This window comes from Microbulbifer mixtoriginis (SeqCode), from assembly GCF_052467235.1.
In genome coordinates this window covers 939,844-997,514 of the sequence record NZ_CP174305.1, presented here as the reverse complement: position 1 = coordinate 997,514, position 57,671 = coordinate 939,844, and the positions used below count along the sequence as shown (strand labels likewise).

52 protein-coding genes (1 of these 52 running past the window's edge) are annotated in these 57,671 nt (G+C 50.2%); 31 read left to right on the top strand and 21 right to left on the bottom strand.

Annotation, left to right across the window (positions count from 1 at the left end):
- From secA to mutT, 3 genes are all read left to right on the top strand, one after another.
- Positions 1-519, top strand: partial view of a preprotein translocase subunit SecA gene (gene secA / locus ACJJIO_RS04450; RefSeq protein ID WP_444910267.1) — the 3' end only. Its footprint begins 2,223 nt before the window's first position; 519 of the gene's 2,742 nt are visible here — the last part of the coding sequence; its start codon lies off the left edge, out of view; its stop codon occupies positions 517-519.
- A 217-nt stretch (positions 520-736) separates the two neighbouring features.
- Positions 737-1,939 carry a bifunctional glutamate N-acetyltransferase/amino-acid acetyltransferase ArgJ gene (gene argJ, locus ACJJIO_RS04445; protein ID WP_444910266.1) on the top strand — a complete coding sequence of 401 codons (1,203 nt, stop codon included), beginning with the start codon at positions 737-739 and terminating at the stop codon, positions 1,937-1,939.
- 9 nt (positions 1,940-1,948) lie between these two features.
- Positions 1,949-2,347: an 8-oxo-dGTP diphosphatase MutT gene (gene mutT / locus ACJJIO_RS04440; RefSeq protein WP_444884060.1), complete on the top strand. Its 399-nt coding sequence runs from the start codon at positions 1,949-1,951 to the stop codon at positions 2,345-2,347.
- 65 nt (positions 2,348-2,412) lie between these two features.
- On the opposite strand, the gene yacG is transcribed toward mutT, so the two are convergent.
- From yacG to pilB, 5 genes are all read right to left on the bottom strand, one after another.
- Positions 2,413-2,628 carry a DNA gyrase inhibitor YacG gene (yacG, locus tag ACJJIO_RS04435; RefSeq protein ID WP_444884061.1) on the bottom strand — a complete coding sequence of 72 codons (216 nt, stop codon included), beginning with the start codon at positions 2,626-2,628 and terminating at the stop codon, positions 2,413-2,415.
- A 73-nt stretch (positions 2,629-2,701) separates the two neighbouring features.
- Positions 2,702-3,298, bottom strand: coding sequence for a dephospho-CoA kinase (gene coaE / locus ACJJIO_RS04430; protein WP_444910265.1), 597 nt, complete (start codon positions 3,296-3,298; stop codon positions 2,702-2,704).
- 134 nt (positions 3,299-3,432) lie between these two features.
- Positions 3,433-4,311, bottom strand: a complete 879-nt coding sequence (locus tag ACJJIO_RS04425) for a prepilin peptidase (RefSeq protein WP_444910264.1) — start codon at positions 4,309-4,311, stop codon at positions 3,433-3,435.
- A 5-nt stretch (positions 4,312-4,316) separates the two neighbouring features.
- The gene (locus ACJJIO_RS04420) at positions 4,317-5,531 is read right to left on the bottom strand and encodes a type II secretion system F family protein (protein ID WP_444910263.1); all 1,215 of its coding nucleotides are present in this window, start codon (positions 5,529-5,531) and stop codon (positions 4,317-4,319) included.
- Between the two features lie 124 nt (positions 5,532-5,655).
- A complete protein-coding gene (gene pilB, locus ACJJIO_RS04415; protein WP_444910262.1) occupies positions 5,656-7,371 on the bottom strand; it encodes a type IV-A pilus assembly ATPase PilB in 1,716 nt (571 codons plus the stop codon).
- Positions 7,372-7,755: 384 nt separating this feature from the next.
- Here pilB and ACJJIO_RS04410 point away from each other — a divergent pair, with 384 nt between their 5' ends.
- Positions 7,756-8,259, top strand: a complete 504-nt coding sequence (locus ACJJIO_RS04410; protein ID WP_444910261.1) for a pilin — start codon at positions 7,756-7,758, stop codon at positions 8,257-8,259.
- 201 nt (positions 8,260-8,460) lie between these two features.
- Here ACJJIO_RS04410 and ACJJIO_RS04405 read toward each other — a convergent pair whose 3' ends face one another.
- Positions 8,461-9,576, bottom strand: coding sequence for a Y-family DNA polymerase (locus tag ACJJIO_RS04405; protein WP_444910260.1), 1,116 nt, complete (start codon positions 9,574-9,576; stop codon positions 8,461-8,463).
- Positions 9,577-9,597: 21 nt separating this feature from the next.
- Positions 9,598-10,305, bottom strand: a complete 708-nt coding sequence (imuA, locus tag ACJJIO_RS04400) for a translesion DNA synthesis-associated protein ImuA (RefSeq protein ID WP_444910259.1) — start codon at positions 10,303-10,305, stop codon at positions 9,598-9,600.
- A gap of 205 nt (positions 10,306-10,510) precedes the next feature.
- Between imuA and dcd the strand changes: the two genes are divergently transcribed.
- Genes dcd through ACJJIO_RS04385 form a run of 3 tightly spaced genes read left to right on the top strand, consistent with a single transcriptional unit; the run spans position 10,511 to position 12,504 of the window.
- Complete coding sequence (dcd, locus tag ACJJIO_RS04395) at positions 10,511-11,080, top strand: dCTP deaminase (RefSeq protein ID WP_152454498.1); 570 nt, start codon at positions 10,511-10,513, stop codon at positions 11,078-11,080.
- Positions 11,081-11,108: 28 nt separating this feature from the next.
- On the top strand, positions 11,109-12,317 hold the full coding sequence (locus ACJJIO_RS04390) for a BaiN/RdsA family NAD(P)/FAD-dependent oxidoreductase (protein WP_444910258.1): 1,209 nt from the start codon (positions 11,109-11,111) through the stop codon (positions 12,315-12,317).
- Position 12,318: 1 nt separating this feature from the next.
- Complete coding sequence (locus ACJJIO_RS04385) at positions 12,319-12,504, top strand: hypothetical protein (RefSeq protein ID WP_252082943.1); 186 nt, start codon at positions 12,319-12,321, stop codon at positions 12,502-12,504.
- A gap of 142 nt (positions 12,505-12,646) precedes the next feature.
- Here the strand turns inward: ACJJIO_RS04385 and ACJJIO_RS04380 are convergent, their stop codons facing one another.
- Positions 12,647-12,916 carry a YMGG-like glycine zipper-containing protein gene (locus ACJJIO_RS04380; protein ID WP_252082942.1) on the bottom strand — a complete coding sequence of 90 codons (270 nt, stop codon included), beginning with the start codon at positions 12,914-12,916 and terminating at the stop codon, positions 12,647-12,649.
- 152 nt (positions 12,917-13,068) lie between these two features.
- Between ACJJIO_RS04380 and ACJJIO_RS04375 the strand changes: the two genes are divergently transcribed.
- Complete coding sequence (locus ACJJIO_RS04375; protein ID WP_444884072.1) at positions 13,069-13,278, top strand: DUF3820 family protein; 210 nt, start codon at positions 13,069-13,071, stop codon at positions 13,276-13,278.
- A 585-nt stretch (positions 13,279-13,863) separates the two neighbouring features.
- Here the strand turns inward: ACJJIO_RS04375 and ACJJIO_RS04370 are convergent.
- The 5 genes from ACJJIO_RS04370 to gltA all read right to left on the bottom strand — a co-directional run bounded on the left by ACJJIO_RS04370 (position 13,864) and on the right by gltA (position 20,653).
- Entirely contained in the window at positions 13,864-14,412 is a 549-nt protein-coding gene (locus tag ACJJIO_RS04370) for a Tll0287-like domain-containing protein (protein WP_252082940.1), read from the bottom strand.
- Positions 14,413-14,424: 12 nt separating this feature from the next.
- Complete coding sequence (locus ACJJIO_RS04365) at positions 14,425-15,777, bottom strand: cytochrome c3 family protein (protein ID WP_444910257.1); 1,353 nt, start codon at positions 15,775-15,777, stop codon at positions 14,425-14,427.
- Positions 15,778-17,808, bottom strand: a complete 2,031-nt coding sequence (locus ACJJIO_RS04360) for an FAD-dependent oxidoreductase (protein ID WP_444910256.1) — start codon at positions 17,806-17,808, stop codon at positions 15,778-15,780.
- 700 nt (positions 17,809-18,508) lie between these two features.
- Complete coding sequence (locus tag ACJJIO_RS04355; protein WP_444910255.1) at positions 18,509-19,045, bottom strand: hemerythrin domain-containing protein; 537 nt, start codon at positions 19,043-19,045, stop codon at positions 18,509-18,511.
- A gap of 318 nt (positions 19,046-19,363) precedes the next feature.
- The gene (gene gltA / locus ACJJIO_RS04350) at positions 19,364-20,653 is read right to left on the bottom strand and encodes a citrate synthase (RefSeq protein WP_252082934.1); all 1,290 of its coding nucleotides are present in this window, start codon (positions 20,651-20,653) and stop codon (positions 19,364-19,366) included.
- A 442-nt stretch (positions 20,654-21,095) separates the two neighbouring features.
- Between gltA and sdhC the strand changes: the two genes are divergently transcribed.
- The 10 genes from sdhC (at position 21,096) to ACJJIO_RS04300 (ending at position 33,504) form a co-directional block, all read left to right on the top strand.
- Positions 21,096-21,470 (top strand): succinate dehydrogenase, cytochrome b556 subunit, encoded by a 375-nt coding sequence (sdhC, locus tag ACJJIO_RS04345; protein ID WP_252082932.1) that lies wholly within the window; start codon positions 21,096-21,098, stop codon positions 21,468-21,470.
- Positions 21,464-21,832, top strand: coding sequence for a succinate dehydrogenase, hydrophobic membrane anchor protein (gene sdhD, locus ACJJIO_RS04340; protein ID WP_444910254.1), 369 nt, complete (start codon positions 21,464-21,466; stop codon positions 21,830-21,832). Before sdhC ends, sdhD begins: the two co-directional genes overlap by 7 nt.
- A 3-nt stretch (positions 21,833-21,835) precedes the next feature.
- On the top strand, positions 21,836-23,608 hold the full coding sequence (gene sdhA / locus ACJJIO_RS04335) for a succinate dehydrogenase flavoprotein subunit (protein ID WP_252082930.1): 1,773 nt from the start codon (positions 21,836-21,838) through the stop codon (positions 23,606-23,608).
- 19 nt (positions 23,609-23,627) lie between these two features.
- Positions 23,628-24,332, top strand: coding sequence for a succinate dehydrogenase iron-sulfur subunit (locus tag ACJJIO_RS04330; RefSeq protein ID WP_252082928.1), 705 nt, complete (start codon positions 23,628-23,630; stop codon positions 24,330-24,332).
- A gap of 207 nt (positions 24,333-24,539) precedes the next feature.
- Positions 24,540-27,368: a 2-oxoglutarate dehydrogenase E1 component gene (locus ACJJIO_RS04325; RefSeq protein WP_252082927.1), complete on the top strand. Its 2,829-nt coding sequence runs from the start codon at positions 24,540-24,542 to the stop codon at positions 27,366-27,368.
- 46 nt (positions 27,369-27,414) lie between these two features.
- Entirely contained in the window at positions 27,415-28,608 is a 1,194-nt protein-coding gene (gene odhB, locus ACJJIO_RS04320; protein WP_444910253.1) for a 2-oxoglutarate dehydrogenase complex dihydrolipoyllysine-residue succinyltransferase, read from the top strand.
- A 64-nt stretch (positions 28,609-28,672) separates the two neighbouring features.
- Positions 28,673-30,115, top strand: coding sequence for a dihydrolipoyl dehydrogenase (gene lpdA, locus ACJJIO_RS04315; RefSeq protein WP_444910252.1), 1,443 nt, complete (start codon positions 28,673-28,675; stop codon positions 30,113-30,115).
- Positions 30,116-30,277: 162 nt separating this feature from the next.
- Positions 30,278-31,444 (top strand): ADP-forming succinate--CoA ligase subunit beta, encoded by a 1,167-nt coding sequence (gene sucC / locus ACJJIO_RS04310; RefSeq protein WP_252082922.1) that lies wholly within the window; start codon positions 30,278-30,280, stop codon positions 31,442-31,444.
- A gap of 2 nt (positions 31,445-31,446) precedes the next feature.
- A complete protein-coding gene (gene sucD / locus ACJJIO_RS04305) occupies positions 31,447-32,319 on the top strand; it encodes a succinate--CoA ligase subunit alpha (protein ID WP_020412684.1) in 873 nt (290 codons plus the stop codon).
- A 465-nt stretch (positions 32,320-32,784) separates the two neighbouring features.
- Positions 32,785-33,504, top strand: a complete 720-nt coding sequence (locus tag ACJJIO_RS04300; RefSeq protein WP_444884077.1) for a M12 family metallopeptidase — start codon at positions 32,785-32,787, stop codon at positions 33,502-33,504.
- 176 nt (positions 33,505-33,680) lie between these two features.
- On the opposite strand, the gene ACJJIO_RS04295 is transcribed toward ACJJIO_RS04300, so the two are convergent.
- Together ACJJIO_RS04295 and ACJJIO_RS04290 are read right to left on the bottom strand one after the other, a co-directional pair.
- Positions 33,681-35,054: an MATE family efflux transporter gene (locus tag ACJJIO_RS04295; protein ID WP_444902906.1), complete on the bottom strand. Its 1,374-nt coding sequence runs from the start codon at positions 35,052-35,054 to the stop codon at positions 33,681-33,683.
- Positions 35,055-35,066: 12 nt separating this feature from the next.
- A complete protein-coding gene (locus ACJJIO_RS04290) occupies positions 35,067-35,630 on the bottom strand; it encodes a DUF2239 family protein (RefSeq protein WP_444902905.1) in 564 nt (187 codons plus the stop codon).
- A 256-nt stretch (positions 35,631-35,886) separates the two neighbouring features.
- Between ACJJIO_RS04290 and mtnP the strand changes: the two genes are divergently transcribed.
- From mtnP to ACJJIO_RS04260, 6 genes are read left to right on the top strand one after another with little or no spacing between them, the layout of a single operon-like run.
- Entirely contained in the window at positions 35,887-36,786 is a 900-nt protein-coding gene (gene mtnP, locus ACJJIO_RS04285) for an S-methyl-5'-thioadenosine phosphorylase (protein WP_444902904.1), read from the top strand.
- A 5-nt stretch (positions 36,787-36,791) separates the two neighbouring features.
- Entirely contained in the window at positions 36,792-37,739 is a 948-nt protein-coding gene (gene arsS / locus ACJJIO_RS04280) for an arsenosugar biosynthesis radical SAM (seleno)protein ArsS (protein ID WP_444900096.1), read from the top strand.
- A 36-nt stretch (positions 37,740-37,775) separates the two neighbouring features.
- A complete protein-coding gene (locus ACJJIO_RS04275; protein WP_444900097.1) occupies positions 37,776-38,459 on the top strand; it encodes a TVP38/TMEM64 family protein in 684 nt (227 codons plus the stop codon).
- 7 nt (positions 38,460-38,466) lie between these two features.
- Entirely contained in the window at positions 38,467-39,942 is a 1,476-nt protein-coding gene (locus tag ACJJIO_RS04270; RefSeq protein WP_444910251.1) for a dihydrolipoyl dehydrogenase family protein, read from the top strand.
- A 42-nt stretch (positions 39,943-39,984) separates the two neighbouring features.
- Complete coding sequence (locus tag ACJJIO_RS04265) at positions 39,985-40,659, top strand: TIGR04283 family arsenosugar biosynthesis glycosyltransferase (protein ID WP_252082909.1); 675 nt, start codon at positions 39,985-39,987, stop codon at positions 40,657-40,659.
- A complete protein-coding gene (locus ACJJIO_RS04260; RefSeq protein WP_444889661.1) occupies positions 40,652-41,293 on the top strand; it encodes a TIGR04282 family arsenosugar biosynthesis glycosyltransferase in 642 nt (213 codons plus the stop codon). The genes ACJJIO_RS04265 and ACJJIO_RS04260 overlap by 8 nt, the downstream gene beginning before the upstream one ends.
- Before the next feature lie 331 nt (positions 41,294-41,624).
- Here the strand turns inward: ACJJIO_RS04260 and ACJJIO_RS04255 are convergent, their stop codons facing one another.
- Both ACJJIO_RS04255 and mltF read right to left on the bottom strand, forming a co-directional pair.
- Positions 41,625-41,777 (bottom strand): hypothetical protein, encoded by a 153-nt coding sequence (locus ACJJIO_RS04255; RefSeq protein WP_444889662.1) that lies wholly within the window; start codon positions 41,775-41,777, stop codon positions 41,625-41,627.
- 18 nt (positions 41,778-41,795) lie between these two features.
- A complete protein-coding gene (gene mltF / locus ACJJIO_RS04250; RefSeq protein WP_444884087.1) occupies positions 41,796-43,271 on the bottom strand; it encodes a membrane-bound lytic murein transglycosylase MltF in 1,476 nt (491 codons plus the stop codon).
- A gap of 413 nt (positions 43,272-43,684) precedes the next feature.
- Between mltF and purL the strand changes: the two genes are divergently transcribed.
- From purL to ACJJIO_RS04235, 3 genes are all read left to right on the top strand, one after another.
- Positions 43,685-47,551, top strand: coding sequence for a phosphoribosylformylglycinamidine synthase (gene purL / locus ACJJIO_RS04245; RefSeq protein WP_444910250.1), 3,867 nt, complete (start codon positions 43,685-43,687; stop codon positions 47,549-47,551).
- 464 nt (positions 47,552-48,015) lie between these two features.
- On the top strand, positions 48,016-48,339 hold the full coding sequence (locus ACJJIO_RS04240) for a TfoX/Sxy family protein (protein ID WP_444910249.1): 324 nt from the start codon (positions 48,016-48,018) through the stop codon (positions 48,337-48,339).
- 299 nt (positions 48,340-48,638) lie between these two features.
- Positions 48,639-49,520 carry an aldo/keto reductase gene (locus ACJJIO_RS04235; RefSeq protein ID WP_444910248.1) on the top strand — a complete coding sequence of 294 codons (882 nt, stop codon included), beginning with the start codon at positions 48,639-48,641 and terminating at the stop codon, positions 49,518-49,520.
- 80 nt (positions 49,521-49,600) lie between these two features.
- Here ACJJIO_RS04235 and ACJJIO_RS04230 read toward each other — a convergent pair whose 3' ends face one another.
- From ACJJIO_RS04230 to ACJJIO_RS04220, 3 genes are all read right to left on the bottom strand, one after another.
- On the bottom strand, positions 49,601-50,119 hold the full coding sequence (locus tag ACJJIO_RS04230; RefSeq protein ID WP_444902897.1) for a TrmH family RNA methyltransferase: 519 nt from the start codon (positions 50,117-50,119) through the stop codon (positions 49,601-49,603).
- Positions 50,120-50,143: 24 nt separating this feature from the next.
- Positions 50,144-50,743, bottom strand: a complete 600-nt coding sequence (locus tag ACJJIO_RS04225) for an SLATT domain-containing protein (protein ID WP_252082895.1) — start codon at positions 50,741-50,743, stop codon at positions 50,144-50,146.
- A 209-nt stretch (positions 50,744-50,952) separates the two neighbouring features.
- Complete coding sequence (locus tag ACJJIO_RS04220; RefSeq protein ID WP_444910247.1) at positions 50,953-51,624, bottom strand: outer membrane beta-barrel protein; 672 nt, start codon at positions 51,622-51,624, stop codon at positions 50,953-50,955.
- A gap of 400 nt (positions 51,625-52,024) precedes the next feature.
- On the opposite strand from ACJJIO_RS04220, the gene ACJJIO_RS04215 reads away from it, so the two are divergent.
- The 3 genes from ACJJIO_RS04215 to ACJJIO_RS04205 all read left to right on the top strand — a co-directional run bounded on the left by ACJJIO_RS04215 (position 52,025) and on the right by ACJJIO_RS04205 (position 54,738).
- Positions 52,025-53,404, top strand: coding sequence for an SLC13 family permease (locus ACJJIO_RS04215; protein ID WP_444910246.1), 1,380 nt, complete (start codon positions 52,025-52,027; stop codon positions 53,402-53,404).
- A gap of 149 nt (positions 53,405-53,553) precedes the next feature.
- Positions 53,554-53,829, top strand: a complete 276-nt coding sequence (locus tag ACJJIO_RS04210; protein ID WP_444884094.1) for a hypothetical protein — start codon at positions 53,554-53,556, stop codon at positions 53,827-53,829.
- Between the two features lie 240 nt (positions 53,830-54,069).
- Positions 54,070-54,738 (top strand): DNA-3-methyladenine glycosylase I, encoded by a 669-nt coding sequence (locus tag ACJJIO_RS04205; RefSeq protein ID WP_444910245.1) that lies wholly within the window; start codon positions 54,070-54,072, stop codon positions 54,736-54,738.
- Between the two features lie 93 nt (positions 54,739-54,831).
- Here ACJJIO_RS04205 and ACJJIO_RS04200 read toward each other — a convergent pair whose 3' ends face one another.
- Positions 54,832-55,602: an SIMPL domain-containing protein gene (locus tag ACJJIO_RS04200; RefSeq protein ID WP_444910244.1), complete on the bottom strand. Its 771-nt coding sequence runs from the start codon at positions 55,600-55,602 to the stop codon at positions 54,832-54,834.
- Between the two features lie 610 nt (positions 55,603-56,212).
- On the opposite strand from ACJJIO_RS04200, the gene ACJJIO_RS04195 reads away from it, so the two are divergent.
- The gene (locus tag ACJJIO_RS04195; RefSeq protein ID WP_444910243.1) at positions 56,213-57,049 is read left to right on the top strand and encodes a hypothetical protein; all 837 of its coding nucleotides are present in this window, start codon (positions 56,213-56,215) and stop codon (positions 57,047-57,049) included.
- Positions 57,050-57,671: the final 622 nt, after the last annotated feature.

Genomic DNA, 57,671 nt, shown 5'->3' with positions numbered 1-57,671 from the left:
GCTCAAGCCGCTTACGCCACCAAGGTGGAGCGCATCAGTGAATCTTCTGGCGATGCCAATCTGATGCCGACAGTGGAACGCCAGATTATGCTGCAAGTGCTGGATCAGCTGTGGAAGGAGCACCTCTCTAGCATGGACCACCTGCGAGCGGGTATTGGTTTGCGTGCCTACGCCAACAAGAACCCCAAGCAGGAGTTCAAACGCGAGTCTTTCCACCTTTTCCAGAGTATGCTGGAAAACCTCAAGCACGAGGTGGTACGTATCCTAGCCCATGTGGAACCCATGACCCGCGAGCAAATGGACGAGTTGGAGCAGCGCCGCCTGGAAGAGCAGCGTAAGCAGCAGCTGGAGCTCCAGCATGCCGAGGCCTCCGCGCTTCCTGAAAGTCAGCCGCAGCAGGCGGCACCTGTGCCAGAGCGCCGTGGACCTAAGGTCGGCCGTAATGACCCATGTCCCTGCGGTTCTGGCAAGAAATACAAGCAGTGCCACGGTAAGTTGGCTTCCTCTACCCAGAGCTAAGGCCTTCAGGCCTTAGTGCCTAAGTTAGAAAATACCCCGCTATATGCGGGGTATTTTTTTGCCCGGCAAAGAAAATATTCTGCGGAATTTATATTTTTATCCGCATCGAGTGCGGATAATTGTTGATTCGAAAGAGGTAGGATCTAATAATGGCGCTTTTCTACCTACAGCTAGCTTTAACTAATAGAGCCGAAGCCGGTGCTAGAGTCGAACAGATATGCCTGAATCATTACTTCCTCCCGTAAAAGGGATTCGCCTTGCCAGTGTTCCAGCCAAGATCAAAGATTGGTCCCGTGATGACCTGTTGTTAATAGAGGTCGCCGAGGGTGCATCGGTCTCGGCCACCTTCACCCAGAACAGCTTCTGTGCGGCGCCGGTACTGGTAGCCAAAGAGCATATCGCACAGGGCAATATCCGTGCCTTGCTGGTTAATGCGGGTAACGCCAATGCGGCCACAGGCGCGCGTGGTCTAAGCGACGCCAGGGCTTGCTGTTCAGCAGTAGCTGCAGCGATGAATGTTCGAACAGAGCAGGTATTGCCATTTAGCACTGGTGTGATTGGTGAGCATCTGCCTTTGCAGCGTTTATTGGATGCTATCCCCAGCGCTGCTGCAGAGCTAATCGAAAGCGGATGGGAGCGGGCAGCAAAAGCCATTATGACAACGGATACCCGTCCGAAAAAAGCTCAGCGCCTCCTAAAAATTGGCAGTGAAGAAATTACAGTGGTGGGGATCGCCAAAGGATCTGGCATGATTCAGCCAAATATGGCGACCATGTTGGCCTATGTCGCCACTGATGCCTGCATCGCCCAGCCTTTACTGGATCAAATGGTGAAGGAGGCCGTAAATGCCTCCTTTAATCGCGTCAGTGTAGATGGCGATACCTCTACCAATGATGCCTGTGTACTCATTGCCAGTGGAGTAAAAGGCAAGCCTATCCATTCCCCTGCTGATGTAGGTTATAGCGCATTGATGGAAGCTATTACCCAGGTGCATATCGAGCTGGCCCAGGATGTGGTTCGGGATGGTGAGGGGGCCAACAAATTTGTCACGATTCAGGTGGAAGGTGCAGAGAGTAGTGAAGAAGCTCTTAAAGTTGCTTTCGAAGTAGGCAATTCCCCTCTGGTAAAGACTGCACTTTACGCTTCAGACCCCAACTGGGGCCGTCTGGTGGTGGCTATTGGCAATGCAATAACTCATGGTCTGGATACTGAAAAGGTCAATATTTACCTGGATACTGTGCAGGTAGTACAGGCCGGAGGTCGCGCGGCGGACTACCGGGAAGGGTTGGGAGAGCAGGTGTTTTCTCAGCCTGAATTCACTATTCGTATAGAGCTGGGCCGTGGCAACGTCAGTGAGCATATCTGGACCTGTGACTTCTCCCACGAGTATGTCACCATCAACGCCGAATATCGCACCTGAGGAGTTGTTGTGAGCCGTGTTATTCATGTTGCTGTTGGTGTAGTCCGTCGCAGCGATGGCAAAATTTTAATTGCCCGCCGCCCGGATCACCTGCATATGGGCGGGCGCTGGGAGTTTCCTGGTGGCAAGGTGGAGCTAGGGGAAACCGTACAGCAGGCTCTGACCCGCGAGCTGCTTGAGGAAGTGGCAATTGAGGTTGAGCAACTGCAGCCTCTGGTGGAAATCCAGCATGAGTATGCGGAAAAGACCGTACTTCTCGATACCTGGCAGGTAACGGCATTTTCCGGTGAGGCTCAGGGGCGTGAGGGGCAGGAGACCGCCTGGGTGGCGGTACAGGAACTAAACAATTATCAGTTCCCAGATGCCAACCAGGCGATTATTGAGGCTATCAAGGCTGTGGAAGTTTAAATCGAGCACGCCTATGTAAAGTCTTGGCAGAGTCTTATGCATAGGCTGCAATCATAGATCTCGACTTAATGGCGCTGCTTGCTCGGGTCTAGGTCATCACTCAAAACGTCATCATAAATAGACTCGCCTGGTATCTTGTGCCCCTCACTGGCCCACTCGCCAAGATCAATTAATTTGCAACGCTCGCTGCAAAAAGGTTTAAAGGGAAACTTATCGCTCCACTCTATTGGCTTTTTGCAGGTGGGACAGTTTAGGCTTGGGGCTTCTTTTGGCTTGGGCATATTAGGTTTGGTACAGCTTCTTCGATGTTTGGGGTAGTCTCGGGGTCTATTATTTTACATTAGTAGAGTCGTGCTAAGACTTCGCTAATTGCAAATATTTCTGATGCAAAGCTTGTACCTGGCTGCGTAACTCCGCCAATCCTTTAGAGTTGTCCAACACATCATCAGCCTTAGCCAGGCGTTCCTGTCGGTTAAGCTGCGCCGCCATAATTTTGCGTATTTGTTCTGGGTGATTTTCATCCCTGCTACTGGCCCTCTCCAGCTGTAAGCTTTCCGGCAAATCTACCACGCAGATTCTATCTACCAGCTGATATTGGCCGGATTCGATCAATAGTGGTGACTCCAGTATCGCGTAAGGGCTAGAACTCTGCTCCAGCGAGGTAATGATTTCCTCGCGTATCAAAGGGTGCAATAGCCTTTCCAGCCAGGCCCGCTCTTCATCATGATCAAACACTAAGACACGCAGTTGCGCTCGATCCAACTCACCATTTTCTAGTAATACATTTGCGCCAAAGTGACGGGCTATCTGCTCTAACGCAGGTCTGCCAGGTTGTACCACTACCCTTGCGGCCCAGTCCGCATCCACCACGTGAATGCCCAGCTCGCGAAAGTACCCCGCGGCGGCTGACTTGCCACTGCCGATACCTCCAGTTAAGCCTACTCGAAACAATGGCTTGTCTCCCTGCAATAAAAAGTTTGGAGCTAAAAACAAGAAACCCGGCCAATGAGTGGCCGGGTTAATGGTAATTCACTTGCCTCAGATGGGCTAATCGGGTCCTGAAAGTAGCTGGTATGGCTGGCTACCTATAGGCCGGAAAAGCTCAGGTACCAAGCAACAATCTGCTCACCCCACAGCATGGCAATCCAGCCGGCGCCGGCCAGATAAGGACCAAATGCAATCGGCAGATTGCGATCCCGGCCAACCGCCAGGCTCCAGGAAATACCCGCTATAGCACCCACAGCTGCAGAGAGCAGAATTACCAGAGGCAGCATCTGCCAGCCAAACCAGGCCCCGATAGCTGCGAGTATCTTGAAGTCCCCAGCTCCCATACCTTCCTTGCCGGTAACCAGCTTAAAGATATGAAACACCAGCCACAAAGAAAGATAGCCCGCGATAGCCCCAATAACGGCATCTTGCAGTGGAACAAAAATACCCCAAAGGTTTATTAGTAAACCGCCCCAGAGTAACGGCAGGGTAATGCTGTCTGGTAATAACTGCTTATCGAAGTCGATACCAGTAAGTGCGACCAAAGCCCAAGTAAAGACACAGCCCGCCAGCGCCTGCCAAGTAAAGCCCAGCTGCCAAACCACTACGGCGGTGAGAATTCCAGTAGCCAACTCAATCAAAGGGTAGCGTTTGGAAATCGGTGTACCACAGGAGCCGCATTTGCCACGTAAAAGTAAGTAGCTGACTACGGGAATATTTTGCCAGGGCTTAATCTCGGTTTTGCATTTAGAACAATGTGAGTTGGGTAGCACCAGATTAAAAGCCTTCTCGAGTTCTTCCTGCTCTTTGGTATCTGGCGTAGTGTTGAAGTAACTATAAAAATCTCGTTTGTATTCCCGCTCCATCATTGTTGGCAGGCGAAGGATTACCACATTAAGGAAGCTGCCTATTATTAGGCCTAGAATAAACGCGCTGCTAATAAGTAGCACAGGATGAAATATAAGAAAATCTTGCATTACAACTAGATTACATTTCCTAAGTTGAAGATGGGCAGATACATAGCAACCATCAGCCCGCCCACTAGGATACCTAACACGGCCATAATCATAGGCTCAAGTAGGGTAGTGAGGTTATCTACCATATTGTCTACGGCTTCTTCGTAGTAATCGGCGGCTTTCCCGAGCATCTCATCGAGAGCACCGGACTCCTCGCCGATTGCCGTCATTTGCACCAGCATAGTTGGATATAACCCTGATGAGCGAAGTGCTGAATTCAGAGGAACCCCTGTTGCTACGGCATCCCTGACTTTAAGAGTTGCTTCAGTATAAACCGTGTTGCCTGTTGCACCTGCGACAGACTTAAGTGCATCAATTAGTGGAACGCCAGCGGCAAAGGTTGTGGAAAGGGTTCTAGCAAATCGAGCGGAAATGGAGTTATAGGTAATCTGTCCAATGATTGGGATTTTCAGTATCAACCGATCAAAAAAATCGGCGACATTTTTGTTGCGTTTTTTTGCTTCAATAGTGCCGCCAATTCCTACGGCTGTTGTAATTAATGCAAAAAGCCAATTTGCCTGCATCCATTCAGACATGGTTACAACTAATTGTGTAAAGGCTGGCAGATCGGCCCCAAAGCTGGAAAACGTTTCAGCAAACTGTGGTACAACTTTAATTAGCAAAATTGATGTGACAATTGTTGCTACAACAATGACTGCAATAGGATAGGTCATTGCTTTTTTGATCTTAGCTTTCAGTGACTCCGTTTTCTCCTTATAGGTGGCAATCCTGTCCAGCATGGTTTCAAGAGCGCCGGATTGTTCACCAGAAGCAACTAAATTACAAAAAAGGTTATCAAAATAGAGAGGGTGTTTGCGCAGTGCATCGGCAAAGGCGGTGCCTGAAGCAACATCATCCCTCACCTTAAAAATAAGTTCTTTAACTCCCTGGTTATCCAAGCCATCGGCAACAATATCAAAGCTCTGAACTAAGGGTACACCGGCCTTCATCATGGTAGCCATCTGTCGGGTAAATAGTGCAATATCGGCTGGTTTAACTTTCTTCTTACCGCCACCAAATAAGGGCTTGGGTTTCTTCTGCACACGGTTGGCAATAATCCCTTGTTTGCGCAGCTGGGCTTTTACCAGTGCAGGACTGGTACCATTGATTTCCCCTTGAACCTTGGCCCCTTTGCTATCTATCCCCTTGTAGATATACGCAACTGCAGTGGCATTGGCCATAAGTACTTTCCTAATTTGTCTCTGCTTGCAACGATCTATTATCTGTTAGTGCCGTCAAGCTATTTTAACCCTAAAAATCTAAAGTTCAGCCCCTTAGGAGGGCTGAGCTCAAGTGTGTCGAACATTAATCTTTGGTCACCCGGTTTGCTTCCTCTAGGCTGGTAATCCCCATAACCACTTTGCGTAAGGCGGAGGTTCTCAAATTGTTAAAGCCCTCCTCGCGGGCCTTATCAGCAATCTGAATTGAGTTACCGCCTTCCATTATAATTCTTGAGATACTGTCAGTAATGCGAACCACTTCATACACACCTACGCGCCCTTTATAGCCTTTGGAGCACTGTTCGCATCCAACAGGTTGATAGATCGCCCAATCGCTTTGAGGAATAGTAATGCCATCAAAGCCTTCCGCCTTGAGTACTTCAGAGGGGAGGCTCGCAGGCGTTTTACACTCGTTACATAAGCGGCGGGCCAGACGCTGGGCAATAATGACACTGACCGACGTAGCGATATTAAAAGTGGGAACACCCATATTCATCAGGCGTGTCAGAGTCTCAGGAGCTGAATTTGTATGCAGTGTGGACAGTACTAAGTGTCCTGTTTGAGCAGCCTTAATTGCGATTTCAGCCGTTTCCAGATCCCGTATCTCTCCCACCATTACTATATCCGGGTCTTGGCGAAGGAAAGAGCGCAGCGCCTCGGCAAAGTTAAGTCCAACTTTGGTGGAAACGTTGACTTGATTAATTCCCTCCAGGTTGATTTCAACAGGGTCCTCTGCCGTGGAGATATTGCGTTCCGCTGTATTGAGAATATTCAGGCCGGTATAAAGGGATACTGTTTTGCCGGAACCGGTGGGGCCAGTTACTAGGATCATGCCCTGTGGCTGGGCTAAGGCATCCATATAGATCTTCTTCTGCTCATCCTCATAGCCAAGTGCATCAATGCCTAATTTGGCGGAAGAGGGGTCTAAAATCCGCAATACAATTTTCTCTCCCCACAGAGTTGGCAAGCTGTTTACGCGGAAGTCAATCGCTTTGGTTTTGGAGAGCTTCATCTTAATGCGGCCATCCTGGGGCACCCGCTTTTCTGAGATGTCCATCTTGGACATGACTTTAAGGCGTGCAGATAGGCGGCTGGCTAGCTGTATTGGAGGTTTGGCTATTTCGTGAAGCACACCATCTGTGCGGAAACGTACCCTATAGGATTTTTCATAGGGCTCGAAGTGAATATCTGAGGCGCCGCTGCGAATGGCATCCAGAAGTACTTTGTTGACAAAGCGTACAACAGGTGCTTCATCGCCCCCGGGCTCATTGTCCTCATTGCGCTCAGTATCATCGTTGCCGACATCCAGTCCATCCAGCTCTTCATCATCCATACCCTCCAGTCCGGCACTCATATCGCCACTATCTGAGAGGTAGCTCTCAATCGCTTTGGCTAATTTGTCGGCTTCTACCAGTACTGCATCTGTATTGAGGCCGGTATTAAAATTGATCTCGTCTAGGCCAGCCAAATTTGTGGGATCTGCCACGGCGACAAATAAACGATTGCCGCGCGTATACAGTGGAAGCGTAAAATGCTTGCTGATTAATTTTTCATCAATAACACCCTTGGGAATTAGATCAAAGTTGTAACTGCTCAATTCGAACAAGGGAGAGCCAAAAGCTTGGGAAGCAATATCAGCAAGCTCGCGGCTCTTGATCAGTTTTGTTTCCACTGCATGTTGGGCAAAGGTTTGCTGCTCTCTACGCGCTGCTTTTATTGCTGATAAAGCTGTACTCTCGTCGATAACTTGATCCGCAACCAAGCGTTTTGCAAGGCCACTAAGGGAAGAGGTATTGCTCATGATTTATACCGCTTTATTGAACTAATAATTGCTTGATTGCCGGATCTTCTGGTTGGATCGGTTTTCTTTCTCAGAAATCATACCAGAGCGCGCCATCAATTTAATGACTTGGTCAAGTTTTGAGAAGTGATAGTTATGGGGAGGCATCTATGAAGGAGGTGAAAATGAGGGCTGATTTTGACATTTTTTGTCAGTTTTGCGGGCGGCGCGTCAGAACATACCCTTGATATTCTCTTGAGTAATCAAAAATACAGCAACTAATTCAGCGTATTTAAAAGGCTTTCCAAACTTGGCATAAACTTTGTATGTTGCTAGGCGACTTCCTCACGGGATGCCATCCCTCACGGGACTCACAATCTATAAGTCTGTATGGAGACGGTTACAATGAAAAAGCAACAGGGTTTTACTCTTATTGAATTGATGATCGTGGTTGCGATTATCGGTATTTTGGCTGCAGTAGCTCTGCCGCAATATCAGAATTACACTGCGCGTGCTCAAGCTGCAGAGGCTATGAATCTACTGGGAGGACTTAAGGCTCCAGTAGTTGATGTGGCAAGCTCTGCCGGTATGGCCCAAGCATGTAGTGCTGCTGCTGCAGTCCCTGCTAATCCTGGCGCAACTCCTCCCACTCCTGCAGTTCCTGCTGGTGCCTTGAACGGCCTTGTGTTGGGTGGACAATATGTTAATACTATCACAGCAACTCCTAACAACACGACTAGCTGCCAATTGATCGCTACTTTTAAGCCAGCTGGTAGCGGCGTCAATGACAAGATTGCGGGTCAAAAAATTGCCTTCACCTATATTGCTGCCACTGGAAGCTGGAACTGCACCTCTAACCTTGATACCACAGTAATACCGAAAAACTGCTCTGAAGACTCTTCGCTTTAAGTCTTTAGGTTAACTGCATAAGCCCCTTCCTTTGGTTGGGGCTTTTCTTTTTGGTTTTCGGAATGTGGTTTTCTTTTAGTTTCTTAGATTCAAGTTCTCCGTTGCGAAAACTGCAAGATTTTTCTATAAAACACATCGGAGGCAATATTAGGAATTCCATAAGGCTTTTCTAAACTCTTAGCTTGAAGTAAGTACTCTTATTTAAATGGAACATTTTAGTTGGATGCTTGACAGTGCCTGATACCCCAGGCGGCTTGTTAGCCTTTGAATTAAATTTTGTTTTTTGAATTCCTTTTTTGATGATTTTCTCTCTAGAATAGAGCGATTTTCTAGATGAGATCTGGCTTGTGTAAGTAACTCCTGTACTCCCAGTTGAAGTTGAATGCATCCAGCGTTGGAATCATTTATTTCTTTTTCTTCCTTTCTCTTTAATAATTGCAAATGTAATTGTCGTGGAAAAAAACTATAGCGACGCAGGTCGTAGTTGAGTACGAACTGCAGATTCCTGGGTGATAATATTAATTTCTCTGGGTTGTTTTGTGCTTCTGAGGAAAAGAACTCCTTGCCTAAGTTAAGTTGAGTCTGGCAAGTGTAAACATGCTTTCGTAAGTCACTGGTAAGTTGTACTAGATAATTGATAAAAGCACGACCAAAAAGCTCTTCAATTTCTGACATTGGAGCCTCTAATAGTTGGCTTATCCGATGAAACCCACATAGGTAAAGCTTCTTTATAGTTTTATGATCGCATTCAAGAAGCTTGCAGGGTGCCTGATAGATCCATTGTTTCCATTGTTGTGTGGTAGATGGAGTGTGGGTTTTAAGTAGCCACTGGCGATGTTCGAGTGATTGACTAAGCAGCAGCGCTATTCTGGAGCTATGGCTAAGCCCCATATAGTGGCTAATGCCTATTTGCGTAAGTTCCTGCTGCATCGTATCCAGTACAACTCTGAGCCCATCATTAGTTTTCAAGCCGCTGCCCAGTTCAATATAAAGATATGAAGAGTGACTACCTTCTTTGTGATCCTCTGCACTTATAGAGATCTTTGGGCTAAAACTGAACGCCCATAGCGCCAGCTCTTCTCGATGGCGTTGCTCTTTTTCCCTATTTCGTTGCAGCAACTTTAGATTTGGGCATAGATTTTGAGCAGTCGCAGAGTTCAAGCCGGAGATTATGCCGCTTTTGAAAGCGGCTTTATTTGCCTCCACTATGATTTGCTTTTCCACTATCGCCAGTGGCTGGTTTTTCTCTTCCGGCGTCTGAGCTCGGGTGAGCGCCTCCAGAGGAAGTTTGGGAAACTGGATACAAAGCCAGAGCATGGAGAGTCCCTTAGATGTCGCTTAGTGCAGGGCTAGATGATGCCGTTTTGATGTGCTGTGTTGCAGGAGGTTTAGCTGAAGGTGTTGACCACTAGGGCCACCCACTTGCTTCAGTAGTCTGAGGGCAAGTTGTTCTGGCTTGCTATGCAGCTGTAGTCGTAGCGTGGCAGGCGAGGGCCGGGGGGCTTCTGACAGGGGGCGGAAGTGGAAGTGAATACAGTTGCTTGCTTCGGCGGATTGCTGCAGGCGCTGCAGCTCTCGATAACTTATCGCCTGCTCGCCCTGCCAGCTCAAAACTGCGGAACAGCCTCCGGATTGTAGGGACTGCTCTATGGCCCAGAGGCAGTCTCGCTTGTCGCGGGGGTGGACTAATAATAGCTGTTCCAGTTGGATACCATGCTGGGCAAGTTCTGATGCACGGGGAGTAAATGGGGGTTTAATGAGAATCACCATCTCTCCTTTTTGGGTCAGTTCAGCGAGCAGAGGGAGTAGGAGGCTCAATGCGTTGGAGTTTGCCTGGGCTACAAGCAGCTCAGTAGTGCTACCGTGCGGCCAGCCGCGGTCTTTGAGAAGGGCGTCCAAGCAGGTGAAACCGGTAGTGGTCCCTGCGTTTTGGGGTTCATTGGCTGCTTGGCAGGCCTTTCTGTCTCTAAAGTGTCGCAGTCTGATTGAGGAGCCGGCTTGGTTTTCCAAGTGATTATTTTGTATGAAGTTTTTGGCTTTGTTCACATTGCCACCCCGCATTCTTGTCTCGGTCTTCAATCGGATCACATTAGGCAACTGTATGCATATACAGTTTTCTGTGAATTTATACAGTAGTTAGTGGTTGGCGACAAGGTCGAAAGGCGTCGATTGGCACTTTTTTGCACAGTCTAAACCGGCTATGATTCCGCCTCTTTTGTTGAGCACTGATTATTCTTTTTAGGGGGACGGAGTGAGTATCAAGTCCGATAAGTGGATTCGCCGCATGGCTGAGCAGCACGGCATGATTGAGCCATTTGAGCCGGGCCAGGTGCGCCATGGCAATGATGGCGAGCGACTCATCTCCTACGGTACGTCTAGTTACGGTTACGATGTGCGCTGTGCTGGCGAGTTTAAGATCTTTACCAACGTGCATTCGGCTACTGTGGACCCCAAGACCTTCGATGAGAACAGCTTTGTCGATGTGGAGGGGGAGTACTGTATCATCCCGCCGAACTCCTTTGCCCTGGCGCGTACCGTGGAGTATTTCCGTATCCCGCGTTCGGTATTGACCATCTGCCTGGGCAAATCCACCTATGCGCGTTGCGGCATAATCGTCAATGTAACGCCGCTGGAGCCGGAGTGGGAAGGGCATGTGACCCTTGAGTTTTCAAATACCACCAACCTGCCGGCGAAGATCTACGCCAATGAAGGTATCGCTCAGATGCTGTTTTTCGAGTCTGATGAAGTCTGCGATGTGTCCTATGCGGATCGCGGTGGTAAGTACCAGGGGCAGCGCGGCGTGACCCTGCCTCGTACCTGATACTTGGGTGATCGCGCAGCCCTATTTCATGAATGATGTATCCCATAGCCAGCTGCCTAAAAGTGTCGATGTACTGATTATCGGCGCCGGGGCAGCGGGTTTAATGTGCGCCGCCACTGCCGGCCAGCGCGGCCGTAACGTGCTGGTATTGGATCATGCCAATAAAGTTGGCAAGAAGATCCTGATGTCTGGCGGTGGACGCTGTAATTTCACCAACCTCTACACCAGCGCGGAAAATTTCTACAGCCGCAATCCCCATTTTTGTAAGTCTGCCCTGGCGCGCTACAGCCAATGGGATTTTATTGCATTGGTGGAAAAGCATGGGGTTTCCTATCACGAGAAAACACTGGGCCAGTTGTTTTGCGACAACAAGTCCAAGGATATTCTCGACCTGTTATTGGCGGAGTGCCGTGCAGCCAAAGCTCAGGTTCGCACCCGTTGTGCCATTTCCTCAATAGAGTCGGGGCAAAGTGGTTATCGTGTTGAGACCAGCCTAGGGCTGGTTCACTGTGAGTCCCTAGTCGTGGCTACTGGTGGATTGTCGATACCCACCATGGGGGCCACTGGCTTTGGCTATGATATCGCACGCCAGTTTGGGCTCAATATCATTCCCACTCGTGCGGCCTTGGTGCCCTTTACCCAGCACAAGCGCCATTTGGAGCGACAGGCTAGCCTACCGGGCAGCTCGCTTAGTGTGACGGCCTCCTGTGATGAGGGTAGCTTTCACGAGCAGATGCTGTTTACTCACCGAGGTTTGAGCGGACCGGCAGTGTTACAAATATCCAGCCACTGGCGCGAAGGCGAAAAGGTGACTTTCGATCTGGCCCCGGATCGTGATCTGGCCGATTGGCTGCAACAGCGCCGCCGGGAGAGCCCAGAGATTCACTTGCACAGTGTTTTGGCTGAGCTTTGGACTAAGAAGCTTGTGCAGTTTTTCCTACAACGGCAGCATATCGACAGCCGTCCCCTCAAGCAGTTTACTGAAATAGAGCTGCAGGAACTCGGAGCCAAGTTGCAAACCTGGACGCAGGTTCCCGATGGCACCGAAGGCTATCGCACTGCAGAAGTTACCCTCGGCGGCGTGGATACAGATCAGATTTCTTCGCGTACTATGGAGTGCAAAACCCAGCCAGGGCTTTATTTTGTGGGTGAAGTACTCGATGTGACTGGCTGGCTGGGGGGCTTTAATTTTCAGTGGGCCTGGGCTTCTGGGCACGCGGCGGGGGAGGTCGCCTGATATGGGAGATGTGATTCCTTTTAAAAGAAAAACCACCTGGCAGAAACACAAGGGTAGCACTCTTTGCCGGGAAGGTTTTCACAAGTGGAAAGTGGTTACCGAGCGCAAGTTTGATGTTAAGCAGGGCAAGCTCGTCACAGAGTATTGCTGTGAGCGCTGTGGAAAAACCAAGACCAAGTTGCTTTAGAGTGGCTCGCTAGAGAAAGCGCAGCTTCCTGAATGTTGCTCATTGTCCCGGTAGCTCTTATCCCGGATAACCCCTGGTGCGTTAGGCGCACCAGGGGCTGCGCCATGCATTAACTCTGAGCCTGGCGATTCTCCATTAAACACTAATAGCGATAGTAGCCTCCGCGATAGCGATAGTAGTCTCTGCGTTTTCTTTCTCTATCGTAGAGATAGCCTGCCCCTGCGCCAATCACTGCGCCTGCTGCAGTGCCACCGGGCCGACCACCACTGATTAGGGCACCGGTTACGGCACCGACGCCGATGCCGGTTCCGATGCGACGATCGGTATCGCTCATATTGGCACAGCCTTGCCCGCCGAGGCCTAGGGCCAATACTGCGGTTAAGCTGAGGTATTTAATCGCTTTGATACGCATAGTCACCCCTTTCAGTGATGCTTGAGGGATAGAGATTCGGTAAGACAGACCGAATAATTTCGCAGCCAGTGTAGGGTGGAGATAAGTCAGCAACAAATATCTAAGCTGTGGGCTGCGTATAGCACAAAATAAGAGATTTGAAGGATTTTGCGATGTTTGAAAAGCAGCAATTGATTGATATTGCCCAAACCCCAATGCCATTCGGTAAGTATGCGGGTAGAGTACTTATCGATCTTCCTGAGGAGTACCTGCTTTGGTTTGCCAAAAAGGGTTTTCCTACTGGGAAGTTGGGGCAGTTGATGGCTCTGACATTGGAGATCAAAATTGAAGGGCTGGAAGGGCTGATTGCGCCGTTAAAATAATCTGAAGATGTTTATCGTTGTCTCTTGGTAAAAGTCAAAAAAATCTAAGCAAGTGACCACTTTAAAAACTCCTAGGCTGCTCTTTTCTTTGTTTCGTTTTCCATGATTTTTTGTGGAAAAAATGCCTACTAGCTCGGTTAAGAGCATGTTATACCAGTACCTTGATTTTGATTTTCTAGGTTGCGAGTCTAGTATGTAAATGCCTAGGTGAGCTTTGCGGAGCGAAGCGTTAACAACAAGCGGTCCGTAATGGAGACTGGACTAACCCGGAAATAGGCCCACAGCGGGTGACCACTGGTCTGAATGATTTCAGCGAGGTTAAAGCGGGAGTAGAGCCAGTCATATTAAAGAGGGAGCGGTCGAAATGAATTCGGCCGCTAATTAATTGTACCTACTCAAAATATTTTTCTTAATTTCTTCTTATATTTTGATTTTTATCGGTAAATGTTGGAATTCTGAAAAATCTTGCAATTAGTTCTGTGAGATAAAAGAAAATCGTTGATTGTTAAATGTAGAGTGCGTTGGGGAAAACCCCGGCAGCGGATTTGCCGGGGCTGGGTCAGCTAAGGAAGCTCAGGCGATAAATTAAAGCGGTATACGAACAACTACACCACCCATAGTTTCGCCAAGCTCAAAATTATCGCGTGGACTATCCGCGTGGTCATTGTGACAGCTGACACAAGCTGGGGATACACCCACATCGGCATAAACCGCGGTAAAGTATTCGGTATCACCGAGTGTCTCACGGCCATAGAAATTTTTACCTGGGTTGTCGATGACAAACTGCAAGCCTTGCTTTTCCATTTCGGTACGCGGCTTGTTCTGTTTGTTTACCGGCCATAGGGACAGCAGGGCGTAGCTGAAGCCGGATTCTTTTTCCGCGACTCGCTCAGCACCCATTCGCATCATTTGTGCGGGCAACGGCAGCAATTTTTTATCCTGCCAGTGCTCGTCGGCATCCAGAACTTTTTCCTCATTTTGCAAACGGTTAACTACCTTGTTGGTGTAATTGGCTCTGTCTGCCTCAATCACGGCAAAGATAGCATCCGCCATTCGCTCCGGTGCCACGCCCTGGTTTTTTTCACAGCCAGTGAGTAGGGCCAGTCCGGCGATAAAACAAGCGGCAATACGCATAGTGTTCCCCTCCTATTGGGATTGTGTTTGCTTATTTTTGCTTTTGGAAATTCTTGCAATGCGGTCGCGGATTAAGTCAAACGTTTCATGCTTATCCGCAGGCTTATGCTTGAAATTCTGAGAGATCAGTTTTTCGTCCGCCATGGCTGCCAGGGAAAACTCCGCTCCATGACAGTTCAGGCAGACAGGCAACATTTTTTCATTGGGGCGGAGATTGTGGTTCTGATTATGATTGACCACAACCTGTTCTCCGTGGGTTTCCCGCGGCAAGTGACAGCTGGCACAGCTAACGCCGTTTTCTGGATCTGCTTGCCAGGTATTGAAATGCGGCGATTCCTTGTAGGCCAAGCTGTGCTCATCGCTGTGGCAGCTGAGACAGGATTCCACAGCTGCGAACTGCAAGTCGACATCGTGGGGGCCGTGACAACTGGTGCAACTGAGTTCCCCGGAAGCGTCAGACTGCATGGGTATCCAGGCCTGGTGTGGCGTCATGGCACCAACCTGTTGAACAAATTCCTGTGGCAACTTGGATGAGAGGCGCATTCCGTGTTTACCTTGGGTAAAAGATTCCCGTTGCTCGCTGTGGCAGCTTGCACACTGTTCAACAACCTCAGCACTAGTAAATTGCATCTGTCCATTGGTGTGGCAGCTACTGCAGTTCACGTCCACTTGAGAGTGGGGGCTTTGCGCCCAAGCCGCAGCGATTTCTGCAGTTGCAGTTTCTTCCTGTATATCCGCCTGCTGCATCTGTAGGGGCTGAGCATCGGGATGTTCCTGTAACCAGGATTGCATGGCGGTACGTGCCGGAAGCTTTGCCTCCTCGAGCAGATCGGGTTGTCCGACATGGGCGATTAAGAAATCTTCATAAAGGGTGCCGTTATCGTGGTAGTTGTGGCAGCCGGCACTGGCACAGGTCTCGAAGCCCATACCTTCATGGCTACTGCGCTCTTCGGCAATTTCGCTGTGGCAATGAAAGCAGAAATCCCCGGCCAGGCTGACACCCATTTCGCGAGTAATTTGCTGTTTGTGTTCTGTGTGGCAGCTGATGCACTGACGCGCATCCAGGGTTTCCAGCAATTGGGCGTTACGAGGGTCGAGAAATTTTTTGCGTGGATGGGAGTCATCGGCCAGCTCTAATTCTTCTGCGTGGCAGCTTAGGCAAGATTGCTGAATAGATTCTTCCCCTGAAAACCCATCGGTATGACAAGAAGTACAAGCGAGCTCTATCTGATGATGGCCATGTGTGGGCTCGCCAGTTATAAATAAAGACTTGTCATCTGCCGTTAGGTTATAGGAAGCGTAGGCACCTACAACCAGCGTCAACAGTAGTCCGTAATGCCAAAATTTAAATTGATAAGATTTCATTTAGAAGTAATAAACCGCAAGAATGTGATAGGCGAGGAGTACCGGCAGTGCCCAAAGTAAGGCGTAGTGAACGCGTGACCACCACTTGCGATGTTCGCGTAGTCTGAGATCGGTCCAGTGATGATTGCGGGCCATAAAAACACCAACAAGGGAGCCAGTAGCAGTAACCCCAAGGAAGACCAGCATGAGTGCGAGGTTGAGGTTTTGCCCCATACGGAAGCCTGTGTGCACAGCGAGTGCGGCCACGGCAACCACCCCAGTAAGGCTGTGGGCGTAGCGCCAGTGATCTACATGGCCGAAAGATAGTTTTTTCCAGCGCTTTCGCACACTGAGTGCAGCGGTAAAAAAACATAGCGCGAGGATCGTGTAGCCGGTTACCTGTTTCCAGAAGTTGTCATACCAGAGTTTTTCCCAGAATTGGCCGGCCTGCACAGAGTCAGATATTGGCGGGGGTGGCATAAGGAATGACAAGGTAATTAAAAGTAACGATATAATCGAAGTGATTAATATACCCTTGGCGTGGCGCATAACCAGATTAGGCGCAGGGGTATCGAGTAGCTCGGCCATTAAGGGCCGGCAGCTGCCGCAGACAGATCCGGCGGTGGTTGCCTGCTGTAGTTCGTTTAACGTGCGCTTGCCTTCGGAAATAGCCTTGCATAATTCCCCTTTGCTGACGGAATTACACTGGCACACCAGGTAGCTGTCGGGAAAACTCTTGATACTGTTTGACGCCTGTAGGCCAAATAGACGGCCCTCGTCTGCAAACTGCTTAAGCGCTTGAGCACTGACTTTTTCCTCCTGAGCCACCGCTTGGCGCAAGCTGTTGGCCTCATCCCAGCTGCCAATATAAATAGCACCGAGAATGCGCCCATCTTGAACAAATAGCCGGCGATAAATACCCTTGAACCGATTACGGAAAACGTGACTCTGTAAATTACCCTGCTGATGAAGGTTGTCGGAGGCAACGTCTCCCATAATAGCGCAAGGAATGTGGGCGATTTTGAGTTGGATATCTGTGTAACTGCCGGAGTAGGGGCGCTCTAAAATCTCCCCGCCATGTTCGCGGCGAATATGTGAACAACAGCTTTCCGCCTGCTCATAACCGGGGCGAACCAGCTGATACACCTTTTGATCAAACTCGGCACATTCACCAATTGCGTAAACATCCGGATCGGAGGTTTGCATCCATTCGTTGACTACAACCCCTCTATCGATTTTTAGTCCGGCTTTTTGGGCAAGGGCGACTTCCGGCTGAATACCAGTGCAAAGAACAATAGCATCGACGCAGAGGTTTTCGCCATCCTCAAAGTGTAAATGGGATTTTTCTTCCTGCTGCTCAATTGACTTAAGAATTGAGCCAGTTTTCAGCTGCACACCAAGGGCGGCAAGAGAGGATTTTAAAAACTCTTCGCCTTCCTCACCTAAAAGGCCACTTAGTAATTTTCCGCGGGATTGAAGTGTGACAGTATTTTTCGGTGTTTTTAGAGCCGTTGCCGCTTCCAGCCCCAGGGCGCCGGCGCCGATCACACAAATATCGGCGTGCCGCTCCCGCAGGGCGATTAGATCATTGGTATTGCGCAGGCTGCGAAAGGGGTAAACGCTGGGTAATCCTGCACCGGGTATTGCGGGAATTTTGGGGTTGGAGCCGGTGGCTAGAATCAGCTTGGTGTAGGGCTGAATATTACCGGCAGCATCTGTTACCGTTTTTTTGACACGGTCTATAGAGACGATTTTACGGTCGATATATTCTGCGAGCCGGTGGTCAGTTTTACCTAGGATGGGATTATCCAGTTCCTCCCGTTCCACATGGCGAGAGAGGTACTGTGATAATTTTACACGATTATAAGGTGATTCTGTTTCCGCTCCATAGATAACAATTTGCGCTTCGTCACAGAACTCAAGCAGCTTTTGTGCACAGCGAACCCCGACCGGTCCAGTGCCTACAATTACATAAATCGGATAGCTGCTGTCGCTGGTGCGGGCGCCATCTGGTAAATATTGACGAGCAGCTGAACTTTCTAGTTCAGTCATATTTCCCCCGAATCCCCCGGCTTTTACTACTGGCCTTTTGTCCTTTTTGTTTTAAGCCACAAAGCTTTCAGAACTTCCTAGACCAATATTCCACCGTTATGAGTTTTTTTAAATTCTAATTTCTATATGTTTAAACAAAATTAAATAAACGTCTAGTGTTGAATAGAAATCGCGAGAGAGAATAGGAAGGTATGGGAGGTCAGGCTGGAAAGTTTTTTTAAGTTGTTGTTATTGTTCGCTTTTTTTGATGCTGGCTTCAGTAAAAAAAAGTGGCTGGCCTGATTGTGGTTGCCACTTTTTATTTGCTGAGGAAAAATTTTTAATCAGGTCTTCGCTGTCAATACCTATTAGGTGGGTAAGTTTGATTAGCCTTGGGGTGTAGCTTTAAATAAGCTAAAAAATATGCACTCCACTCTTATGGGCTAGATACGCTTATCCGAAATAATTCCAAAATAATTTTCACTTACCTGTCGGGTATGCGTCTAACGCTTTTGGGTTGGCAAGCGGTTTTTAGAAAAATATTTTGAGTCAGCGAGGGCCTGGAGCCAGGCTTCTAAGGGGAAAAGGTTTGCGCCCCGTCCTTGTGGGTCGCAGACATCCATTCAAAGTATTTTTTAATAAGTTGTTACTCACTCATTGGCTCACGCCTAATTCCTGTAGATGTTGAGTAACGAACTGGACCTCTCTAGTCCGAAAATACTTAGGAGGGCTGATAGAGAACGTAAAGTTCTTTTTCTTCCAGTGCGGTGCGGCGAGTGAGTGCCTCACCTATCTTTTGGTAATCCATTTTAAAGTCGCGAACCATTTCCGGGGTGAAGGCTTCATGGTTGTAGCGCTTGCAGAATTGCACCACGGCATTGGCGATTTCATTCATATCGGTGCGGAAATCTTTTACAACCTGCAGTGTGTGCGCATCGCCGGCGAGGGCCTGCTCCAGATAGACGTAGAAGCGAACATTTTCCTTTATCAGGTGTGCCTGGAAGCCGGACTTAAATTGAGTGAGTAGTTGTGACAGTTGGCGATAGTTTTGCTTTTCAAAGCCTTCGGACCACATACGCTGGAAAATGCCAATTAAGTGGCGGTGATCGTCCTCCAGGGCTTTGATCAGAGTTGGGTCGTAAGAAATTGTGCGGCTGCCTTTAGCGCTGGCATAGTTGCTGCGGGTATATTTTTCTTCCAGATCGACGCTGTCGGAGGTCTTGCTACCTCTGAACATGCCGGAGATAAAGCTAAGCATATGCTGTGCCCTTAATAGGTTTAATTTTGTGTGTTGTATGGGTAAGGGAAACCGCGGGTGGGTAGTCGCTGAGGTGCGGTAACTACACAGCAAATTCACCCGGTCCGAGAGGCGCGGATTTTACATTGCATGACAGGTGTTTTTCTGTGTGGCGGGAGTTGCATCAGGGTGAGAATTTTAATATTGAGAACCTCGTCACAATTAATGGAGGTCTAGGTTGTTGCGTTATTTGAATTTTGTTGAATATTTTTAAATTCCAGGTGGTTATTTCAGGAAATAAAAAACCCGGCATTGCCGGGTTTTTTATTTTGAGCTTTATTAGCGTTGTTCCAGTGGAACATAATCGCGCTGGGCATAGCCGGTGTAAAGCTGGCGAGGGCGACCAATTTTGTACGGGTTGGAAATCATTTCGTTCCAGTGTGCGATCCAGCCTGAAGTGCGGCCGGTGGCAAAAATTACGGTGAACATATCGGTGGGGATGCCGATAGCCTTCATAATAATACCGGAGTAGAAGTCGACGTTCGGGTAGAGCTTCTTCTCAACGAAGTAATCGTCCTCAAGGGCGATTTTTTCCAGCTTCTTGGCGATCTTCAGCAGTGGATCGTTCTCGGCACCCATGGCTCCCAGAACTTCATCGCAGATGCCCTGCATTACGCGGGAGCGAGGATCGAAGTTCTTGTAGACGCGGTGACCAAAGCCCATTAGGCGGAAGGGGTCATTCTTGTCTTTGGCGCGCTTCACGAATTCGTCGATACGGCTCTCATCGCCGATTTCCTGCAGCATGTTCAGTACTGCCTCGTTGGCGCCGCCGTGAGCGGGTCCCCATAAGGTAGCGATACCGGAGGAGATACAGGCGAAGGGGTTGGCGCCAGAGGAGCCCGCCAGGCGCACGGTAGAGGTGGAGGCGTTTTGCTCATGGTCAGCGTGTAACAGGAAGATGATGTCCATTGCCTTGGCGACAACCGGATCGATCTTGCTGGGCTCGCAGGGATTGCCAAACATCATGTGCAGGAAGTTCTCGGAATAGCTGCGGCTATTGTCCGGGTACATGAAGGGCATGCCTTGGGAGTGCTTGTAGCACATGGCTGCCAAGGTTGGCATCTTGGCAATCAGGCGGTGCGCAGAAATCTCGCGGTGCTCTGGATTGGTGATATCCAGGGAGTCGTGATAGAAGGAGGCGAGAGCACCCACTACGCCACACATCATTGCCATCGGGTGGGCATCGTAACGGAAGCCTTTAAAGAAACTCACCAGGGATTCGTGAACCATGGTGTGAGACATAATAGTGTCTACATACTTCTTCTTTTCTTCTGCATTGGGCAGTTCACCATTCATCAGCAGGTAGCAGGTTTCCAGATAATCGGATTTTTCTGCTAATTGCTCGATGGGGTAGCCCCGGTGCAATAATTGGCCTTTGCCACCATCAATAAAAGTGATCTTGGAATCACATGAGGCGGTGGATACGAAGCCCGGGTCGTAGGTGAAAAAGCCTTTGCTGGTCAGGCCGCCGACATCGATCACATCGGGGCCGAGGGTGCCGGAGCGAACGGGCATCTCAAGAGCGCCGTCGATACCATCGACTGTGAGGTGCGCTTTTTTATCGGACATTGCGGACTCCTAAAAACTGTTCTTATGGCGGCCTTTTCCTAGTGTTTTCGGGTGCTGGCGGCCTTTTGAGCGGGGCCAAACTTAAGTGCCGCGCCGCAAATTGTCAAACCCAAAGGGGTGGACGGCCAGTCGGCCGACAACAGGATATTCGGCGACAGCGTGGGCTGGTAGAGCTTTTGCCTGGTCGTGGGCGCAAAAATCTGCGGAAATCCCGTTGAGCTAAATCCTGTGCCTGCGAGGTGCGCTGAGGTGGCGTATTCCTAGGCGTTCGTTGTGTTTTGACTATCGAATGCCTATAATCCGCGCGGCTTGCGCCATGGTACGGCTACTTTGTACAAGGCTTCATCAGGTCGAGTGCAAAGTGATCAGCAAGCAGCTCGTCCCTCCCAATTTGAAAAGCTAACGGGCGCCCGGTCGTTCAGGGCAACAAGGTGTTTTTCCTGTGAACAAAAACAGACCTGTCAATTTAGACATTTCCACTATAAAGCTTCCCGCTGCCGCTTTGGTTTCCATTTTGCACCGTGTATCCGGTGTGGTGCTCTTCGCCGTTGTGGCGTTGCTGCTCTGCATGCTCGATGCCAGTCTGGAATCCGAACAGGGCTTCGCCGATATGGCGGCAGCATTTAACAGTATTCCAGCCAAGCTCATCCTGTGGGCCTCTCTGGCAGCTCTTATTTACCATTTGCTGGCCGGTGTGCGTCACCTGTTTATGGATATGGGTATGGGTGAGAGCCTCGAAGGTGGTCGCCGCAGCGCAATTGCCGTGCTGGTGGTGAGTGTAATCCTTATTCTTTTAGTGGGAGTATGGTTGTGGTAAGAACAGTAACTAGCTTCGGCCGTAGCGGCACATTCGACTGGCTCTACCAGCGCGTTACCGCAGTAATACTGCTCGCTTACGTCTTCTTTATAGTGGGCTTTATTTTTTTCACCAAAGACTTCGGATACCAGGCCTGGTCTGAATTGTTCGCCCAGCGCTGGATGCGTGTATTCAGCTTGGTTGCCTTGCTGTCCACCGTGATTCACGCCTGGATCGGCCTCTGGTCTGTGGTTACCGACTACATCACCAACCGGGTGATGGGCGGTAAGGCCACTGTTCTGCGCCTGTTCGTAGAAGTGATCCTGGCTGCGGTTGCCGTGCTTTACACGGTGTGGGGCATTGAAATTCTTTGGGGTGTATAAGCAATGGCGAACATGCGAACTATTTCTTTTGACGGGATTGTGATTGGTGGCGGCGGTGCTGGTATGCGCGCGGCTCTGCAGATGGCCCAGTCCGGCTATAAAACTGCGGTAATTACCAAGGTATTCCCAACCCGTTCTCACACGGTATCCGCCCAGGGTGGTATTACCTGTGCGATTGCCAGCTCTGACCCCAATGATGATTGGCGCTGGCACATGTATGACACCGTTAAAGGCTCCGACTATATCGGTGACCAGGAAGCGATTGAATACATGTGTTCTGTAGGCCCCGAAGCGGTATTTGAGCTGGAGCACATGGGCCTGCCTTTCTCCCGAACTGAGGAAGGCCGTATTTATCAGCGCCCATTCGGCGGTCAGTCCAAAGATTTCGGCCGCGGTGGCCAGGCAGCCCGTACCTGTGCTGCCGCCGACCGTACTGGCCACGCACTGCTGCACACGCTGTACCAGAATAATGTTAAGCACCAAACCGAGTTTCTGAACGAGTGGTTTGCGATTGACTTGGTGAAGAACCAGGACGGTGCCGTGGTGGGTGTGATCGCCATGTGCATCGAAGATGGCGAAGTGGTCTTTATTAAGTCCAAGGCGACCGTATTCGCTACCGGTGGTGCCGGCCGTATCTTCGCCTCCACCACTAACGCACACATCAACACCGGCGACGGTGTCGGTATGGCCCTGCGCGCAGGTATGCCTGTGCAGGACATCGAGATGTGGCAGTTCCACCCGACTGGTATTTACGGTGCCGGTGTACTCGTGACCGAAGGTTGTCGCGGTGAGGGTGGCTACCTGATCAACAAAGACGGCGAGCGTTTTATGGAGCGTTACGCGCCCAACGCTAAAGACCTCGCTTCTCGCGATGTTGTAGCCCGTTCCATGGTACTTGAGATTCTCGATGGCCGCGGCTGTGGCCCCGAGGGCGATCACGTGTTCCTGAAGCTTGATCACTTGGGCGAAGACTTGCTCAACAGCCGCCTGCCCGGTATCTGTGAGTTGTCCAAGACCTTTGCCCATGTCGACCCAGTTAAGGCGCCGATTCCGGTTGTTCCCACCTGTCACTATATGATGGGCGGTATTCCCACCAACGTTCACGGCCAGGCCTTGACCCAGGACGCTGCGGGCAACGACCAGATCATCGACGGCTTCTACGCCTGTGGTGAGGTTGCCTGTGTATCTGTACACGGCGCTAACCGCCTGGGTGGTAACTCGCTGCTGGACCTGGTGGTATTCGGCCGCGCATCCGGCCTATTTATCGAGAAGGCACTGCGTGAAGGTATTGAGCACCGCGAAGCGTCCGAGTCCGATCTGGAAGCGGCGATGGCGCGTCTGAACCGACTGGAAACCAACGAAACCGGTGAGAAAGCTGCGGACCTGCGCAAAGAGTTGCAAGGTGTAATGCAGAATCACTTCGGCGTATTCCGCCGCGGCGACTACATGGCGGAAGGTGTGAAGAAGCTGGCTGACCTGCGTGAGCGTATTGAGAATGTACGCCTGGACGACAGAAGCCGTGCGTTTAACACCGCCCGTGTCGAAGCGCTGGAACTGCAGAACCTGCTGGAAGTTGCCGAGGCCACTGCGATTGCCGCGGAGACCCGCACTGAGAGCCGCGGTGCCCATGCCCGCGAAGACTTCCAGGAGCGCGATGACGAAAACTGGCTGTGTCATTCCATGTACTTCCCAACTGAGAAGCGTGTTGGCAAGCGTGCGGTAAACTTTGCACCGACCACCATGGAAGCCTTTGAACCGAAAGCTCGGACCTACTGATTCGGGAGCGGAATAGAGTATGTTGAAAGTAAGCATTTACCGTTACAACCCGGAAACTGATAAAGCGCCTTACATGCAGGACTACCAGCTCGACACTCAGGGCAAGGACCTGATGGTGTTGGACGTGTTGGAGTTGCTCAAGGCTCAGGATCCGACCCTGTCCTTCCGCCGCTCCTGCCGTGAAGGTGTGTGTGGTTCCGACGGTATGAATATTTCCGGCCGCAATGGCCTGGCGTGCACTACGCCACTGTCTGAAGCTGCCCCCAAGGGTAAACTGATTCTGCGTCCGCTGCCGGGCCTGCCTGTGATTCGCGACCTGGTTGTGGATATGGAACAGTTCTACGAGCAGTACAAAAAGATTGAGCCGTATCTGCAGAATGACACTCCGGCACCGGCGATTGAGCGCCTGCAGTCCCCAGAGGATCGCGAAAAGCTCGATGGTCTGTACGAGTGTATCCTGTGTGCCTGCTGCTCCACCGCCTGTCCGTCCTTCTGGTGGAACCCGGACAAGTTTATCGGTCCGGCCGGCCTGCTACAGGCTTACCGCTTCCTGGCGGATAGCCGCGACCTGGCCACTGACGAACGTCTATCCAACCTGGACGACCCCTTCAGTGTGTTCCGTTGTCACGGTATTCAGAACTGTGTCAACGTATGTCCTAAGGGTTTGAATCCGACTCGCGCCATTGGCCATATTCGCAATATGCTGCTGACGCGTGCTGTATAGGGATTAATGAAGGCTGCAAAGCAGTCTTCAGGGCTCACCTTTGGTGGGCCCGGTGCCAGGTAGGGCGCTTATCTAATACAAAAGCCGGCTCCGGTCGGTATTAAATTAAAAAGGGGAGGTGGCTTTGTGCGCCTCCCCTTTTGTGAGTGAAGGAAAGCGCAGTGGCTGTAGCGATGAGAGTCCACTGCAATCGAGGTAGGCATCAAAATGCACGAAAGTACCATGGAGCAGCTGTGGCGTAGCTCCCATATCTCCGGGGGCAATGCTGCCTATGTGGAGGAGCTTTACGAGACCTATCTGCACGACCCCAACGGTGTACCGGAGGAGTGGCGCAATTACTTCGACAGCCTCCCCCGTGTTGAGGGCAGCAGCGATGTCTCTCACGCCGCAGTGCGCCAGCACTTCGAGCTGCTCAGCAAACACCGCGCGCGCCCAGTAGCGGCGCCAGGTTCCGGCTCCGTCAATATCGAACACGAGCGCAAGCAGATTAAAGTTCTGCAGCTGATCGATTCCTATCGCCATCGCGGCCATAAGAAAGCGACCCTGGACCCGCTCGGCCTGATGGCCCGCGAGCAGGTGCCCGATTTACAGTTGAGCTACCACGGCCTGACTGAGGGTGATTTCGATACCACCTTCAATACCGGTAGCCTGTTCCTTGGCAAAGAAGAGGCGACCCTGCGTGAGATCGTAGAGGGGTTGGAGCGCACCTACTGTGGCAATCTGGGTGCAGAGATCATGCATCTCTCCAATCTGGAAGAGCAGCAGTGGTTTCAGCAGCGCCTGGAGCGCAGCCAGTCCAAGGCCAACTTCGGCACCGATATCCAGATTGAAATCCTGCAGCGCTTGTCTGCAGCAGAGGGCCTGGAGCGCCATCTGGATTCCAAATACCCGGGTACCAAGCGCTTTGGTGTCGAGGGTGGTGAGAGTCTGATCCCGATGATGGACGCCCTGATCCGCCGCTCCGGTACCTACGGGGTGAAGGAAATCGTGATCGGCATGGCCCACCGCGGCCGTCTGAATACCCTGGTGAATATCCTCGGTAAAAACCCATCGGACCTGTTCGAAGAGTTCGAGGGCAAGAAAACTCTGGATACCTCTGGCGACGTGAAATACCACCAGGGCTTCTCCTCCAACGTAATGACTCCCGGTGGTGAAGTACACCTGGCGCTGGCCTTTAACCCGTCGCACCTGGAAATCAGTGCGCCTGTGGTGGTTGGCTCTGTACGCGCTCGCCAGGACCGTCGTAAAGACGGGACTGGTGAGAAAGTAATGCCGATTAACATCCACGGCGACGCGGCTTTTGCCGGTCAGGGTGTGGTGCAGGAAACCCTGCAGATGTCTCAGACCCGCGGTTACTACACCGGTGGTACTGTGCACATCGTACTGAACAACCAGGTGGGCTTTACCACCAGCAAGCGCGAAGACGCTCGCTCCACTGAGTACTCTACCGATCCGGCCAAGATGATCGATGCGCCGGTGCTGCACGTAAACGGCGACGACCCGGAAATGGTCGTATTGGCCGCGCTGCTGGCGGTGGACTACCGCTACGAATTTAAGAAAGACATCGTTATCGATTTGGTTTGCTACCGTCGTCGCGGCCATAACGAGACCGATGATCCCTCTGGTACCCAGCCGCTGATGTACCAGACTATTCGCAAGCATAAAACTACCCGTACCCTCTACTCCGAGAAGCTGGTGGGTGAGGGCATTCTCGATAAGGCTGCTGCGGATAAACTGGCCAACGACTACCGCGATAAACTCGATGCGGGTGAGGACGTGGCCACTGGCTTGGTGAAGCAGCCGGACTCCTCCATGTTTGTAGATTGGAGCCCCTACCTGGGCCACGACTGGCAAGTAGCTGCAGATACTGGCTATGCGCTGCCGAAATTGCAGGATGTGGCCAACCGTATGACCGCTGTGCCCGATGGCATTGTGATGCAGCGCCAGGTCTCCAAGATTTACGATGACCGCCGCAAGATGGCCGGTGGCGCACTGCCCTTGAACTGGGGCATGGCGGAAACCTTGGCTTATGGCACTTTGCTGGAAGAGGGCTTTATGGTCCGCTTTACCGGTGAGGATGTGGGTCGCGGAACCTTCTCCCACCGTCACGCGGTGATTCACAGCCAGAAAGATGGCCAGAGCTATGTGCCTTTGCAGCATATGTTCGAAGACCAGCCGCCTTTCTACATCTACGACTCGCTGCTGTCTGAAGAGGCAGTGTTGGCGTTTGAATACGGCTACGCCACCACTACACCAAAATCCCTGGTGGTTTGGGAGGCTCAGTTCGGTGATTTCGCCAATGGTGCCCAGGTAGTAATCGACCAGTTCATCACTTCCGGTGAGCACAAGTGGGGCCGTATGTGCGGCCTGGTAATGCTGCTGCCGCACGGCTACGAAGGCCAGGGTCCGGAGCATTCCTCCGCACGTCTAGAGCGCTTTATGCAGCTATGTGCCGAGCACAATATCCAGGTGTGTAATGCCACTACTCCGGCACAGATCTTCCACTTGCTGCGTCGTCAGGCGGTACGCCCGATGCGTCGTCCGCTGGTGATTATGAGCCCGAAATGGATTTTGCGTCACAAGCTGGCCACCTCCAGCCTGGAAGAGCTGGCCGAAGGCCGCTTCCATAACGTGATCCAGGACCAGGGCGTAGACCCAGAAAAAGTGAAACGCTTGGTGTTGTGCTCCGGCAAGGTTTACTACCACCTGCTGGAAGCCCGTATGGAGCGTGAGCAGGAAGATGTTGCGTTCGTGCGAATCGAACAGCTGTACCCATTCCCAGACGAAGAGTTTGTGGAAGCGGTATCCGCATTCAAGAAGATCAAGAGTGTTGCCTGGTGTCAGGAAGAGCCCATGAACCAGGGCGCCTGGTACTCCAGCCAGCACCACTTGCGTCGTCTCCTGTCGGAAACCCATCCGAAGCTGGATCTGGAATACGTGGGCCGCGCCCCATCCGCAGCACCTGCGGCAGGCTATATGTCCACGCACCTTGAAGAACAGAATAAGTTCATCAACGAGGCGCTGACCGTCAAGTAACCGGCGGCAGTAATAAGTGAAGAGTCAATCTCAGGAAACAGAAAAAATGACGATCGAGATTAAAGCGCCAACTTTCCCTGAATCTGTTCAGGACGGAACTGTCGCCACCTGGCATAAACAACCCGGTGAAGCTGTGTCCCGCGATGAACTGATCGTGGACATCGAGACCGATAAAGTTGTGCTGGAAGTTGTTGCACCTGCCGATGGTGCGCTGACTGAAATCATCAAGGGGGAGGGCGATACCGTCCTCTCCAATGAAGTGATTGCCAAGTTTGAAGCGGGCGCTGGCGCGGCCGCTGCCCCGGTGGCAGAAAAAGCAGAAGCTCCGGCTGCCGAAGCGGCTGCCCCCGCTGCTGGCGACAAAATTGCCATGCCATCCGCCAAGAAAATGGCCGCTGAGAAGGGTGTCGATCTGGCGGGTGTTGAAGGCACTGGCAAGGGTGGCCGTGTTCTCAAAGAAGACGTAATGAAGGCGGGCACTGCGCCCGCCGCTGCTGCTCCCGCCGCTGCTGCCGAAGTGGCTGTTGCTCCGGGCGAGCGCGTGGAGAAGCGTGTTCCTATGACCCGCATGCGCAAGCGTATTGCTGAACGCCTGCTGGATGCCTCCCAGTCCACCGCCATGCTCACCACCTTTAACGAGGTGAACATGAAGCCGGTCATGGACCTGCGCAAGAACTACAAAGACTTGTTCGAAAAAACCCACAACGGCACTCGTCTGGGCTTTATGGGCTTCTTCGTGAAAGCTGCGGTAGAAGCGTTGAAGCGCTACACCGCGGTGAACGCGTCTATCGATGGTAACGATATCGTTTACCACGGTTACCAGGATATCGGTGTAGCGGTTTCCTCTCCGAAAGGCCTGGTTGTACCGATTCTGCGCAATGCGGAAAACATGGGCCTGGCGGATATGGAAAACAATATCCGCGATCTGGGTGTTCGCGCCCGCGATGGTAAATTGTCTATCGAAGAGATGACTGGCGGTACCTTCACCATTACCAACGGTGGTGTATTCGGCTCCCTGCTGTCCACTCCGATCCTGAACCCGCCGCAAACCGCAATTCTGGGTATGCACAAAATTCAGGAGCGCCCGATGGCGGTAAATGGCAAGGTGGAAATCCTGCCGATGATGTACCTGGCGCTGTCCTATGACCACCGTCTGATCGACGGTAAAGAAGCGGTTGGCTTCCTGGTAGCGATCAAGGAAATGATCGAAGATCCAGCGCGTATCTTGCTCGAAGTTTAAAAAATAAGTTCTGGGGCCTGCGGGCCCCTCGATCACACTGCATTAGAAATATCTGGAACTGATCATGTCGGAAAAATTTGACGTAATCGTAATCGGCTCTGGTCCTGGTGGTTATGTCGCTGCCATCCGTGCCGCTCAGCTGGGCCTGAAGACTGCTTGTATTGAAAAGTGGAAAAACAAGGAAGGTAAATACGTTAACGGCGGTACCTGCCTGAACGTAGGTTGTATTCCCTCCAAGGCACTGCTGGACAGCTCCTGGAAGTACCACGAGGCCAAAGATGCTCTCGACGTGCACGGCATTGAAGTCGGCAAGGTCAAGATGGATGTGAGCAAGATGATCGAGCGCAAGGGCGAGATCGTTAAGAAACTGACCGGCGGCGTAGCTGGCCTGTTCACCGCCAATAAAGTGACCTCCATTTTCGGTACCGGTAAACTGCTGGCCAACAAGAAAGTGGAAGTGACCGACGACGAAGGCAACAGCACTGTCTACGAAGCCGAAAATGTCATTCTGGCTTCCGGTTCTGTACCGGTAAACATTCCCCCGGCTCCGGTGGACAATAAAATTATTGTCGATTCCACCGGCGCTCTGGAATTCTCTGAAACGCCCAAGCGTTTGGGCGTTATCGGTGCCGGCGTTATCGGTCTGGAACTGGGTTCAGTATGGAATCGCCTGGGCTCCGAAGTCGTTGTTCTGGAAGCGATGGATAAGTTCCTGGCGATCATGGACCAACAGGTTGCCAAAGAATCCCAGAAGATCTTCAAGAAGCAGGGCCTGGATATCCGCCTCGCTTGCCGTGTAACCGGTTCTGAAGTGAAGGGCGAGGAAGTGGTTGTTACTTACCAGGACAAGGATGGTAAAGAGCACCAGGAAACTTTCGACAAGCTGATCGTCTGCGTTGGCCGTCGTCCTTACACCGAAGGCCTGTTGACTGAAGATGCCGGCGTGAAGATGGACGAGCGTGGATTTATCTACGTTAACGACCTGTGCATGACTTCTGCACCGGGCGTATGGGCGATCGGTGACGTGGTACGCGGTCCGATGCTGGCGCACAAGGCTTCTGAAGAAGGTGTTGTAGTCGCTGAGCGCATCGCCGGCCAGAAGCCAATGATGAACTACGACGTGATCCCCAACGTTATTTACACTCACCCGGAAATCGCTGCGGTTGGTCGCACCGAAGAGCAGGTGAAGGCCGATGGCGAGCCTTACAACGTAGGTAGCTTCCCGTTTGCGATCAACGGTCGCGCTATGGCTGCCAACGATACCCAGGGCTTTGTGAAAATCATCGCTCACGCGGAAACTGACCGTGTACTGGGTGCCCACATCGTTGGCCCGTCTGCTGCCGATCTGGTTCAGCAAGTGGCGATCGCGATGGAATTCGGCTCCAGCGCCGAAGATATCGGTATGACCGTATTCGCACACCCGACTCTGTCTGAGACCGTGAAAGAAGCGGCATTGGGCGTGAACGGTCATGCGATTCACACCGTAAATCGCAAGAAGCGCAAGTAAGAAGTTTTTTCGATATCGGGGCACTAATTATTGATTAATTAGCGCCCCGGTTTCATTTGCGGAATTCAAAATTTGCAACGACGGAAATTTTGAGTTTTGTCTTTCAGGTGCAGAGAGATCTGCAATTAATAAACACATTTCACATGTGAATTGGTATTGACTATGAACTTGCATGAGTATCAGGGCAAACAACTGTTTGCGGCATACGGATTGCCGGTTTCCAAAGGCATTGCAGCGGAAACCCCGGCAGCGGCAGTAGCAGCGGCTGACGAAATTGGCGGTGATAAGTGGGTAGTAAAGGCCCAGGTACACGCTGGTGGCCGCGGTAAGGCTGGCGGAGTAAAGCTGGTAGATTCCAAGGCAGAAATTGAAGAGTTTGCCAAGAAGTGGCTGGGCGAGCGCCTGGTAACTTACCAAACAGACGAAAATGGCCAGCCTGTTTCCCGTATCCTGGTTGAAAGCTGCACCGACATTGACCAAGAACTGTACCTTGGCGCCGTTGTTGACCGCTCCACCCGTCGTATCGTTTTCATGGCTTCCACCGAAGGCGGCGTTGAGATCGAGAAAGTAGCGGAAGAGACTCCAGAAAAAATCCTGAAAGCCACCATCGACCCGCTGGTAGGCGCTCAGCCTTACCAGGCGCGCGAGCTGGCTTTCAAACTGGGCCTGAACCCGACTCAGGTGAAGCAGTTCACCAAGATCTTCCTCGGCCTGGCGAAAATGTTCGAAGAAAAAGATCTGGCCCTGCTTGAGATCAACCCACTGGTAATTACTACCGAAGGCAACCTGCACTGCCTGGACGCCAAAGTGGTAATCGACAGCAACGCGCTGTACCGCCACGCGGACCTGCGCGAAATGCACGATCCTTCCCAGGAAGATTCCCGTGAAGCGCACGCTGCCAAGTTCGACCTGAACTACGTAGCTCTCGATGGCAACATCGGTTGCATGGTAAACGGTGCTGGTCTGGCCATGGGTACCATGGACATCGTAAACCTGCACGGCGGCAAGCCAGCTAACTTCCTGGACGTTGGCGGCGGCGCGACCAAAGAGCGCGTTGTTGAAGCGTTCAAGATCATCTTGTCTGACGAGAACGTAAAAGCCGTACTGATCAACATCTTCGGTGGTATCGTTCGCTGTGACATGATCGCCGAAGGCGTTGTGGGCGCAGTAAAAGAAGTTGGCGTTAAAGTACCGGTTGTTGTACGCCTGGAAGGTAACAACGCAGACCTGGGCGCCAAGGTTCTGAGCGACAGTGGCCTGAACATTATCGCGGCGACCAGCCTGACCGATGCGGCTCAGCAAGTGGTTAAAGCTGCGGAGGGTAAATAATCATGTCAGTATTGATTAACAAAGACACTAAAGTAATCTGCCAGGGCTTCACCGGCTCCCAGGGTACTTTCCACTCCGAGCAAGCGATTGCTTACGGCACCAAGATGGTTGGTGGTGTAACTCCGGGTAAAGGCGGCCAGACTCACCTGGGCCTGCCAGTATTCGATACCGTTAAAGAAGCGGTAGAGAAGACCGGCGCTGAAGCTTCCGTAATTTACGTACCTGCGCCTTTCTGTAAGGACTCCATTCTGGAAGCGGCCAACGCTGGTATTAAGCTGATTGTTTGTATCACCGAAGGTATCCCGACTCTGGATATGCTCGACGCTAAAGTGAAGTGCGACGAGTTGGGCGTGCGCCTGATCGGCCCGAACTGCCCGGGTGTTATCACTCCGGGTGAGTGCAAGATCGGTATTATGCCGGGTCACATCCACAAGCCGGGTAAAGTGGGCATCGTTTCCCGTTCCGGCACTCTGACCTATGAAGCGGTTAAGCAAACTACCGACTACGGCTTTGGCCAGTCCACTTGTGTGGGCATCGGTGGCGACCCCATCCCGGGCTCCAACTTCATCGATATCCTGGAAATGTTCCAGAACGATCCGCAGACCGAAGCGATTGTTATGATCGGTGAGATCGGTGGTACTGCTGAAGAAGAAGCCGCTGCTTACATCAAGGAAAATGTTACTAAGCCTGTAGTTTCCTACATCGCTGGTGTAACTGCTCCTCCCGGCAAGCGTATGGGTCACGCGGGCGCGATCATCTCCGGTGGTAAAGGCACCGCTGACGAGAAGTTCGCTGCTCTGGAAGACGCTGGTGTTAAAACCGTGCGCTCCCTGGCTCAGATCGGCGACGCTCTGAAGGAAGTTACTGGCTGGTAAGTAATTACTAGCTGGCTAGCACAAAAAAAGGCCACCCTTTGGGTGGCCTTTTTTGTTTATTAAACTCAACCGTCATCCTAATTCCGTGCCAATCTTTCCCTTGGCTTCTTTTGTTGCCAGATTAATTTCGCTGCGCAGCCATTTTAATTTTCACGCTACTCACTATTTCTGTGCATTTTGCCGATATTTTTCTTCTGCCTTGTGGTTTTTTCATATTTTTTCTTTTTTATGTAATTAAATATTGAATGATATTTATTGTTGTTTGAGAAAGTATCTTATTTTTTATTTTTTCTTGGAGTGTTTTAGGAGTTATTTAATTTTTTCTAGGTGTTGTGAATTTGTTGGGGTATAAATTCCTTGTTGGGATTAAATGCGGAGGTTGGCTTTTAAGAGTCCGGTTGTAAGTTAGATAAAGGATTTATTAACCCTCAAAATAATGACCAAATAATTGTGGAGGTTCACAGCATGGGGCTATCAATAGATAAAAATATTCGAAATATTTCATATAAGCTGGTCTTTAGTGGTTTTTCTTTGGATAGAAATGAGGATGTTGGCGGAGTCTGGCCCAATGGGATCGTTAAATATTACGTACCGAATAATCTTGATGCTGGCTATGTGACGGCGGTTAAGAAAGCCATGTCCCGCTGGGAGTTGTGTATTTATCGGGCGTTTCAGTTTGCGGCGATTAAATTTTTGCAGGTGGGAGCGGCCGGGCAGGGTGTGATTACTATCCGGGATAATGATAGTAGTGCCACCGTAGGTTATACCAATACAACAAATCAGTATTGCGGTGTTAATTGGAGAGGGAATCGGGCTGCGATTGCCTCGCTTCCACATGAAATTGGTCATACCCTGGGATTGGCCCACGAGCATATGCGTTCAGATGCTCCCATGGCAGTGCAGAGCACACTGGACTCTTTACAAGTGCAAACCCGCACCCAGACAATGGCACGCTTTATGACTCATGGCTCGTCATTCGATGGTCAGTCTATCATGATGTACGATGCTCAAGCTCAGGCGCTGGGGGTCAGGGAAAATACCAGGACAGGCGGTTGTAAAATTACCCCCAACCAGGTAAATAATTCAAGTTGGAATCCCAGCGCGGGTGATTTGAATATGCTTTCCTATTTGTATGATGGTAGGCGTCTGACCTTACCAAGATCTTTTGCGATGCCAATGGTGTAGATCAGTTCGTTGCTGCAAAGGTGGCTTAAAAAAGGGAGTCAGTATCTCCCTTTTTTACTTTTTTATTTTCTTCTCTAACCGTACCCTCTAAATTTCTAGCTCTTTAGGCTTAAGCGCAAAATTTACTAAAAGATAAATTGCATTTTCTATCTGTGCCGCTGAAGTATTCGGTACCGCTAGGTGCTATACAAACCGTATTTGTGACCGTGTGTGCGGCTGCGTTGGTAAAGAATAAAAGCCGTCAGGCTAAGTAGTAATAACTCTGCAATGGGCCCTGCATACCAGATTCCAACTTCACCAACGGCCAGAGGTAGTAGCACTATCAAAGGCAGTAAAAATATATAAGTTTTTGCCAGTCCGAGAATGGCTGCTCGTTTGGCGTCACCAATCGCCTGGAAGAAGGTATTAACCATCATGAGGGGGCCAGCCAAGAAATAAACCAGAGTCATCATTGGCAGGATACGCGCTACTTCTTCAATGATCAGAGGATCGTTAACAAATAGCCCACCTAAAGTGTCTTTAAAAATAATGACAGCTAGTTGAAGCAGCAGGCAGTAGCCGAATGCCGCAGTCAGGGCGATATTGATACTACTATCCATTCGCGACCAGATCTTTGCGCCAGCATTATTTCCAGCCACCGTTTGAAAAGCCTGGCTTAAGCCGAGTAGGGGTAGAAAAATAAAAGTCATAATCCGAGTGGTAATACCGTAGGCGCTAACGGTAGCGTCATAGTTTTCCGCTCCCCATGCCTGTAGGCTGAATATAACTGCCATAGAGGTGAGGGAAACGCCGATATAGCTCAAACTAGCCGGTAAGCCCAAGGACAGAAACTCTCTCCAATATTGTTTCTCATAGGAGAGGCGGATGACCTGTGTATCAATGACTGTTTTTCCGTAATGACGATAGCCGGCCACTATCATCAGGGCGATTGATTGAGCCAATGCTGTTCCATAAGCGGAGCCCGCTACTCCCATTTGAAAATGGGCAATAAAAATATAGTTAAAAACGATATTAAGAAGTATGGAGCTTAAAGAAACTATCGCCATCAACGATAGTTTCCCCTCACAGCGTAATGTGTCGGAGTTTACGGAACCAATAAATAGGGCGGGAGATAGGAAAACAAGAACTGTTAAATAGGTGTAGCCCATATCCGCCAACGGCTGGGAGCCATTGGCTACTAACATCGTCAATTGTTTACCCCCAAGAGTAAACAGCACCATAAGAAGGCCACAAACTAACAGTGCCAAGGTGATTGCCTGAGAGAAAGCCTGTTTTGCCTTATCTGTTTTTCCCGCGCCCAAGAGTCTGGCCTGAACGCTGGAGTAGCCAGCCGATATTAAGGAGGATAGTGCCACTAGCAACATAAACATTGGAAATGTCAGGGTGACAGCTGCCAGTGCGTCAGGGCCTACATACTCCCCCAGGAAATAAGCATCCAGCAGGGTAAAAGAGCCGTTTACCAACATTATAAAAATGATCGGTGCCGCTGTTTTGAAGAAAACCGGTAAAAGTGCACCCTTGAGGAAAATGTTGTCTTGTTGTTCGCTCATATACGATCCCTATTACTTATTTCCACTATGTATCTCTGCAATATCATTAAATTTGGCCAAAACAAAGTGTTTGATTTCTTCTGGCCAGGCTCGGATGGCTTTTTCAAAGCTTACTTTGCTATTTCGATAGAGGGAGCGGCTGGCATCTTCGAAGCCTGGGGCGTCACCAACAACCTGCAGCATAAATCTATCGAGTTGATGCTGGCTTGTGGTGATACGCTCTTCGAGTGAAATATCTTTCTGGGCCTGCTCCACCAGCTTGCGCAGGGTTACGGAGGCTCCGCCTGGTTGCTGTCTCAGCCACTCCCAGTGACGGGGTAACAATGTGACTTCCTTGGAAATGACTCCCAACTTTGGGCGCCCTCGCTTTGCACTGGTAGGTGTTGTGCTGGGCTTCAATCTGGTTAGTACCGTCTCAATATCGCCTTGCCAATCGATCTCGATTCTTTGGCAGTTATCGGTTGAAAAAACCATGGGTTCAAGTGGTGTTTCACGGGATTTTACCTGGCGAACGATCGACTCCAGTGTGCCCCGTGCAATCAGTTGTTGTCGCTCAATGGCTACGTATTCTGGCACAACAAAAGTCTCCTATTAATTTATCCGGGCAAAATAATATTACCCGGGTAAATATAGGCAATCAATTTGTCTATGTACAGCAAAGGTCTCTCGCAAAATCTACTGGTATGTGCTGAAGGACTACTATCGGTGGGATTACCGTGAGTATTTCTGGCTCTAGGTGCGTTCTTAGGGAGTATTTTGCACCCTATCTGGCGATATACAGGGTCATTGCTCAATTCTATACTGCGGAAAAACTAACTACTTAGGAGTGAACATGGCTAGAGCACTGGTTGGTGTGATTGGGGGGAGTGGTCTCTATGAAATGCCGGGGCTGACTGATGTGCAAGAGGTTCAAGTGGAGACCCCATTTGGCCCGACATCGGATCCGATTCTGTGTGGCAAGCTGCAGGGTATCCCGGTTGCCTTTCTCTCCCGCCATGGACGCGGTCATAGGCTGATCCCCTCTGAGGTGCCCTACAGGGCAAATATCCATGGGTTGCGTCAGTTGGGTGTGCGCTATCTGCTCTCTCTCTCTGCGGTTGGCTCTCTGCAGGAGAAGGTCAGGCCACTGGATATGTTGATTCCCGATCAGTTTATCGACATGACGCGCAAGCGTGAGGGCACTTTTTTTGGTGGTGGCGCTGTAGCCCATGTCTCTATGGCAGACCCCGTATGTTCCGCAGTGGCGGATTGTCTGGCGCGGGCCTTTGCTTCCACCCAGGCCGAGCAGCCGGTGCAGTTACATCGGGGTGGTAGTTACTTGTGCATTGAGGGGCCACAGTTCTCAACGCGAGCGGAATCCCATTGGTATCGCAGCATGGGGGCGTCGGTTATTGGTATGACTAATATGCCAGAGGCAAAATTGGCGAGAGAGGCGCAGATTGCCTACGCCACACTCGCAATGGCCACCGATTACGACTGTTGGCACCCTCGTGAGCAAGCGGTTACCGCGGAAGTGGCGATCGCCAATCTGCAGCAAAATGCTGCGCGTGCCCAGTTGATAGCAGCAGAGGCCATTCGATTATTGGGTATGGAGAAACCTGACTCCATTGCCCATACGGCATTGACCAGTGGATTGGTCACACCTGTGGAAACAATGCCGCAGGGCCAGCTCGCTGTAATAAAACCACTGCTTGAACCGACACAATCAGTGTTGGAAGAAGTGGAGCACTGAGACATATGCATGAAACACTGCCGTTACTTGAAATATCTGATTTCCCGGCAATACGCCGCAGTACTATCGAAACCCTGCAGCTCAACATTGGTTATCGCTGTAATCAGTCTTGTGTGCACTGCCATGTAAACGCGGGCCCCAATCGCACGGAAATGATGTCGGATGCAAACCTGGCACTGCTGTTGGAGGTCATTGAGAAGCGCCGTATTCGGAGACTGGATATCACTGGTGGCGCACCGGAATTACATTGGGGGTTTCGCGGCTTGGTCAGTGCTGCACGGGCATTGGGAGTGCAGGTTATTGATCGGTGTAATCTCACAGTTTTGTTCGAGCCAGGCCAGGAAGATACTGCGGAGTTTCTCGCCCGAAATCATGTGGAAGTGGTCGCTTCCCTTCCTTGTTATTCCATGGATAACGTCGATAAACAGCGGGGCAAAGGGGTCTTTGACAAGAGTATTGCCGGTCTGCAAAAGCTCAATGAACTGGGTTATGGCAAGCCAGACAGTGGTTTGCAGTTAAATTTGGTATACAACCCTCAAGGCCCCTTCTTACCCCCAGAGCAGAGTGTCCTGGAGGCGGACTATCGCAGAGAATTGAGAAGGCAATTTAATATTGAGTTCAATCAATTGTTTGCGCTCGCTAATATGCCCATCAAGCGCTTTGGTTCCATGTTGATTTCCAAGGGGCAGTTTAAAGATTATATGACTTTATTACGTGACAGTTATAGCGCTGAAAATCTCGATGGCGTTATGTGTCGCAGCCTGGTGAGTGTTGACTGGCAGGGGAATCTATTCGATTGCGATTTTAATCAGCAGCTAGATATTCCTGTGCCAGGTAGGCCGCACCTGCATGATTTACTCGATGAGAATCTGCAGGGGAGCGCGATTGCAGTGGCAGATCACTGCTATGGCTGTACTGCGGGGCAGGGTAGTAGCTGTGGTGGAGCTCTGTAAGAGGAAAGGGTTTTATAGCCATAGGGCAGGAATACTATGAGTAAAAAAATACTGCTGTTGGTGGTTATCGCGGTATTGGTGATTGCTTTTTACGCACTTGATTTACATCACTGGTTGAGTCTAGACAAGTTGCAGGAAGGCGGAGAGCAGTTCCAGCAATGGAAAGCGGCCTCACCATTTTTAGTGAGTTTCCTGTTTTTAATTTTTTATATTTTGGTGACCGGCTTGTCCTTGCCTGGCGCGGCTATTCTCACCATAGCCGCTGGTGCGATTTTTGGTTTGTTGTGGGGCACTGTTATTGTGTCTTTTGCTTCCAGTATCGGTGCCACTCTGGCTTTTCTTATGGCCCGCTACTTATTTCGCGATTATATTCAGGAAAGGTTTGCGGTACGCCTCCAAGTTGTGAATAAAGGTATTGAGCGGGAAGGCGCATTTTATCTTTTTGCCCTGCGCCTTGTACCTATTTTCCCGTTTTTTCTGATTAATATCTTGATGGGGTTAACCCACCTGCGAGTCTGGACATTTTATTGGGTGAGCCAGTTAGGCATGCTTGCGGCCACAATTGTCTACGTGAATGCGGGAACGCAACTCGCCCGAATAGAAAGCCTTAAAGATATCGCTTCCCCTCAATTGCTTTTGTCCTTTGCCCTGCTGGGTATTTTCCCTCTATTGGCAAAATACTTCCTCAACTGGCTTAAACGTCGCCGCGAGGCCAAGTGAGACTCCAATGAAAAAACCTAAAAATTTTGACCGCAATATTATTGTCATTGGTGCAGGTGCTGCAGGGTTGGTGAGCGCCTATATTTCTGCGGCAGTAAAAGCGAAGGTGACATTAATTGAGTCTGGGGACATGGGGGGGGATTGCCTGAATACCGGCTGTGTGCCCAGTAAGGCATTGATCAAGTGTGCTCGTGTAGCGCACTCCGCACGTACTGCGAGTAATTTCGGTGTGCGCCTGCCGGAACCGGAGATTAATTTTCCTGGGGTGATGCGGCATGTGCGTGAATCTATCCAGCAGATAGAGCCTCATGACAGCGTGGAGCGTTATTCAGAGCTCGGTGTGGAAGTGATAAAAGGCTATGCACGATTGGTTGATCCCTGGACAGTTGATATCACTTTGAAAAGTGGCGGTGAAAGATCTTTGCGTGGGCGTGCCATTATCCTGGCTACTGGCGCCGAGCCTATAGTGCCGCCATTCCCCGGCCTCGATACGGTTAATTATCTGACGAGTGAAACACTCTGGGATAGGTTTGCTCAACTGGATAAGGTTCCGCATAGATTGGTATTACTGGGTGGCGGTGCCATTGGTTGTGAGCTGGCCCAGGCATTTACCCGTTTGGGGTCTCGGGTGACCTTGATTGAGCGGGATGAACGTCTACTCCCCCAGGAAGACCACGAAGTATCGGAGGCTGTTGCCAAGGCATTGAAATCTGAAGGGGTATGTCTTCTCACTGGGCATGAGGCAGTTTCTTTTAGTGGCAATAAAGATCGCCAGGAGAGCACATTACATTTACGTAATGCCGAGGGTGAAACACAGGTGACATTTGATGAGGTTATCCTGGCACTTGGCAGGCGCGCTCGCACCAAGGGTTTCGGGCTGGAAAAATTGGATTTATTGCAGGATGGTAAACTATCAACCGATACTTTCCTGCGCACTCGCCACCCCCATATTCTCGCGGCTGGGGATCTTGCCGGTCCCTATCAGTTTACCCATATGGCTTCGCACCAAGCCTGGTATGCTGCAGTGAATGGCCTTTTTGGTGATATCAAGAAATTTGCCGTAGATTACTCGCTGGTACCTCGGGCAGTTTTTATCGATCCTGAGGTGGCCAGTGTTGGGTTCAGTGAGCTCGAGGCCAAGCGAAATGATATTGCTTATGAGGTAACTCGTTATAATCTTGATGATCTGGATCGGGCTATTGTAGATGGGGCGGCACAGGGTTTTATTAAAGTAATAACAGTACCAGGTAAAGATAAAATATTAGGCGTTTCAATTGTTGGTGAAAATGCGGCAGAGCTTATCGCCGAGTTTGTGTTTGCTATGAAGCAGGGGCTGGGGCTGAATAAAATCCTATCCACCATTCATATCTATCCGACAATGACCGAAGGCAATAAATTTGTTGCAGGAAACTGGAAGCGGGCCAATGCACCCAAACGCTTGCTGCGCTGGTTGGAAAAATTTCACCAGTGGAGACTGGGGTAAGGCCTAAGTAAAAAAGGGATGAGGCGGAGTTGAGGCAAGATAGTGCAATACAGTGTTATTGTGCCCCTGTTAAATGAGCGGGAGCAGTTACCCAAGCTTGTAGCGCAACTGAGGGAGCTGGTCGCATACAGCAGTTGTGAAATAATCCTGGTTGATGGTGGCAGTAGTGATGGTAGTGCAGAGATAGCCGCTGCAGCCGGGTTGCGGGTAATTCAATCCCAACGTGGACGCGCGCTTCAAATGAATGCGGGTGCTTCGGTTGCCTGTGGCAGTTGGTTGTTATTCCTACATGCGGATACTCGCCTACCGCAAGGTGCTCTGAGTGCCATTGCCTCTGCCTCGGTTAGGGGGGCACAATGGGGACGTTTTAATATTCGTATCAGTGGAGACAGCCTGTGGTTTCCCCTGATTTCTACCATGATTAATTGGCGCTCTCGTTTGAGTGGGATCGCCACAGGTGATCAGGCGATTTTTGTTCGCCGCTCCCTCTTCAATGAGGTGGGAGGTTATGCCCGGCAACCACTGATGGAAGATATTGAGTTGAGCCGGCAACTGTTAGAAATAGCGCGGCCCCATTGTCTGCGTCAGAGAGTCACTACCTCTGGGCGCCGCTGGCAAAAGTTCGGAATTTGGCGCACAGTCTTGTTAATGTGGCGTTTGCGTTTCGATTACTGGCGCGGCGTTCCGGCGGAGTGTCTGGCAAAACGCTATGAGTAACTCTTCTCTGCCCTCTCTGCGTCTGGTGGTAATGGCTAAGGCGCCCCTTCCCGGCTATGCAAAAACCCGTTTGATTCCAGCTCTTGGGGAGCAGGGTGCCGCCTCTTTGGCTGAGCGTTTGTTGCAGCAGACATTAATGGAAGCTGTAAAAGCCGACCTCGGCCCAGTAGAGTTGCATGTTACACCGGACTCCCTGCATCCCTTCTGGCAAACACTAGCCCTACCCAGGGGGGTAACTCTGCATAATCAGACGCAAGGCGACCTAGGTCAGCGTTTGTGGCATGCGGCCAATACTTGTCAGGTGGCGGGCCAGGGACTTTTATTACTGGGCACAGATTGCCCTGCATTAACGGCCGCGCGTCTGCGTAAGGCGGCCGTTGCGCTAAAGAATGCCGATGCAGTTATGTACCCGGCAAAAGATGGTGGATACACCCTGTTGGGGCTCAAGCGGGTGCACTGGAGATTGTTTGAGGACATTTCCTGGAGCACGGAGGTGGTTGCCCAGCAAACCCTGGAGCGCCTACAGGAATGTGCAATGCTCTGCCGGTGTTTGGAAGTGCTACCAGATATTGATGAGCCAGAGGACTTGCAGTTTTTGCCTTGTGCCTGGGGAGTGTCTCAAGCGGAAAGCTAGCTGGTTTCTACTAGCCAGGTGGGGATTCAACAAATTATCTGTTGTACAGTGGGCCTTTTATAGGGGGCGGCCAGTGTAACTGCTACGAAGGAGTTAGCTAGGGTAGGGGGCTCCAGAAAGATGATTTCCCGAATGACTTGCCAGCGCCCATCCTCATAAACCAGGTTGATGCCCAGCCTTAATTTTCTTTCCTGGCCAGCTAAGTTATTTTTTCGGGAAAATATTACCAGCGCAGAGTTGTTGTTCGCTGCCACATGGTGAATTTTTTCCAGCTGTTCAGTGGCAATTCACCGGCATCGCGCTTGTGTTTGAATAAATCGATAAATGCGCTCTAATCGGCCAGGGTCAATTGGTCGGATTCATCGAGCATGTAGACCTGCATATTCCTATAGTAGACGCTCTCCAGCTCATCCACTCGGCAGTGGGCTCCTGCCTGTACAAGATAATCGATAAACTCCTCGATCTCTTTAACAGTGTCTTCCATCTCTCTGGCGCCTGTAATTTATAGCGCGGGTGCGGCACTGCCTTCCGCTTCCACTGCGCTGTTCTCTGCAAGAATCCCACCGTTTTCATCATTGGCCGCCAGGCGTTGTTCTTCGATACGGCTGGTCCAGCTCAGCAGAGCCTGGTAGTGGCGGATATTTTGCACATAGGTAACCGGCTCCCAGCCGCGTGCATAGCCGTGCTTGGTAGATTTGTAATATTGGCGCTTGGCCAGTAGTGGCAGATGGTCGCGTACATCCGGCCACAGATCTGGGTTGCCGCCCATGCGCTGGGTGAGTACACGGGCATCTTCCAGATGACCGTAGCCCACGTTGTAGGCGGCCAGAGCCATCCAGGTTCTGTCGGGCTCGCGGATGCGTTCCGGTAGCTTGTTGCGGATATGCACGATATAGCGAGCGCCGCCCTCAATACTCTCTTCCGGGTTGAGGCGGTTGACCCCCAGCTCTTTGGCGGTATTCAAAGTAAGCATCATCAGGCCACGAACCCCAGTGCGTGAGCGAGCGCGGGGATTCCAGTGGGATTCCTGGTAGCTGAGTGCAGCCAACAGATGCCAATCCAGCTCGTATTGATCGGCCACTTTTTGCATAACTCCGCGCCACTTGGGCAGTCGCTCGCGGCTACGCCTGGCGAATGCCTGGGCACCACCGGGATTCAGTTCGCTGACGTGACCAAAAAATTCCTCGCGCAGCTGTGCAATCATGCCATTGGTATTGGCACGCAACATAAACAGTCGTGCTCGCTGATAGAGGCTGTCGTCGTCACTTTTGGGAAAAGCCCAGGAAACCGGTTGGAATTGGCTGAGATTAAAAGCCACTCCAGTTTTGGGGTAGAGCCCACGGTGCACAGCGTAGGCGTTGGAATCCACCACCGCATAGCTGTATTGGCCCTGGTGTACCATCTCTACCAGCTCCATAGCGTCGACATCAGAAACTTCTTCCCAGCGCAAATTGGGGTAACGCTGTGAGAGTTTTTTTAATTCTTCGGCATGGGCGCTGCCGGCGATAACCGCAATGGTCTTACCTTCAAGGTCACTGGTTCTGCGAGGACGTTTTTCTCCGAGGCGGTAGATAATCTGTTGGCGAACTTCAAAATAAGAAGGGGAGAAACGCACTTGTTCACGGCGCTCCGGGGTCACTGTCAGCCCGGCGGCGGCAAAATGAGCACCCTCTTCGGGATCGCGCAGGCGAGCGAACATATCATCCAGGCTGTGCACATCGCGAATCACCAGCTTGACTCCCAGCTCTTCGGCAAAAGCGTGCAGCATGCCGTACTCAAAACCGGTGGGATTGCCAGAGGCGTCTTCGTAATAGGTGGTGGGGCCGTTTTGCGAGAGGACAACAAGTTCACCGGAAGCTTTAATTCGCTCCAGGGTATTCGGTGCTTTACTGGCAACTAATAGGGAGGCACAGCAGGACAGCGCGATACCTTTGCACACGCGGCGGACATAGCGCAGCGCTCGGCTTCTCATCATCATAGGCTGTCCCCTCTAGCTCGTCCGTTGGTTTTATCGCTGTTATGCCTAAGGCCTGCTGCGGGTATTTCCGCCAGGGCTTTCCTCGCCAATGCTGGCACAGTCTGCCAATTTTACATTATTTGACGACAATCTGCCCAATTTGGCTTTAGGACACTGTGACATGGGCGCTTGAAATGCCATTAAGACTTTTGTAGGGAGTTTTAACCCCCTAATAAAATCGGTGAATTTACGATTGGTTTTGTTCGCCTTTTGAACACATTGATTGCTATTTAGTTCATGTGTACTCAAGTGACGGGCGGGTGTGTTGGAGTTGCGGCGCTTCGGGTACAATTGCGCCTCTCAAATTTCCGGGGCCTTGTGCGATTCTTCTTTCGCGCAATCTTTCTCATTTAGACAAGAGGCTATCTCCCGCAATGTTAGTTCTGCGTGGTGCTCCCGCACTGTCGAAATTCCGCCATAAAAAACTACTCAACCAACTGCGCGCGCTGCTACCGACCATCGACGATCTTTACGCCGAGTTCGTACACTTCGCCGATAGCGACGCACTGGATAACAAGGAGATGGCGCTGCTTGAGCGGCTACTCCAGTACGGCCCCAGCGAAGAGAAGCACCAGCCGAAAGGCGAGCTGATCCTAGTGGTGCCGCGCCCGGGCACTATTTCTCCCTGGTCTTCCAAGGCCACTGATATTGCCCACAATGCTGGTCTCACCCAAATTCATCGGCTTGAGCGTGGTGTTGCCTACTATCTGAGTGGAGTTGAGCTTAGCGAGGCCGAGCGCCAGGCGCTGGCCTCACAACTACACGATCGTATGGTCGAGGTGGTCTTTACCGAGCTCGAGCAGGCTGAGCAGCTGTTTGTTGAAGAAGAGCCCCGCCCACTGCGTGGTGTGGATATTCTCGAAGGTGGTCGCGAGGCATTGGAAGTTGCCAATGTGACACTGGGCCTGGCCCTGGCCGAAGACGAAATTGATTACCTGCTCACCAGCTTCCAGGAATTGGATCGCAACCCCACCGATGTGGAGCTGATGATGTTCGCCCAGGCGAACTCCGAGCACTGCCGCCATAAAATCTTTAATGCCTCCTGGACTATCGACGGCGAAGAAATGCCGCATTCTCTATTTGGCATGATTAAGAATACCTACCAAAAAGGCGGCGACAATGTGTTGTCTGCCTATGCGGATAATGCTGCAGTTGTGGTGGGTAACGTGGCCGGACGTTTCTACCCAGATCCGGAAAGCAAGGAATACGGTTTCAGTACTGAAGCCATTCATTTGCTGATGAAGGTGGAGACGCATAACCACCCCACCGCAATTGCTCCTTTCCCCGGCGCTGGTACCGGTGCGGGTGGTGAAATTCGTGATGAGGGCGCGGTGGGCCGCGGCTCCAAGCCGAAAGTGGGCCTGACCGGCTTTACCGTTTCCAACTTGCAGATCCCCGGTTGGGAACAGCCCTGGGAGTCCAATTACGGCAAGCCCGAGCGTATCGTTACCGCTCTGGACATTATGATCGAAGGCCCCATCGGTGGCGCAGCATTCAATAACGAATTTGGCCGTCCGAATATCTGCGGTTACTTCCGTACCTTTGAAGAGAATTTCGATGGCGAGCGTCGCGGCTATCACAAGCCGATCATGTTGGCTGGTGGTTACGGCAATATCCGCGAAGAGCATGTAGCAAAGCCCGAGTTTTCCCCCGGCGCCAAGCTGGTAGTCCTGGGTGGCCCGGCCATGTTGATTGGCCTCGGTGGTGGTGCAGCCTCCAGTATGGCCAGCGGCTCCAGCTCTGAAGACCTGGATTTCGCTTCAGTACAGCGCCAGAACCCGGAAATCGAGCGTCGCTGCCAGGAGGTGATCGACCAGTGCTGGCAGCTGGGTGAGAACAACCCGATTGCCTTTATCCACGATGTGGGTGCAGGTGGTTTGTCCAATGCTTTCCCCGAGTTGGTGAAAGATGGCGGTACCGGCGGTAATTTCGAACTGCGCAATGTGCCCTGTGATGAGCCGGGTATGAGCCCGCTGGAAATCTGGTGTAACGAATCCCAGGAGCGCTATGTACTGGCGGTTATGCCGGAAGACCTGGAGCGTTTCGAGCAAATCTGTGAGCGTGAGCGTACGCCTTACGCTGTTGTTGGTGAGGCTACCGAAGACAAGCACCTGTTGCTGAATGACAAGAAGTTTGATTCCAAACCAGTGGATCTGCCGATGTCGGTACTGTTCGGTAAGCCGCCGCGCATGCACCGCGAAGCAGAGACTCGCCAGGTTGAAGCCAAGGCTTTCTCCACCGCGGATATCGACCTGAACGAAGCGGCTGAGCGCGTGCTGCGCCTGCCCACTGTGGCCAGCAAGAGCTTCCTGATTACCATTGGTGACCGCACTGTAACCGGCCAGGTATCCCGCGATCAAATGGTCGGTCCCTGGCAGGTGCCGGTGGCTGATTGTGCGGTGACTACTGTTGCCTATGACAGCTACGCCGGTGAAGCCATGTCTATGGGTGAGCGTACCCCGGTGGCACTGTTGGATGCGCCGGCCTCAGGCCGCCTGGCTGTGGGTGAGGCAATTACCAATATCGCCTGTACTCCGGTGAAGCAGCTGTCCGATATCAAACTTTCCGCCAACTGGATGTGCGCTGCGGGCCACCCGGGTGAAGAGGAAAAACTCTATCGCACCGTAGAAGCGGTGGGTATGGAGCTGTGTCCTGAATTGGGCATTACCATCCCGGTGGGCAAGGACTCTATGTCTATGCGCACTGCCTGGGAAGAAGAAGGTGAGCAAAAGTCGGTTACCGCACCGCTGTCTCTGGTAATTTCCGCCTTTACCCCGGTTACCGATGTACGCAAAACAGTGACCCCGCAACTGCGCACCAATAAAGGTGAGAGTGAGCTGCTGTTGGTTGATCTGGGTGCTGGCAAAAATCGTTTGGGCGCTTCCTGTCTGGCACAGGTCTACAACGAGTTGGGCGACAAGCCCGCAGACCTGGATGATGCCAAGAAGCTGAGAAGTTTCTTCGAGGTGGTGCAGCAGGCTCTGAACGAAGACCTGATCATGGCCTACCACGACCGCGCCGACGGCGGTCTATTCACAACCCTGGCGGAAATGGGCTTTGCCGGCCGCGTGGGTATGGATGTGGAAATCTATGAATTGGGTGAAGACCCGATTGCCGCGCTGTTCAGTGAAGAGTTGGGTGCAGTATTACAGGTTCCCGCTTGTGAAGCGGATATGCTGGTACAGCGCTTTGCCGCTGTCGGTGTACCTACCCACAAGATCGGTTACCTGAATAATAACGAACACCTGTGCATCACCAATAACGGTGTTGAAATCTTCAAGCGCTCCCGTGCTGAATTGCAGCAGATCTGGTCGGAAACCAGCTTCCGTATCCAATCCCTGCGCGATAACGCTGAGTGTGCCGAGCAGGAATTTGCCGCAATCGCCCAGGAAGATCCGGGCCTGACAGTAAATCTTACTTTCGATATCAACGACGATATCAGCGCACCTTATATCGCTAAAGGTGTTCGCCCGAAAGTTGCGGTACTGCGAGAACAGGGTGTGAACAGTCAGGTGGAAATGGCGCACTCCTTCCACCGCGCGGGCTTTAACGCTGTCGACGTACATATGAGTGACATCCTGTCCGGCCGTGTCGCTTTGGACGAGTTCAAAGGTTTGGTGGGCTGTGGCGGCTTTTCTTACGGTGACGTTCTGGGTGCCGGTGAGGGGTGGGCTAAAACCATCCTGTTTAATGATCGTGCCCGCGATCAGTTTGAGGGCTTCTTCAATCGCAACGATACCTTCGGCTTGGGGGTGTGTAACGGTTGCCAGATGTTCTCAGTGATCAAAGAGCTGATTCCAGGTGCGGATCACTGGCCGCGCTTTGTGCGCAACCTTTCTGAGCAGTATGAAGCGCGCTTCGCATTGGTAGGCATTGAAGACTCACCTTCCGTGTTGTTTAAAGGTATGGCGGGTACTTACATGCCGGTTGCCGTTGCTCACGGTGAGGGGCGCGTGGAGTTTGCCGATCAGCAGGCGCTGGAGAAGTGTGAAGCTTCTGGCACTATCGCGATGCGCTACCTGAATAACAAAGGGGAAATCAGCCAAACTTATCCGGCCAACCCCAACGGCTCGGTCAATGGTATTACCTCCCTAAGTTCTGAAGATGGCCGCGTGACTATTATGATGCCGCACCCCGAGCGTGTTGCCCGAGCTGTCAGCAACAGCTGGCATCCAGATGAGTGGAAAGAAGATTCCGGCTGGATGCGCTTGTTCCGCAATGCACGGGTATTTGTTGACTAAGCCGATTCTCTTCTGCACCCCACAATTCTGTCGGGGTGCAAATTATTTTCTAGGCAGGCAAATGGATTTTTGTGGCATAAGGATATGCCGCCTGTATCAGCTGTTAAATCGCCCTTCAAAATCGATAGTGATTCTTCGAATTCAGTGCCGAGTGTATTTTCACTGTTAATTGATTTTTTATGGTTTTGTCAGTGTTTGCATCTGGCACGATTTACTTTTTGGAGCGCTTTGGATATTTCCTGCTACACTTAAAGGATTATTCGAAATAACTTTTCTCGCTATGGTGCAGTTATCTGTATCGATTCACAATTTTTTAATTGGCTTCTATGCAGAAATTCGGCATGGGGCGCTACTCATAAACTCCCTTCGACTGATCTTTCGCTTGTCGCGTTTTTATTGGCGCAGATCCCAGCAGTACCAAAAATTCTTTTTCCTACCTAGCAACAGTGACTAAGGAGATTGTCATGGCGTACAACGAAACACTAGCAGAAAAAGTGCGCAATTTATTACAGGGAAGTCAGGGGCTCTCTGAAAAGCAGATGTTTGGTGGCCTCGCATTTATGTTAAATGGCAATATGGTTTGTGGTGTGGTTGGTGAAGAGTTGATGGTGCGTGTGGGGCCGGATAATTATCAGGATGCTTTGGCTGAGCGTTATACTCGCCCTATGGATTATACCGGTCGCCCCCTAAGGGGTATGGTCTATGTGGAGGAAGATGCAGTGGAGCAGGACCTCGATGAGTGGGTAAATCGGGGGGTGGAATTCGCGGGGTCTCTACCGCCTAAATAACATAAAGCAAAGAATAGAGATGCAATGGTAGCCAAGATTTCCTGGCTTTTGCACTTGGATTTTTATATCGATTCGCAAAAAAGAGTGCACTATTCTCGAAATATTTCGACAAATGACATTGAGATCGTTTATGCAATCGAGAGTGGTGTATTTCTTTTTTCCTTTTTAATTAAATGTCTATTTATTTGAAAACTTCGTCGCGAACAACTTGTATCACCTATATTCAGCGCCGGACGTTATTAGAACAAGGGTGGCTGTTTGTTGTGGGTAGAGACTGCAGCATTTGGCAAGGATCGAGTATGTATTTCATCGAATTAAATAATGGCGTGGAGATTCCCCAAATTGGAATGGGGATGGCTGCGATAGGTAGTTGGCAGCAAGATGACGGTTTTGTCACCGAGGTAATCCTAAAGGCCATGGCAATTGGCTATAGGCATTTCGATACGGCATCTTTATATGGCAATGAACGCGCCTTGGGCCGAGCTATCAAGGAGTCGGGTATCCCCAGGAGTGAACTGTTTATTACCAGTAAGGTCTGGGATACCGAGCAGGGAGGAAAGAAGACTCACGATGCTTTTGCACGAAGCTTGGAGCGTTTGAAACTGGAGTACCTGGATCTTTATTTAATCCAGTGGCCCGTTCCCGCTTATACACGGGAAACCTGGGAGGCGATGGAGGGGCTATACCAACAGAAAAAAGTTCGAGCTTTAGGGGTATCAAATTTCCGCAAATCAGATATTGAGCAAATAGCATCTTTTGCCGAAGTTCGCCCGGTTATTAACCAAATAGAGTTGCATCCATATTTCACCCAGCAACCACTAGTTGACTATTGTCAATTTCATAAAATTGCAATTAGTTGTTGGTCCCCACTGGGTACCGGGGGCTGGGCAGAGGTGCCTTTGGCTGAGAAGCCGATAATGGACCCGGTGATCGCTGAAATTGCTGAAAGGCATTCAGCTACGCCGGCACAAGTCATCTTAAAGTGGAATATTCAGCAGCATCGTATTGTTATACCTAAATCGGAATCTTTAGAGCATATAGGAACTAACTTCTTACTAAGCGATTTTAATCTGAGTAACTCCGATATCCAGTCGATTAACAACTTGAATTGTAACAAGCGGCTTGGCGGTGATCCGGATTATGTACACAAGAAAAATATAACTTTAAAAGTACCGGATTGAGGGCAGAGCTTAAATAACGAAAGGAGATAAGTTATCTATCCTGCCGTTGTGTCTATAACTCTGTAAAGAAGTTTGTTGTTTTAAGCGGACCGCGAGGAAGTCATCTTTCTTAATAGCTCATAACTTGCGATAGCACAGGCCGAAGTGACATTCATTGAGGAATTAACCCCATGCATAGGGATGTGCACCGTTGCATCGGCTATTTCCAGTATTTCGGAGGCAATTCCATCTTTTTCAGCCCCCAAAACCAAGCAGACCTTATCTCCCTCAACGACAGGGGCTTGACCCAGTTCAACGCTTCTGGATGTGATCTCTAAACAGATTATCCGGTATCCCTCTTCCCGTAGTGCTAAGGCGGCTTTTAGGGCATCTTCCTCGTGTTGATAGGGAATGTGCTGCTCAGTTGAGCGGGATACCTTACGGATCTTGGAGTTTGGTGGTAGCAGACTATCTCCAGCCAGGTAAATTTTCTCTACGCCCAGGGCATCGGCAATGCGAAAGAGTCCACCGATATTGCTGGGTGTGCGAATATCAGTGGCCAAATAGCAAAGGGGAAAATTGTGTTTGCTGGGTGAATGATCGCTGTGCTCTTTCTGCATAGTTACCGCTGCTGAAAATGACTATTAACTGTTGAGAGGTTCTTGGGAACTCTCTACCTGTGAGCCTATTTTAGCTTCTTCGAAAGAAGTATTCCTCATGCGCTCCACTAAAGAAGGCTCCTTGCTGGCCTTTTGGCTTTGTATCTGCATCGCTTGGCGATAAACCTTGTCGGAGACAATAAATTCTTCGGCCCGTTGATTAATTTCACTGTAGCGGGTATTGAGTTCGGAAATTTTATTGGAGAGGTGCTCCAGGTCGAGAATGCGATCAAAGTAGAGGGCAATTAACCGTTCACATTCTCTGGCAATGGCTAGGTATTCATTACCCACCTGGCGGTGTCCCTCATAGTTTTTCTTGAAGTTGAAGAAAGTCTGTACTCCCCCCAGTAAAGCAGCCAGCAAGGCTAAAGCGGCGCCACTCCACTTGGTCCAGTCAGGAAGTTCCGCATTGATTAGGGAAAAGAACAGAGAGCCGAGGAATAAGTTGACCACCACTATGGGGACTCCGCAGAGCACATGCAGATTGCGCCCCTTCATAGAGGCGCGGAAGTGGCTGTGCTTACACAGATGGGCATTCCAGCGCAGTTTGTCCAGTACTGCCACGGTATTCGGTATCGTGCTCATGAATCCCTTCTGCCCCTTTAGTGTTATTTTTGGAGAGCGATAGTTTGCCGGATAAAAATGAGATGTACAGGGTGGAGCAGGGAAGATTGAGATTGAGGTGTTTAATTTACACACTGAGGGTTTAGTGGGCCTTGTGCTGGCGGTTAGTGAGCACCCGCCTTACAAGGCCTCAATTTGAGGGCTTCAAATAGGAGCTGGTAGTGAATTGCCTAGAAGCTATACGTTACGCCGACAGAAGACAGGTTGGCCTTCTCTTTTTTAATCTCGTAGATGGTGTGTTCCAGGTTGATGCCCCAGTCACCGTTCTTCCACTTAACTTCAGCACCGTAGTATGGGTTGCTGCCGCTGTCCTTCTCATTACTCCAGCTATAAGACCTATCGTAGGACTCTGCATACAAGAGCTCGCGATCTAGGCTGTATACGCTGAGGTTGCCGGAGTCTTCAGTCTGGCCGCTGTTATTTTCATTCCATTGGTGTACACCAAAGCGAACTCCGGCATTTAAGTTTTGTTGAATTTGCGTCGAAAGGGTTAATCCTAAGCTATAAGAATTGTATTTGGATTCCTGCTGACTTCTGAAATCGTAGTTTTCTATTAATACTTCATCTTCATTGTGCCACTCGAGGCCGTGAGCGCTCTGTTCATAGTCTCTGTGGATATTGCCGAGATTCGCTATACCGCCTTCGAAGGCAATATAGTTATTTACCTGATAGCCAACAGTCAATGCGTAGCCGGTTGAGTGGAGGTCCTCTCTTATCGCAGTGGAGTCTTCGCTATCAAACTGCATATTACCCAGTGAGGCTTTTAGGTAAAAAGGCTTCTCCTCTGCGTAAACGCCGCTACTAACTAATGCGATTAGGGCGGTGAGAGCGATATGATTCAAGGGGTACCTCAATTCAGTCAGTCGACAGGCGCTTGGGTGTTAGCAAGCGGCAAAGATCGTAAAGTCATGATTGGCGCGCATTGTACATCTGTACAAATTAAGCGTTAAGCAGAAAGGGTCCTTCATTACTGGATTGAAGCGGAAATTCTCATTGCTATGACACTAGGCTTGTCTTTTGGTGACGGCGGTTGAGCCCTTCCCTCATGACTACTAGGTCTGCTTATTTAAATATGCCCCCTTCCCGGAGTATTTTCTTCAGGTCAAGGCTGCGAAAGCCGCTCGATTTCTTGTATTTTGTGCAGCTCCAGATGAGAGGGGTAGCACTGCTCACCAAATTCACCTGGGGAATAAATCAATAAGAAAGTTAACCCTTCTGGCTAGGGGGGAATTGGGAGCTGGTATGTCGATTGCGCGGCAACAATTTATCGCCTTGGGGCCGTTACTGGCTGTAGCGTTTTACATTTCTTTGACTCTACTGGGGATGCAGTATCTTCCCGCAGTGACGGCAGCGATCACCCTGCTAACAGTGACTTGGTGGGTAACAGAGGCGCTTCCTATTCCCGCCACTTCTCTGGTGCCATTTGTGCTTTTACCCCTATTTGGGGTGACGGATCATAAGACTGTTGCGGCATCCCTCGGTAGCCATGTAATTCTGCTTTTGATGGGCGCTTTTATTCTGTCGAAAGCCCTTGAAAAGAGTGGTGCCCACGAACGGTTGGCTCTATATATGTTGCGTATCTTTGGGGTATCTAGCGGTAGGCGCTTGGTGCTCGGTTTTATGCTGGCCGCTGGTTTCCTCAGCATGTGGATTTCCAATACCGCCACAACCCTGATGATGTTACCCATTGCCCTGGCAATTCTCTCTCGTATTGATAATCAGCGCCTCACTGTTGCCCTGGTTCTGGGGATTGCCTATGGAGCAAGCCTTGGAGGCGTGGGGACGCCTCTGGGGACACCGCCCAATGTCATTTTCATGGGAATATATGAAGAGGTCACCGGTCGGGAGTTTAGCTTTCTTGGCTGGATGAAGATCGGGGTACCGGTTGCCCTGGTAACTTTACCGATAATGGCCCTCTGGCTTACCCGCAATGTTCACTTGAAGAATGAAATTGAGCCGCCCCAAGTCGGTGAGTGGCGGGCTGAGGAGAAACGCACTCTGCTAGTGTTCGCCATCGCTATTTTCTTCTGGGTAACCCGCAATGCACCGTTTGGTGGCTGGAGCGATTGGCTGGGGATAGGAGCGGCGGGAGACAGTACCGTAGCTCTCGCTGCAGTGGTGGCAATGTTCCTGGTACCCAATGGCAAAGGGGGGCGCTTGCTGGACTGGCAGACAGCGGAAACCATTCCCTGGGGCATGTTGTTATTGTTTGCAGGTGGTATAGCCCTGGCCAAAGGATTTTCAACATCTGGCTTGAGCGACATGCTCGGTAATGGATTGTCCTTTCTTACTGCCATGCCACTATGGCTGATGTTGGTGATTCTATGTTTGGGAGTTACCTTTCTTACAGAGATCACCAGTAATACAGCCACTGCGACTCTACTCATGCCCATTCTCGCTGTGGCGGCGACCTCTGCGGGCTTTGAACCTATGGTATTGATGATCCCCGCGGCTATGAGTGCCAGCTGTGCCTTCATGTTGCCTGTTGCCACAGCCCCGAATGCCATTGCTTACGGGACTGGTAAAGTGCGTATACAGGATATGGTTCGCGAGGGGGCGGTACTCAGTGTGACCGCATCGTTGATTATTGCGGGGATGAGCTGGTTGATTTTACCGGGTTGAGTTCACAGGTTTCTCTAGGGCTGGTATCCATTACTTTAGAGTGGGTGGTAAGTGTTTTAAACTCCGCCCCTTTGAGCCTAATAAGGTTATGTACCGGTTACAGAGTGTGAATGGTGTAATCGGAAAAACATGCGGTACAGGAGGTAGATGTGAAGAAAGCTGAGTATAAAATTGCCGTCGGGAAGTCTGGCTTTTCCAGTTTGGAAGAGGAAGTTACCCAGCTGCTGAATGAGGGCTGGAAGCCGATTGGTGGCTTGGCGTTTAATGCGGGTTACCCCTACCAAGCGATGGCGCGAGTGGTGAATGTTGCCAAGCCTTCTGGCCATTCACAGAGCCAGGCCCAAGCGTCATCTGAAGCTGAACCTACCAGAAGGCAATCCTATGGTGCTCAGGATGCTATGCGTATGATTGATGAGCTCACCTGAGATTATTGATTCGTAGATTGTTATGCGCTGATGTATGGAGGCAACTTTACATCCCTGCGGTGATCAAGCCAATTGTAAGAGCTCCCTTACTGATTAACGACCTTCTAAAGAAGGTGGGAGAAGAGGCTATGATAGGCTCACTCCGATAGCCTGGACACACTGTGATCCTGTCAAATGTGCTCACCGCTAACTTCATCACTCGTACGACATGCTTTAGCTATTAAAGGATATTAAGCATAAATGCGAAATTTTCTCGATATTGAAGCCCCCGTCATTGACCGTTTCGGCGGAAAGAAAGGCCTTACGGCCAGACTCACAAAGCCTAAATCCGCTAAAGAAATCTCAGCAATACCCAACAGCCAATGGTTGTCTGCGGCTTCTCGGGCTGTATTTCAGGCGGGGTTTAGTTGGAAAGTCGTGGAGAAAAAATGGCCGGGGATAGAGCATATTTTTTATGGCTTTGATTTGTCCTTTTGCCGATATCTCTCTGAGGAAGCGCTGGATGACTTAATGCGCCAGGAGGGCATGATAAAGCATTGGACCAAAACCCGCTCAATCTCCCGGAATGCAGACTTCTTCTGGCATTTATCCAATGAGAATGGGAGTCTGGGGGAGTATTTTGCTAGCTGGAATACGAAAAACTATGTAGAGAATCTCCAGAGTTTACGCAAAGGTGGAGACCGACTGGGAGGCAAAACCGCCCAGGTTTTTTTGCGTCGTATGGGGGTGGATACACTGGTCTTTGCCAGCGATACTATCCGTGCTCTGGTGAGAGAGGGGGTAGTAGATAAATCTCCCTCTTCAAAAAAAGACTGGGCCGCACTACAAGCAGCTATTGAAACTTGGCAGGCGCAGTCGAACCGCAGCTTAAATGAGATTAGCCAGATATTATCCTTATCTGTTGGGTAGTTCGTTAAGCTTGGTAGATGGAGCCCACTGCTTAAGCAGTTTAAAGAGTGGGCTCAGATCATCAGAATTGTAATAACACTAGAACTGGTTTAACTATGGCTGAGGACGAACACGAAAGTCTACAGAGAGCTCCGCCTCATAAATAACCTCATCAAATGATTTATCCTGGCCAGAATCAAAAAAATTGCTCTCAAAGTTGCTGCTGGAGTCACGGGAAGCGGTAACAACAACCTCTTCTATAGCCATGGCGCCTTCAGTAGCTCGGTAGTGTATGTTATCACCGCGAATGCCTATCGGTGTCAGCTGGACACCAAGCGCCTTTTCATAATCTGTTTTCTGTTCCAGAATATCTTGCAGAGCCTTGGATTTAACTTTTTTGTTAAACAAATGCTTTTCTGAATGCTCAAATGTGGTGTTTGCTATTTCAACTTCTCTATTTTGATCTGTGAGCTGCGCAATACTGTGGAGTTGGCTTTCCTCGTTGATTGAAATAGTTACGCGGTTAACAACCTTATAGCTCTTGGGCTTCTTGCCCATCCAGCCATATTGGGGTGAGGAGGAAAATTTTGAGCTTTTAATATTTGCTCCCTTGATTCCAGCCTCTGTCAGGCTCTGATGCAATTTGGAACGGAGCGTGTGATTGGCGTCAATTGCATTTGATAGTAGCTCTTCTTCCGTTGTGACAATCAAACTGACAATGGCCTTATCGGAGTAGGCGGTTTCTTCCGCGCTGCCACGGATGGTAACAATACTCTCCGTCGGGTGGAGGAGTCCACGTAGGTCCTGGGGTGTACCTCTAATTTCTGGAGCTGCCAGGCAAGCACTAGATAAGAGCAAGCTGATAATTAGTAGTGGTAGTTTCATTTCACTATATCCTTATTAGGTTTTTACAGGTGTACTACTTATGCGGTGAAATATCGATTTATTTCATAGGTGTATATTGTTGCCAGGCCCTAATAGCTTGAAGAATGATAATTTTTGTTAAAAGCTGTATAACCTAGCAGCTTTCTATCTCAATCAAAGTATATAGCTTGCTTACTGAACATTAATAAGAAATACCTTGATTATTTGTTTGTCTACACTTTTATTGAATTGTATCTATGATCTTTTAATAAGTTCTCTTTTGGTGACTGCTCGCATCAATGTTCAATGCTTTGCATAGTATTTTTGTTCTCATGTTGCTTTATCAAGACCTTTTGTCTTTTGCAGTTTGATCTATGTCACGGTTTTTGCGGTGGATGCATCACGGAAAATCGATTGCATAGCTAATAAGGTCGCGTTGGCTTACGTGTATCTCAAACCAAATAATAACTATATTTGTAGCGACTTACGGGATGAAGAAAAATCATGGGAATTCTTTTTGACAAAAAAATATTGGCCCTGGCTCTTACTACTCTGCGGGCTTAACAATCATTAATAGAAATGATTGGTCTTTGAAAGTGAGTGGCTCAGATAACCGTGGCTGGGACTGGGCTTGCGGCAATGGTCACGTGGTCAGTTGGGCACAATTGCGATAAAAATTGAGTGGAGTGATTCATTCGAAGGCTATTTTAATCATTTTGTATCCTCTAATTCATCGATAGTATCCAATGGAGGAGGCCACACGGTGGTACCTCTAGATGAGGAGACCAACCTATCAGTTATTATTTCTCCTAAATACATAGAAGATTCAGATATGGAGCGCTACCTTCGTGATGAGGTTGGTGCTGATCTTAATGATGTAGATGCTTTTGATGAGGGATGTAGTTCAAATTGGGAGGTTAATTGTTTTCTCTCTTATAGGGCCCATAAGAGTGAATATAATAATGATGATTATCCCATTATAGAGCGCCAGGCTCTTTATTCCGGTAACGGACTGGATTCCTCTTTTTTAACTCGTGTGGGAATTACCAAGGTTAATGGTAGTGGCAGCATTGATGGTGAGGGCTTTAAATGGTTGGTTGAGGATAATAATTGCCAAATTAGTGATCCTCAGTTGATTGGCTTAAGAAATGGTCGTTATTTACTCGGTTATGCTAAATTTCAATGTATTTCGGGTAATCTGAAATTTGATCGAATTAATAGCCCTAACTCTCTGCGGTTATTAGTCCCAAAAGCGTATTATGTTTTAGATATCGATTCGGATTTGAATATTCTTGAGGGCCCAGTTCAACTTCCTAACCATGGTTGGGGAGGGCTAGATGAACCGATGTATTTAGGTGATGGTGAGGTAGCTTGGAGCTACATTAAGAACCCGAAAATTGAAAATTATGGTGGTGGTCAGCAGAATGTGTGGCAGGGAATAATTTATCATTCCAAGAGTACCAATTAAGCCCCTCCGTCAAAAAGGATAGTAAGTTTGTGCTCAGTAATGTTGCTGGGTCATTTTCTATAAATGGTGGAATAAGTTTCATATTTCTGCTTGAACTCTGCGAAACTAATTTTTTTGTTTAATAGGTAAGCAAAGTTTCAAGGTATATTTTCTAAATTAGACTGGCCTTCCTTTGCCAAAGCGGTGCCTGCTGAATATCTACTGTATTAGCCCGTGAAGCTCCAATCCTTTCCTTTCTGGAACTGCTGGTATCATTAAGTTAAAGCGGCAGGCGGGTAGTACCTCCTGGAACAAAATAGACTCCAGCTATGGAATCGAATACTTCGATTTTGCACAGACGTCTGCGAAGTAATTCATCTCATATTTTGGGTTTATATCCATATAGAGCGTTTGCCTAACACCCCATACCTTTACCCCGTCTTGAATATCTTCCTCAGGGGAATGCATAGTTGCCCTAATTTCTATAGCGTTTTTTTGAGAAGTCTAAGGATGTAAATGACTTGATGATACCTCGTAATCTTTACTAAATGGGCCTGGTGGAGGGTGAGCCTCAATAGGCTTGGGCAGACTTTCTTTCTTGAGAGAGGGGGGGGAATAGAGGGGAATAGTAACTTCAATATTC

Coding starts and splice junctions, on each gene's coding strand:
- ACJJIO_RS04360 (WP_444910256.1), bottom strand. CDS start 17,808: ATGACTGAACTAGAAAGTTCAGCTGCTCGTCAATATTTACCAGATGGC.
- ACJJIO_RS04200 (WP_444910244.1), bottom strand. CDS start 55,602: ATGAAACTACCACTACTAATTATCAGCTTGCTCTTATCTAGTGCTTGC.
- ACJJIO_RS04380 (WP_252082942.1), bottom strand. CDS start 12,916: ATGCGTATCAAAGCGATTAAATACCTCAGCTTAACCGCAGTATTGGCC.
- ACJJIO_RS04225 (WP_252082895.1), bottom strand. CDS start 50,743: ATGAGCACGATACCGAATACCGTGGCAGTACTGGACAAACTGCGCTGG.
- odhB (WP_444910253.1), top strand. CDS start 27,415: ATGACGATCGAGATTAAAGCGCCAACTTTCCCTGAATCTGTTCAGGAC.
- ACJJIO_RS04275 (WP_444900097.1), top strand. CDS start 37,776: ATGAGTAAAAAAATACTGCTGTTGGTGGTTATCGCGGTATTGGTGATT.
- sdhA (WP_252082930.1), top strand. CDS start 21,836: ATGGCGAACATGCGAACTATTTCTTTTGACGGGATTGTGATTGGTGGC.
- pilB (WP_444910262.1), bottom strand. CDS start 7,371: ATGAGCAATACCTCTTCCCTTAGTGGCCTTGCAAAACGCTTGGTTGCG.
- ACJJIO_RS04215 (WP_444910246.1), top strand. CDS start 52,025: ATGTCGATTGCGCGGCAACAATTTATCGCCTTGGGGCCGTTACTGGCT.
- ACJJIO_RS04330 (WP_252082928.1), top strand. CDS start 23,628: ATGTTGAAAGTAAGCATTTACCGTTACAACCCGGAAACTGATAAAGCG.
- yacG (WP_444884061.1), bottom strand. CDS start 2,628: ATGCCCAAGCCAAAAGAAGCCCCAAGCCTAAACTGTCCCACCTGCAAA.
- mltF (WP_444884087.1), bottom strand. CDS start 43,271: ATGATGATGAGAAGCCGAGCGCTGCGCTATGTCCGCCGCGTGTGCAAA.
- ACJJIO_RS04355 (WP_444910255.1), bottom strand. CDS start 19,045: ATGCTTAGCTTTATCTCCGGCATGTTCAGAGGTAGCAAGACCTCCGAC.
- gltA (WP_252082934.1), bottom strand. CDS start 20,653: ATGTCCGATAAAAAAGCGCACCTCACAGTCGATGGTATCGACGGCGCT.
- sucD (WP_020412684.1), top strand. CDS start 31,447: ATGTCAGTATTGATTAACAAAGACACTAAAGTAATCTGCCAGGGCTTC.
- ACJJIO_RS04410 (WP_444910261.1), top strand. CDS start 7,756: ATGAAAAAGCAACAGGGTTTTACTCTTATTGAATTGATGATCGTGGTT.
- ACJJIO_RS04370 (WP_252082940.1), bottom strand. CDS start 14,412: ATGCGTATTGCCGCTTGTTTTATCGCCGGACTGGCCCTACTCACTGGC.
- purL (WP_444910250.1), top strand. CDS start 43,685: ATGTTAGTTCTGCGTGGTGCTCCCGCACTGTCGAAATTCCGCCATAAA.
- ACJJIO_RS04295 (WP_444902906.1), bottom strand. CDS start 35,054: ATGAGCGAACAACAAGACAACATTTTCCTCAAGGGTGCACTTTTACCG.
- ACJJIO_RS04205 (WP_444910245.1), top strand. CDS start 54,070: ATGCGAAATTTTCTCGATATTGAAGCCCCCGTCATTGACCGTTTCGGC.
- arsS (WP_444900096.1), top strand. CDS start 36,792: ATGCATGAAACACTGCCGTTACTTGAAATATCTGATTTCCCGGCAATA.
- lpdA (WP_444910252.1), top strand. CDS start 28,673: ATGTCGGAAAAATTTGACGTAATCGTAATCGGCTCTGGTCCTGGTGGT.
- mtnP (WP_444902904.1), top strand. CDS start 35,887: ATGGCTAGAGCACTGGTTGGTGTGATTGGGGGGAGTGGTCTCTATGAA.
- ACJJIO_RS04325 (WP_252082927.1), top strand. CDS start 24,540: ATGCACGAAAGTACCATGGAGCAGCTGTGGCGTAGCTCCCATATCTCC.
- ACJJIO_RS04230 (WP_444902897.1), bottom strand. CDS start 50,119: ATGCAGAAAGAGCACAGCGATCATTCACCCAGCAAACACAATTTTCCC.
- ACJJIO_RS04365 (WP_444910257.1), bottom strand. CDS start 15,777: ATGAAATCTTATCAATTTAAATTTTGGCATTACGGACTACTGTTGACG.
- ACJJIO_RS04405 (WP_444910260.1), bottom strand. CDS start 9,576: ATGCTCTGGCTTTGTATCCAGTTTCCCAAACTTCCTCTGGAGGCGCTC.
- ACJJIO_RS04235 (WP_444910248.1), top strand. CDS start 48,639: ATGTATTTCATCGAATTAAATAATGGCGTGGAGATTCCCCAAATTGGA.
- ACJJIO_RS04375 (WP_444884072.1), top strand. CDS start 13,069: ATGTTTGAAAAGCAGCAATTGATTGATATTGCCCAAACCCCAATGCCA.
- ACJJIO_RS04420 (WP_444910263.1), bottom strand. CDS start 5,531: ATGGCCAATGCCACTGCAGTTGCGTATATCTACAAGGGGATAGATAGC.
- ACJJIO_RS04260 (WP_444889661.1), top strand. CDS start 40,652: ATGAGTAACTCTTCTCTGCCCTCTCTGCGTCTGGTGGTAATGGCTAAG.
- ACJJIO_RS04300 (WP_444884077.1), top strand. CDS start 32,785: ATGGGGCTATCAATAGATAAAAATATTCGAAATATTTCATATAAGCTG.
- argJ (WP_444910266.1), top strand. CDS start 737: ATGCCTGAATCATTACTTCCTCCCGTAAAAGGGATTCGCCTTGCCAGT.
- ACJJIO_RS04425 (WP_444910264.1), bottom strand. CDS start 4,311: ATGCAAGATTTTCTTATATTTCATCCTGTGCTACTTATTAGCAGCGCG.
- ACJJIO_RS04240 (WP_444910249.1), top strand. CDS start 48,016: ATGGCGTACAACGAAACACTAGCAGAAAAAGTGCGCAATTTATTACAG.
- ACJJIO_RS04390 (WP_444910258.1), top strand. CDS start 11,109: ATGAATGATGTATCCCATAGCCAGCTGCCTAAAAGTGTCGATGTACTG.
- ACJJIO_RS04270 (WP_444910251.1), top strand. CDS start 38,467: ATGAAAAAACCTAAAAATTTTGACCGCAATATTATTGTCATTGGTGCA.
- sucC (WP_252082922.1), top strand. CDS start 30,278: ATGAACTTGCATGAGTATCAGGGCAAACAACTGTTTGCGGCATACGGA.
- ACJJIO_RS04255 (WP_444889662.1), bottom strand. CDS start 41,777: ATGGAAGACACTGTTAAAGAGATCGAGGAGTTTATCGATTATCTTGTA.
- ACJJIO_RS04385 (WP_252082943.1), top strand. CDS start 12,319: ATGGGAGATGTGATTCCTTTTAAAAGAAAAACCACCTGGCAGAAACAC.